General features: G+C 64.1%; 43 protein-coding genes and 1 tRNA gene (1 of these 44 running past the window's edge). 20 read left to right on the top strand and 24 right to left on the bottom strand.

Translation table 11 applies throughout. The annotated features are described in order from the left end of the window. A protein-coding gene (locus Pla111_RS04255; RefSeq protein WP_146571747.1) for an exosortase-associated EpsI family protein crosses the window boundary here: on the top strand, positions 1-256 show its final stretch. Its footprint begins 506 nt before the window's first position; only the last 256 of its 762 coding nucleotides appear in the window; its start codon lies beyond the left edge, outside the window; its stop codon occupies positions 254-256. A gap of 114 nt (positions 257-370) precedes the next feature. On the opposite strand, the gene Pla111_RS04250 is transcribed toward Pla111_RS04255, so the two are convergent. Beyond that, positions 371-1,585, bottom strand: a complete 1,215-nt coding sequence (locus Pla111_RS04250) for a DUF1559 domain-containing protein (protein ID WP_146572756.1) — start codon at positions 1,583-1,585, stop codon at positions 371-373. 508 nt (positions 1,586-2,093) lie between these two features. Between Pla111_RS04250 and Pla111_RS04245 the strand changes: the two genes are divergently transcribed. Both Pla111_RS04245 and Pla111_RS04240 read left to right on the top strand, forming a co-directional pair. After that, a tRNA-Leu gene (locus Pla111_RS04245) sits at positions 2,094-2,177 on the top strand. Positions 2,178-2,952: 775 nt separating this feature from the next. Further along, complete coding sequence (locus Pla111_RS04240; RefSeq protein WP_146571745.1) at positions 2,953-3,492, top strand: hypothetical protein; 540 nt, start codon at positions 2,953-2,955, stop codon at positions 3,490-3,492. A gap of 93 nt (positions 3,493-3,585) precedes the next feature. Here the strand turns inward: Pla111_RS04240 and Pla111_RS04235 are convergent, their stop codons facing one another. The 7 genes from Pla111_RS04235 to Pla111_RS04205 all read right to left on the bottom strand — a co-directional run bounded on the left by Pla111_RS04235 (position 3,586) and on the right by Pla111_RS04205 (position 11,585). After that, positions 3,586-4,041, bottom strand: coding sequence for a GNAT family N-acetyltransferase (locus Pla111_RS04235; protein ID WP_146571743.1), 456 nt, complete (start codon positions 4,039-4,041; stop codon positions 3,586-3,588). A gap of 1,076 nt (positions 4,042-5,117) precedes the next feature. Beyond that, a complete protein-coding gene (locus Pla111_RS04230) occupies positions 5,118-5,957 on the bottom strand; it encodes a hypothetical protein (RefSeq protein ID WP_146571741.1) in 840 nt (279 codons plus the stop codon). Between the two features lie 299 nt (positions 5,958-6,256). Continuing rightward, positions 6,257-6,469 (bottom strand): FmdB family zinc ribbon protein, encoded by a 213-nt coding sequence (locus Pla111_RS04225; RefSeq protein ID WP_146571739.1) that lies wholly within the window; start codon positions 6,467-6,469, stop codon positions 6,257-6,259. Between the two features lie 68 nt (positions 6,470-6,537). Beyond that, the gene (locus Pla111_RS04220; RefSeq protein ID WP_146571737.1) at positions 6,538-7,284 is read right to left on the bottom strand and encodes a hypothetical protein; all 747 of its coding nucleotides are present in this window, start codon (positions 7,282-7,284) and stop codon (positions 6,538-6,540) included. A gap of 45 nt (positions 7,285-7,329) precedes the next feature. Beyond that, positions 7,330-8,355 (bottom strand): flotillin-like protein FloA, encoded by a 1,026-nt coding sequence (floA, locus tag Pla111_RS04215; RefSeq protein WP_231930728.1) that lies wholly within the window; start codon positions 8,353-8,355, stop codon positions 7,330-7,332. A gap of 191 nt (positions 8,356-8,546) precedes the next feature. Beyond that, positions 8,547-9,185, bottom strand: a complete 639-nt coding sequence (locus tag Pla111_RS04210; protein WP_146571733.1) for an NfeD family protein — start codon at positions 9,183-9,185, stop codon at positions 8,547-8,549. A 69-nt stretch (positions 9,186-9,254) separates the two neighbouring features. Beyond that, the gene (locus tag Pla111_RS04205) at positions 9,255-11,585 is read right to left on the bottom strand and encodes an NfeD family protein (RefSeq protein ID WP_197524741.1); all 2,331 of its coding nucleotides are present in this window, start codon (positions 11,583-11,585) and stop codon (positions 9,255-9,257) included. 211 nt (positions 11,586-11,796) lie between these two features. On the opposite strand from Pla111_RS04205, the gene Pla111_RS04200 reads away from it, so the two are divergent. Further along, a complete protein-coding gene (locus tag Pla111_RS04200) occupies positions 11,797-13,323 on the top strand; it encodes a prenyltransferase/squalene oxidase repeat-containing protein (protein ID WP_146571730.1) in 1,527 nt (508 codons plus the stop codon). A 20-nt stretch (positions 13,324-13,343) separates the two neighbouring features. Here Pla111_RS04200 and Pla111_RS04195 read toward each other — a convergent pair whose 3' ends face one another. Beyond that, positions 13,344-17,405: a hypothetical protein gene (locus Pla111_RS04195; RefSeq protein ID WP_146571728.1), complete on the bottom strand. Its 4,062-nt coding sequence runs from the start codon at positions 17,403-17,405 to the stop codon at positions 13,344-13,346. A gap of 338 nt (positions 17,406-17,743) precedes the next feature. On the opposite strand from Pla111_RS04195, the gene Pla111_RS04190 reads away from it, so the two are divergent. The 3 genes from Pla111_RS04190 (at position 17,744) to Pla111_RS04180 (ending at position 21,664) form a co-directional block, all read left to right on the top strand. After that, a complete protein-coding gene (locus Pla111_RS04190) occupies positions 17,744-19,300 on the top strand; it encodes an outer membrane protein assembly factor BamB family protein (RefSeq protein ID WP_197524740.1) in 1,557 nt (518 codons plus the stop codon). A gap of 143 nt (positions 19,301-19,443) precedes the next feature. Then, positions 19,444-20,979 (top strand): MATE family efflux transporter, encoded by a 1,536-nt coding sequence (locus Pla111_RS04185; protein WP_146571724.1) that lies wholly within the window; start codon positions 19,444-19,446, stop codon positions 20,977-20,979. Further along, positions 20,963-21,664: a hypothetical protein gene (locus Pla111_RS04180; RefSeq protein ID WP_146571722.1), complete on the top strand. Its 702-nt coding sequence runs from the start codon at positions 20,963-20,965 to the stop codon at positions 21,662-21,664. The genes Pla111_RS04185 and Pla111_RS04180 overlap by 17 nt, the downstream gene beginning before the upstream one ends. Before the next feature lie 9 nt (positions 21,665-21,673). Here Pla111_RS04180 and Pla111_RS04175 read toward each other — a convergent pair whose 3' ends face one another. From Pla111_RS04175 to Pla111_RS04165, 3 genes are all read right to left on the bottom strand, one after another. After that, positions 21,674-22,471, bottom strand: a complete 798-nt coding sequence (locus Pla111_RS04175; protein ID WP_146571720.1) for a methyltransferase family protein — start codon at positions 22,469-22,471, stop codon at positions 21,674-21,676. A gap of 92 nt (positions 22,472-22,563) precedes the next feature. Continuing rightward, positions 22,564-23,298, bottom strand: coding sequence for a YceI family protein (locus Pla111_RS04170; protein WP_146571719.1), 735 nt, complete (start codon positions 23,296-23,298; stop codon positions 22,564-22,566). Between the two features lie 317 nt (positions 23,299-23,615). After that, positions 23,616-25,124, bottom strand: coding sequence for a family 16 glycoside hydrolase (locus Pla111_RS04165; RefSeq protein WP_146571717.1), 1,509 nt, complete (start codon positions 25,122-25,124; stop codon positions 23,616-23,618). Positions 25,125-25,362: 238 nt separating this feature from the next. Here Pla111_RS04165 and Pla111_RS04160 point away from each other — a divergent pair, with 238 nt between their 5' ends. Continuing rightward, complete coding sequence (locus tag Pla111_RS04160) at positions 25,363-26,400, top strand: GH25 family lysozyme (protein ID WP_146571716.1); 1,038 nt, start codon at positions 25,363-25,365, stop codon at positions 26,398-26,400. 90 nt (positions 26,401-26,490) lie between these two features. Here the strand turns inward: Pla111_RS04160 and Pla111_RS04155 are convergent, their stop codons facing one another. Further along, positions 26,491-27,189: an FHA domain-containing protein gene (locus Pla111_RS04155; protein ID WP_146571714.1), complete on the bottom strand. Its 699-nt coding sequence runs from the start codon at positions 27,187-27,189 to the stop codon at positions 26,491-26,493. A gap of 294 nt (positions 27,190-27,483) precedes the next feature. Further along, a complete protein-coding gene (purH, locus tag Pla111_RS04150) occupies positions 27,484-29,076 on the bottom strand; it encodes a bifunctional phosphoribosylaminoimidazolecarboxamide formyltransferase/IMP cyclohydrolase (protein ID WP_146571712.1) in 1,593 nt (530 codons plus the stop codon). Between the two features lie 676 nt (positions 29,077-29,752). Between purH and Pla111_RS04145 the strand changes: the two genes are divergently transcribed. The 6 genes from Pla111_RS04145 to Pla111_RS04120 all read left to right on the top strand — a co-directional run bounded on the left by Pla111_RS04145 (position 29,753) and on the right by Pla111_RS04120 (position 39,573). After that, positions 29,753-31,603 carry a S41 family peptidase gene (locus tag Pla111_RS04145; RefSeq protein ID WP_146571710.1) on the top strand — a complete coding sequence of 617 codons (1,851 nt, stop codon included), beginning with the start codon at positions 29,753-29,755 and terminating at the stop codon, positions 31,601-31,603. Positions 31,604-31,964: 361 nt separating this feature from the next. Further along, the gene (locus tag Pla111_RS04140; RefSeq protein WP_146571708.1) at positions 31,965-32,678 is read left to right on the top strand and encodes a hypothetical protein; all 714 of its coding nucleotides are present in this window, start codon (positions 31,965-31,967) and stop codon (positions 32,676-32,678) included. Positions 32,679-33,026: 348 nt separating this feature from the next. Continuing rightward, complete coding sequence (locus Pla111_RS04135; RefSeq protein ID WP_146571706.1) at positions 33,027-34,580, top strand: tetratricopeptide repeat protein; 1,554 nt, start codon at positions 33,027-33,029, stop codon at positions 34,578-34,580. A gap of 351 nt (positions 34,581-34,931) precedes the next feature. Continuing rightward, positions 34,932-35,858 (top strand): succinate dehydrogenase cytochrome b558 subunit, encoded by a 927-nt coding sequence (locus Pla111_RS04130; protein ID WP_146571704.1) that lies wholly within the window; start codon positions 34,932-34,934, stop codon positions 35,856-35,858. 50 nt (positions 35,859-35,908) lie between these two features. Beyond that, positions 35,909-37,915 carry a succinate dehydrogenase flavoprotein subunit gene (gene sdhA, locus Pla111_RS04125; protein WP_146571702.1) on the top strand — a complete coding sequence of 669 codons (2,007 nt, stop codon included), beginning with the start codon at positions 35,909-35,911 and terminating at the stop codon, positions 37,913-37,915. A 239-nt stretch (positions 37,916-38,154) separates the two neighbouring features. Further along, on the top strand, positions 38,155-39,573 hold the full coding sequence (locus tag Pla111_RS04120; protein WP_146571700.1) for an ammonium transporter: 1,419 nt from the start codon (positions 38,155-38,157) through the stop codon (positions 39,571-39,573). 159 nt (positions 39,574-39,732) lie between these two features. Here Pla111_RS04120 and Pla111_RS04115 read toward each other — a convergent pair whose 3' ends face one another. Then, positions 39,733-39,912, bottom strand: coding sequence for a hypothetical protein (locus Pla111_RS04115; protein ID WP_146571698.1), 180 nt, complete (start codon positions 39,910-39,912; stop codon positions 39,733-39,735). 53 nt (positions 39,913-39,965) lie between these two features. Further along, complete coding sequence (gene ftsH, locus Pla111_RS04110) at positions 39,966-42,020, bottom strand: ATP-dependent zinc metalloprotease FtsH (protein ID WP_146571696.1); 2,055 nt, start codon at positions 42,018-42,020, stop codon at positions 39,966-39,968. A 487-nt stretch (positions 42,021-42,507) separates the two neighbouring features. On the opposite strand from ftsH, the gene dxr reads away from it, so the two are divergent. From dxr to Pla111_RS17610, 5 genes are all read left to right on the top strand, one after another. After that, entirely contained in the window at positions 42,508-43,719 is a 1,212-nt protein-coding gene (dxr, locus tag Pla111_RS04105; protein WP_146571694.1) for a 1-deoxy-D-xylulose-5-phosphate reductoisomerase, read from the top strand. An 84-nt stretch (positions 43,720-43,803) separates the two neighbouring features. Next, entirely contained in the window at positions 43,804-45,924 is a 2,121-nt protein-coding gene (locus Pla111_RS04100; protein ID WP_146571692.1) for a site-2 protease family protein, read from the top strand. 92 nt (positions 45,925-46,016) lie between these two features. Further along, positions 46,017-46,964 (top strand): DUF481 domain-containing protein, encoded by a 948-nt coding sequence (locus Pla111_RS04095; protein WP_146571690.1) that lies wholly within the window; start codon positions 46,017-46,019, stop codon positions 46,962-46,964. 164 nt (positions 46,965-47,128) lie between these two features. After that, positions 47,129-47,851, top strand: coding sequence for a 3-keto-disaccharide hydrolase (locus Pla111_RS04090; protein ID WP_146571688.1), 723 nt, complete (start codon positions 47,129-47,131; stop codon positions 47,849-47,851). Beyond that, positions 47,848-48,393 carry a methylated-DNA--[protein]-cysteine S-methyltransferase gene (locus tag Pla111_RS17610; protein WP_146571686.1) on the top strand — a complete coding sequence of 182 codons (546 nt, stop codon included), beginning with the start codon at positions 47,848-47,850 and terminating at the stop codon, positions 48,391-48,393. Before Pla111_RS04090 ends, Pla111_RS17610 begins: the two co-directional genes overlap by 4 nt. Here Pla111_RS17610 and Pla111_RS04080 read toward each other — a convergent pair. The 3 genes from Pla111_RS04080 to Pla111_RS04070 all read right to left on the bottom strand — a co-directional run bounded on the left by Pla111_RS04080 (position 48,368) and on the right by Pla111_RS04070 (position 52,138). Then, on the bottom strand, positions 48,368-50,068 hold the full coding sequence (locus Pla111_RS04080) for a PQQ-dependent sugar dehydrogenase (protein WP_146571684.1): 1,701 nt from the start codon (positions 50,066-50,068) through the stop codon (positions 48,368-48,370). The genes Pla111_RS17610 and Pla111_RS04080 overlap by 26 nt on opposite strands. A 31-nt stretch (positions 50,069-50,099) precedes the next feature. Continuing rightward, on the bottom strand, positions 50,100-51,368 hold the full coding sequence (locus Pla111_RS04075; RefSeq protein WP_146571682.1) for a hypothetical protein: 1,269 nt from the start codon (positions 51,366-51,368) through the stop codon (positions 50,100-50,102). 65 nt (positions 51,369-51,433) lie between these two features. Further along, positions 51,434-52,138, bottom strand: a complete 705-nt coding sequence (locus tag Pla111_RS04070; RefSeq protein ID WP_146571680.1) for a 16S rRNA (uracil(1498)-N(3))-methyltransferase — start codon at positions 52,136-52,138, stop codon at positions 51,434-51,436. 166 nt (positions 52,139-52,304) lie between these two features. On the opposite strand from Pla111_RS04070, the gene Pla111_RS04065 reads away from it, so the two are divergent. Next, a complete protein-coding gene (locus Pla111_RS04065) occupies positions 52,305-53,126 on the top strand; it encodes an AAA family ATPase (RefSeq protein WP_146571678.1) in 822 nt (273 codons plus the stop codon). On the opposite strand, the gene Pla111_RS04060 is transcribed toward Pla111_RS04065, so the two are convergent. From Pla111_RS04060 to Pla111_RS17405, 5 genes are all read right to left on the bottom strand, one after another. After that, the gene (locus tag Pla111_RS04060; RefSeq protein WP_146571676.1) at positions 53,123-54,451 is read right to left on the bottom strand and encodes an MFS transporter; all 1,329 of its coding nucleotides are present in this window, start codon (positions 54,449-54,451) and stop codon (positions 53,123-53,125) included. The two genes, Pla111_RS04065 and Pla111_RS04060, sit on opposite strands and share 4 nt — an antisense overlap. 64 nt (positions 54,452-54,515) lie before the next feature. Then, a complete protein-coding gene (locus Pla111_RS04055) occupies positions 54,516-55,016 on the bottom strand; it encodes a hypothetical protein (protein WP_146571674.1) in 501 nt (166 codons plus the stop codon). A gap of 317 nt (positions 55,017-55,333) precedes the next feature. Further along, complete coding sequence (locus tag Pla111_RS04050) at positions 55,334-55,735, bottom strand: hypothetical protein (RefSeq protein ID WP_146571672.1); 402 nt, start codon at positions 55,733-55,735, stop codon at positions 55,334-55,336. A 21-nt stretch (positions 55,736-55,756) separates the two neighbouring features. Then, the gene (locus Pla111_RS04045) at positions 55,757-56,776 is read right to left on the bottom strand and encodes a DUF2380 domain-containing protein (RefSeq protein WP_146571670.1); all 1,020 of its coding nucleotides are present in this window, start codon (positions 56,774-56,776) and stop codon (positions 55,757-55,759) included. A 516-nt stretch (positions 56,777-57,292) separates the two neighbouring features. Further along, on the bottom strand, positions 57,293-57,671 hold a 379-nt coding region (locus Pla111_RS17405), incomplete at its 5' end, for a ParB/Srx family N-terminal domain-containing protein (protein ID WP_231930712.1).

Below are 57,671 nucleotides of genomic sequence, written 5' to 3'. Positions count from 1 at the left end.
CGGTCCCCGCTGGGCATTCGGTAACGCGCCGACGCTCTACAAAATGTATTTCACCGCCAACGCCGGCAAGGATGAGAAACCGCAAGACAACAGCGTCTGCGTCGAGTTTGCCAAAGAGTTCATGCCGGCCATCCGTCCGATCCTCGAACAGGCCACGCGTCCGACTCCCGACTCGTTCGATCCCACCGCGACCACTTCGGCGGCCACAACCGAGGCGGCGGACGACGCCGACCTCTCGGACGACGACGCCACCTGACGCAAGAGCCTGCGGATCCAAGCAAAGCCCGGTAACTTTTGCCGGCAACCGGCCAGCAGAAAGCCGCCGAACAGCATCCGTCTCGATTAACGCTCGGTTCGATTAGCGCTCTGCTTACAAGTCGGACTCTGAAGGTTGCGGCAGGTCGCGATCGACCTTGATGCCCCCCTCGTTCACGTAGAACTTGGACCGCTTGTACTTGGTGGTCATCATCTGCGCGTAGACGCGATCCTGGATGTTCTCGTTAACGAACAACACGCGTCCATCGGCAAAGGCCATGTTCACGCCGCCCGGGTGATTGCTCGACGGGTAGGCGAGCTCTTCCACTAGGAGCTGATCCCCGTTTGTGTCGACGAGCGTCTCCGGCGGTGAGACCAACCGGGCACCGTTGATCCGCTGGATCGACTCGGCGGTCACCCCGGCTGGCAGGATCGCGTTGGTCGTTGTGGGCCGCAAGTTGTGCCACACGAAGCCAAAGTGGTGCTTCGCATCGCGCAGGTTGGGGATTTCGTTGTCGAGCTGGTTCGCCGGGGTGGTGTCGGGATAGGTGTACCAAACGGCGTGGATGTTCTCCGTCACGAGAAAGGTCTTGCTCGTGCCATCTCCCCCCTGGATGTAGTCGATCGACATCTGTAGCGCACGGCCGTCTTCGCGGCCATCGGCGCTGTTCGCCCAACCCGACCCCGGGTTCGAGCGGCTCTTGCGATTCGCGTCGAAGAATACGCCGTTGGGGGCATACTCCTCGTTTACACCGATCGTTAGCCCCGTCACCGGCTGCGTGCCGCGTGACAGGCAGTTGTACGCTTGGCCGGCGTTGCCCACGTACGAGGTGGCCGGCGTGCCGGGGCCGTCCGGCGGATCGCTGGGACACTGCAAGTTAACGAGCTCGGGGAGAAAGTTGACTCCCGAGCCGCCGGTTGTCCACTCGACTTGCCCCGCCGCCGCCGACGCCGTGTTGCCGTTGAACGACTTGGTCCACAAGTCGTACAGCGGCGACTCTTCGATGTAGGGGAAGAGCATGACCGTCCAGCTCGCTCGGCGGCCAACGAGGTACTCACCGTTGTTGTTCTTGGTGCTGGCGGTGTTGGCGATCTCGTTGATCAGGCCTGGCAGCTTCCGCTGCGTGGTGTCGTAGTTTTGCAGCGCAAGGCCCAACTGCTTGAGGTTGTTGCTGCAAGTGTTTCGTCGCGCGGTTTCGCGGGCGGCTTGAACGGCCGGCAGCAGCAACGCGACAAGCGTGCCGATGATCGCGATGACCACCAACAGCTCGACCAAGGTAAAACCGAACGAAGAGAACGCAGCGCGGCGGCGCGTTGTAAAGCGGAGCATGGAGGCCTCAGTTGCTCGGTAGAAAGCCGTCGCAGCCCGGCAGGCTGAACGGCATGGTGGTTGTTCCGGAAAGCTTAGCGACTCGATCGATGCGGAAAACGCGGCGGGGCTTCGCAGAGCGGCAACGCTTTGATCACCAGCAAGGCACGAAGGTTCCCCGCCGACGACCCATCAGAATGCCGGGCGAAGCCTCAGAGAACTCTCTCCTGCCTCCCCTCCCACACCACCCGGAACGCGTTCTTTATTCCGCCGCTCTCGTCGGTTCGCTGGTGTCAGCGGGACCTATTGCGATCGGCGTAAACCCAAACGACATCTAAGCTTATTGTTGCCCTCAAGACCCTGGTTGTCCATCATTCGGTGAGGTTCCTGGCCAGGTTAGCCGGCCCCCCGGAGTTTCTGCTAGCGCCAACGTAAGGGCCTGCCCCGCTTGACGTTAGGGGACCCGCGTAAGTATCCTAAAGGGTTGACGAGTGGCGTCCTGCCGATTGGGCGGGCGGCGTTCGTCTGTGGGCTCGTGGCGGAATTGGCAGACGCGCATGCTTGAGGGGCATGTGCCCGCAAGGGCGTGCTGGTTCGACTCCAGTCGGGCCCACTCCGTCCAGGTGAATCTGGTGGGCTTCAATCCGGTGATCGCTAACGCCGCTCACGGTAGCGCTAACTAGAAGCCCTTCGGTCCAACTTGGTCGGAAACTCTCCCACCCCAACAAGAAACGCATGGCTCTTTCGAGGGTCGTGCGTTTCTTGGTTTAGGGACCGCAAGCTAACCGCCACAAACGGCGGCCAATCTTGCCTTTTAGCCCCGGGCGGACTGAGCCGTAAAGGTCTGAGCCGGTAGAGAGCTGGGCATCAAAAGGCCAGCGAATCATCGGGTCCGAGACGGGGCAGGCCAGAGGCGGGTCTCTCGGCAAAGGCTGAGCCGAATCTAGGGTACGGCCCCGATCGGTGCAATTTTTTCACGCTAAGGGCGGTCCTAAAAGTAGACGTCAGGCTCGATTTCGTGATCTTGATGGCGAGACGGGTTTTGGCACCTAACCGTCGAGCTAAGTCGTTTGTGTCGTGGCATTCCGGCCTGGTTACCCCAGAAACGTCCGCCTTTGGCACGGTACAACCTGCCCAGGACGACGCCAACTGTACAGGTTGGCTATGCGGCAAGATCGCCCGCAAGTGGCCCGCGAACGGGTCCGCCGAGCAGCTCAGAAGTCGCCGAGGTTGAGCCAACTGAGGGCAGTTAGCGGCATCGCCAAATGACCAAGGTCGACGCCTCCTGTGCAAGTTAGCCTGACGCTGAATCAGCGTCTGTTGGCCCACAGCGTCAGGCCGCATGCGTAGAATCTAGCTAAAGCAGTCTTTGCCCTCACGGAGTCGACATGGATGACTTAAACGACAGGAAAAGGCGAGGCTGTCTTGCTGTAGCGGCGGTGTTTCTAGGCATCTGGGCGGGCATTTTCTGCATAGGTCTTGTTTGGGTGCAGACCGGCCGCCACTTGTCACCGCCCTCGGGACGTTACGACCGTGCGATTGAAGGTATCTACGCAATCGAACGGGAGACGAACTATCAAGTCCCAGAAGTCTTTCGTGAAGCCTCCGTGACGATCAGTCGCTCTACGCATGGAGGCATGCAGATCAAGGGCTCTTCGGGGACAGCACTGCAGTTGGAAGAGGGGGCGGATGGATGGTACTTCTCAAAAAACTTTGACCCTACGGGCCCAATTATCCTTCCAGGACTTTCTCGCAACTGGAACGAAGGACGCATAACTGCGTCAGCCGACGGCCTCGTGGTTGAAGGATACATGCTTGAGAAGGGCCTGATGCTTTTTGTGTTTCCCTTCGCTGATGCAGCTAGCGAATGGAGTATCAAGCTTACTCAAACCGAGGAATCCGACACGCAGTCAGAGAGCAAGCAATAGAGCAAAGGATGCTCTGTCGCTGGATCTTGCCGCATTCCAACTCAGGTCTGCTAAGTACAAAGGTGTGACCCTCCGGGGAGACTCCGCGACGGATTAGCCACAGTCTTGGACGAGACTGATTTCGAGCAAGGTGTCGCCATCGTCATGGTTTCCAATCGCCTTGAAGCCAAGGCTCATGTACAGGGCGGAGGCTGCTTCGTTGCTTGGCTTGTGCATGGTTCTGACGCGTGTTCCATCCCGCAGTCGTATCTCTTCCATCGCAAGCAGCATCGCTTGTGCGGCGTGACCTTGGCGTTGATGGTCCCTGTCAATCAGCAGCCGGAATACCCAATACAGCCCCAGGTCCTCCGGGTCTTCCTCGTGGCAGTATGCCAGCATGCCCACCACTTGCTCACCGTTGCAGATCGCTCGAAGAACATGATGCGGCTCGAACTTGGACTCGGCGATCGTCCAGACATTGCTCGCCACGTAACCTTGCTGGTCATCGTTAGCTGAGAGCTTGCCGCAAGCAACCCAGTTCTCGCGTGTGACTTCTTCAAGTGTGACCATCGCCCTAGTTTCCATCGGGGACAAGCGAAACGATGCTCCGCTAAGCCCAAATGAGTGGCCCTCCTGGGTCACGACGACTGGACGCCAGTTGCCTGCCCTGGGGGCCTTAGGGTGTGAAATTGCACCGATCTGGGCGGTACCCTGGCTCGGGAACTGGCGGCGAAAATCCACGCCAAGGCTGGTCTTCAGCGATTGGCTCTAGCTCAATGTCCCCGAAGCCAATCTGCAAGACTTCGGAGTACCCCGAAGAGACCCAATCTCTTAGCGGCTATTTGCGCTATTTTGTTCGGCCCCTTCCGCCTCAGGGTCAAGAAACCTAGCCCGATATAGGTCAACTCAGGCGTCGACGACGTTGAACAGGTGTCGGGCGAGTCAATCACGGCAGCCGGGTCGGAGTACAGCAGGCTGCCGCAATACGGGCAAGGAGCGTCTCCGAAGGGTTGTGACGGCTCGACGAACGCTTTCCGGCCACAGACGGTGCAGCGAAACGGAGTTCCGCCGGGAGTGTTGGATGAGATGCCCATGGTCGGTTTGGATTCTACTCTTTCAGTCCACACGAAACGCTCTCAAAGACCCAGAAGTGGCATCGAAAATCGACGCAGGTTGCACGTATGTGCAAATGAGTGACCCTCCTGGGGGCTCGAAGGACGGTCGCCAAGCCGCTGAGGTTGCCTCATCCGACGCGAGAAGCCTCCGGGCCCAGCCCGCGTCGGTGCCCGTCACCTCAGTGGATTAGCCGCTGTGCGAAACCGTCTGCCGGCTATCGCTACTGCGCGGCTAATCCGGAAGCCGCCAAGTACAAAGGTGTGGCCCTCCTGGGCCGCTTAGCGTGAGAAATTGCACCGATCTGGGCGGTACCCTAATCTAAGCCGCCCCGGAAAATCGGGGGCCCCAAGGTAAACGCCGGGGCGTAGCTTCTAGCCCCGCCCGCGGCATGGCCTCATCACTGATAACTGGAAAATTCCAGGTACAGAAACACGCAACCGATCGTCAGCGCGACCGTGGCGATAATCATCAGCACCGTATAGACCGACATCGGCGGTTTTTTTACCAAGCCGCTGCGGGTCGAACCAAAGTTAGCTGAGCTTGAGTCGAGTTGCGACACGGTCGCCCTCCTGAATCGGTCCTTGTTGGAAACGGACATCGACGCGGCCAACGGCGCGGTCGCCCGAGGTCTTCAGGATCTCGATGCGTCCCTTGTACTTCGTGTCACGGAACACTTCGACTGTCTGACCTGGCCGCAGCCCGTCGTCAGAACCGATGCTGATCTCGACCAGCATGACTCCATCCTTACGCTGCGTGCGACTCACAAAGCCGTCTACCCGCGGCGTGATCTCCTCGACCGGGGTCTCGGGATCGAGGTTGTTCGAACGTAGCAGGCTGGTCATCCGGCTTGCGTCGGCCAGCAGGTCGCGATTGCGCTCGGCGGTGGTCTCGATCTCGTTGCGGACCGATTGCAACTTCTCGGTCGCTGCCAGCGCGGCTCCGAAGTAGCGGTCTTTGTCCGCCAGAGCCGTCCGGATCGACGAGCGCAGGGTGGTCAGCTCGCTGGCCAGGGCGTCGTTGTTCTGTTGAGTGGCGTTCATCGCCGCGGCTAGTTCGCCGTTCTGCGCCCGCAACTCGTCCAGCGCCAGCTGGGCCTGGGCGTTGCGATCGGCCAAGCGGACCTTCTCGGTCTCGAGCTGCTGAGCACGGGCACGGGCGGCCTCCGCCTCGGCGGTGAGCTCGCTTTCAAGGCGGTTGTACTGCCCCTGGAGCGTGGTCAGGTCCGACTGCTTTTGACGTAACGTCTCGGAGAGCTTTTGCTTCTCGGCTTGCAGGTCGCGGTGCGCGCCATAGGCGGCGATCGCCGCCCCCATGAACGCGCAGCTCATGACAAACAACGCCACAACGAAGCATTTGCCTAGGAAATTCATGCTGGTCGTGTTGCTACGCAGAAGGAATAACGCGGGCCGAAACGGCCGGAAACAGTGGCGGAAAGCAAGAACCGATGGGTTGGTTCTTGCCCCCGCGGACTGCGGTCGGCTAGTCCGACGCGCTGAACGCCGAGTTGGCAGTATAGGCAGCGACCAAAAACAGTGTCAATTTAAGGGGCCTACGTCGTCCGGGGAACTTATCCTCCCGCGGGCGGTCGTGCGGGCTAGTGCGGTCGCAAGGCCCTCCCGGCGCTCCACGGGCCGAGCCTAAGCCTCTAAGACTCGGCGGAAGCCCCTTCTCAGCCGGCGGGAAAGCAGCCGCAGGCCGAACCGCAGGGCCCGGCTGGCTCAGCTCGGGCTGAGCCCCCGGTTGCGGGCGAGGCACACACACTCAGCAGCTTTTGCAGTTTCTGCGCGCCGCAGGCCGGACACGCCGGGGCCTGATCCTCGCTCCGCACCAGCAATTCGTGGGCTGAATCACACTGAGGGCAGTGATACTCGTAAAGCGGCATGCAACTCTCACTGGCAAGGAGCAACGGCCAGCGAACCAAGGGCGTGCCGTCGATACTTCCATCTTACGCTACCAACGATCGGTCGGTCGCGTGAGGATCTCGTTCAGAACAATCGCGTCGCGGACGCCGGTCGGCGAAGCCAGGGCGGCGGCGATGCGGCTTGCCGCTGTCGAGGAAGCTGAATCGCCCCGCTGGGCACTGGCTGAGGCCGCTTCGGCAAGGTCGCGGGCGGCGACCGACTTGCCAAATTTTGCGTCAAGCCGGGCCTGGAGCCGATCGTCTGAGGCGGCGATGCCTTCCCCCAAATGAGCAGCCTGCTCAGCCAACTGGCTCTGGGGCAAGTGGCTCATTTCGGCGCGATCGCCCGCGGCAGCGTTGGCGGCAGCGGGCATGGGGCGTGCGGCCGTTTGTTTTTCCTGCTGCGAAACGGGCGGACGGCTCCCGACCCGCGGCGGCATGGGGCGGCGCTGCCCCTGAGTGGCGGGCTGCTCCTCAAAAGGATCGAGGACGCGTCGCGGGGGTGCCTCGCTGGGTTCCTCGTCGAAAACTTCGATCACGCGGCCGCGGGGCTCGTCAGGCGGTTGCTCGCCACGGACTCGGGCAAGGAACTCCTCGATCTCTGATCGCACCGGATCGTTCTCGAGGGTCTCCAAATTGGGCGCGTCGCCGGCCTCTTCTTGCTCGGCTTGCCGACGCTTCGCCTCGGCATTGGCGATCATCACCTGCCGAACCGCCCACACAATCAGCAACAGCGTCGGCCACAACCCTTCCAGCAGGGCCAGCGGAGGATCGGCAGGTATCAGGAGCGGCAGCACGGGGGGTCCTTAAGTCAATCACAGAGGTGCGTAGCAGCCTCGTGACTACTTCGGGTTAGCGGAGGCGATCGATTCACGCATCTCCGTGTCGGCTTGCACGTTGCGCAGCTTGTAATAGTCCAGCAACCCCAGCTTACCCGAGCCAAACGCCTCGGCCATTGCGCGGGGCACCTCGGCCTCAGCTTCAACCAGCTTGGCACGCATCTCTTGGATACCGGCGAGGTTTTCTTGTTCTTGCGAGACCGCCATCGCGCGGCGGCCCTCGGCCTGGGCGCGTGCGACCCGGGTGTCGGCCTCGGCCTGGTCGGCCTGCAGTCGGGCACCAATGTTATCGCCAACGTCGATATCGGCGATATCGATCGAGACAATCTCGAACGCCGTCTGCGAGTCAAGCCGCTTGGAAAGCACCGCCTTCGAGATCAGATCGGGATTTTCCAGGACTTGCGCGTGTGTGGTCGACGAGCCGATTGCGCTGACGATGCCCTCGCCCACACGGGCCACGATCGTCTCTTCCGTGGCTCCGCCGATGAGCTGATCGAGGTTCGCGCGGACAGTAACCCGCGCCTTGACCTTTAATTGAATGCCGTCCTTCGAGATCGCATCGAGACTGGGGCGCGAGCTGCCTTTGGCGGGACAGTCGATCACGCGCGGATACACGCTGGTCTGCACCGCCTCAAGAATGTTGCGGCCCGCGAGGTCGATGGCGGTCGCACGCTTAAAATCTAGCTCGATGATCTTTGCCTTGCGGGCGGCGATCATCGAGCGGATCACGAGCGGCACGTTGCCACCAGCCAGATAGTGCGCTTCGAGCGCCCGGGCCGTCACGCCCTCTTCCTCGGTCAGCCCGGCTTGGATCGCCATGATCTTGCTGCGGACGATCACCGTCGGATTGACCTTCCGGAAGGTCATCCGCAACAGGTCGAAGATGCCGATGCCCGCCCCGGTCGTGACCGACTGAATCCACAGCCGGAAGTACCGCGCGGCGATCGCGATCGCCGCCAGCGCCAACAGCAACGCGATGAGCGACACCACGACCCACACCCGCGAGTCGGAAAGCAAGTTTTGAGCCATCAGGAGGCTATTAAGAGGCATGGCGTCGCCGAACACTGTGGTTTAAACGTAGGATAAGCCGTGCCGCAGGAAAACGCGGGGCGTATTGCTGGCTGATGAACGGGCTGAGCAGCGCGGGTCGGCACCCAAGTCGTTCGGGGTATTTAGCGTTTTACGGGGCCAATGGCCGGATAACAAGCGAACCCGGGCTCTCAGGCGGACCCGGATGACCGACGTGAGCCCGGCGAATCGTCAGCGGGAAGGCTGATATCAGCCGGGTCAAAATCAAAATCTTCCAGTCCCAGATCTTGCGCCGGATGAGCGAGGCGCTCGTCGCCTACCGCGGCCGAGGGCCCGGTCTCGGGGTCGATACGACGGACCACCACGCGGTTGGCAGCGACTTCAACCACTTTGACGTATTCGCCCGGGTCGATCGCTTGGCCGCGGCTGACGCAATCGATCATCTGGCCGTCGATCTCGACTGCCCCTGACGGGAGGAGCTTCGAGCGGGCGACACCGATGCGGCCGATCAGGGCCCGCCGGGCATCGATCGGATCGACCTCGTCCGAGGTGGGAGCGGATCCGATCAGCACGCGTCCCATTGGCGTGTAGGGTAACGCCTGGAGCGCCACATAAAGGGCCACCGGCACCAGCAGCACCTCAACCGCCGCAAACGTTAGCCCGCGAGTCCAACCTCCCGAGGCATAGGCCTGGTAGACCGCGCTGAGCAGCGCGAGGGCCGAGAGCGCACCGAGCACGCCCCCCGAAGGAAAAAACACCTCGGCGATAAGCAGCAGAAGGCCGATCGCAGCGAGGAGCAGTCCGAGCGTCGTGTCATCCAACAGATTCACGGCCTCTGTCCCCTCTCTCTCTTTGAGCTGCTCTTTTGACGAGCGATGCGCCTTAGGCGGCTATTTATTCTAACCGCGAACACGCTGGACAAGGACACGATTGGCATGGGCAGAAACCACTTCAATCGGATCGCCGCGCTCGATCAGCTCACCGCGGGCGATCACATCGACGATTTCGCCATCGATCTCAGCGCGTCCTCCGGGCAACAGATCGCCAACCGCGACACCGCGACGCCCCACCAGATGGCTGTAGTCGATCAGCGTCTCGCGACGCTCTTGCTCGATTCGGTCGGCCTCCTCGGGAGGCATCAGCATCGCCCGCCGGAACAGCGGCGAGCGGGGCAGGTACTGTCGCAGCGCAAACCCCGTCGCCAGACAGAAGAGCGACGCCCCGGCAACCGTAGCTAACGAATCGCGGAGCTCATCGAGCTGGGCCGAGGTCTTGGGCAGTAAAAACGTCTGACCGGCCAACACGAGGGCGGCCAAGATCATCAGGCCCCCCCCCAAACCAAAAACGCCGAAGCCGGGGAGCACTAGCACCTCGATCAGCAAAAAGACGACACCCGCCACGAACAGCAGCGCTTCGAGCCAGTCGGCCGTACCATTGAGGAACTTGCTCCAAAAGAAAAGCAAGAAGGCGAGCGAGGCGACAAACCCGCCCAGCCCCAACCCGGGCGTGCTGAGTTCGATGTAGAGCCCCACTACGCCGATTACCAGCAGCAACGCCGCGAGCCCCGGCGAGGCGAGCCCCTCCACCAGCTCGAGCGCCCAGTTGGGTTCGGCCGTTGGAGGCAAGCTCTCGAAGCCATAGAGCTCTACAAGATCGTCGGCCTGGTCCACTTCGCGCCAGGCGATCCCCAACGCCACCGCAGTGTCGGTGCTGAGTGTGAGGGTTTCGCCCGCCGCAACGATCGTGGCACCGGGCTGCCAAGCTTCTGGCTCGGTCTGCTCGGCGAGTTCGGTGGGGTTCATCTCACGAGTCTCGCCGGTCTCGCGGTGTGTGTAGCGCTGCAGCGCTGGCCCGCTCGTCACGGTCGCTGCCAGCAGCGACCACGGGCGCTCAGCTTTATCAGCGAGCGCGCCGCGTACGCTGGCAATCAGCGAGTCTTGATCGCGTTTCAGGTCCGGCAGGCGCGGCGGAGCCCCCAGCGGGCGGGCGTCGTTCGGACGTGGCGGCTTGTCGGCTGCCGGGGCCGCTTCTGGCTGCCCCGCTTCTGGCTGACGGACGACCGGCTCGGCAAACCCGTTATCGGCGGCATCGTCCTCCGCGGCAGGGCCTCCGAGGAGGGCCCCCGACTGCATCACCAGCTGATCGCAAGCGAGCGCCACGAGCGCCGCCGGCCCCTCGGCACGGCGGGGCACGTAGGCAACGCAACGCACCTCGTTCGCATCAAGGTCCGCTAGCACCTGGGCCAGCCGCAGCCCCGCGACCGGATCGCCTCCCGAGCTATCGATCCGCAAACAGATCCAGTTCGCACGTTGATCGCCGATCTCGTTGGCCAGCAGTGTTTCGATGCGGCGCACCAAGCGCATGTCGAGCGGGCCTGCCAAATCGATCATCACGGGTCGCCATGCCGCGGCGAGCGACTGATCAACCAGCAAATCGCCAGCCCCCAAGCCCAGCGCCCGGGCAAGGGCTTGCCGATCCTGTGCCAAGTACTGCACAAGCCCCTCGGCGCGGGCCTCGCGGCCTGAGAACTTCGCCAGCTGGCCGGCAGGGCTCAGCACTTCTTGGCTCGCCACGACTGCCTCTTTCTCCACGGCTTCCAGTTCCGATCGCAGCGCAAGCCGCAGACCAGCGTCGGTTTCGAGTCTTAGCAACTCGGCATCGCGGTCCAGCAAGGCGGTCACCACCGCCGCCGAAACGGATCGCCGACTAGCGACGATCTGCTGATAGAGCGCAACCATGCCGGGCTCGACGCCCTGGTTGGGATCATCAGCCGCGGTGGCGGCACCAAAATCGGCGTCCGGTGCGATCGCGATCTCATCGCACGCCAGCGCTATAAGCACGGCATGTCCGGTGATGGACTGCGGCAGATAGGCGATCGTTCGGACGCCTGCCATACGGTCGCTCACCAGAAAGCGGGCGACCCCGAGGGCCCGCTCAAAGGGGGTTGGAGCCGATTGGTCGGACACCTGAAATTCGATCACCAACAGCGGGCGGGCGCCCTCGGTCGTCTCGGCCTGCAGGCGGATGGCAGCCCGCTCCAGGCGTTGCTGAAAGCTCGCGTCGTCGTCTCCCAAGAGCGGCAGGCTGAGCCGCACCAGCCGCGCCGTCGGTGCGGAGGGGTCGGCGGGGCCCGGCGCTTGTGCGCTGCCAACGCAAGCGGCAGGCAACGCCAAGATCGCCAGGATAGCGCTCGCACAAGGCGGCGCTAGGTTTCGGAGCGACAGGGCCATCGGCACAACAGACGTAAGAAAGGAGCGGTGGGCGGGGAGAGCGCGGCAAGGCCAACCCCACATCAACGGTTACCCGGATTGTAAGACCAGCGGCCACGCAGAAGGAATCATCGGAGCGATGATCGCGTAGCCTCGGAAGGCTTCGACCGGTAATTTCAGGGAGCGCGCTACCGTATTTCGCCACTTCCCCGAGTTTCTTGCCCCGTCCGCGATGACCGCCCCCCCTGCGACGAGCGACGCCCCGCGCGATGCGTCCCCAGGGTCAACCCGTGGCGAGCGTTTCGGCTGGCTGGCGAGCCTCGTGCTGCACGGAGCTGTGCTGGGGGTGCTAGCGGGGTGGACCCTGCCCGACCTACCACATGTGCTCGGCCCGTTGCTGATCGCCGAACCCGCAGAGGACGAGACTCCCGAGGCTCCGCTGCTGGCCGAGGAGCCCCTGACGCTCGATCCGAATGTTTCGCAACCAGTAGCCGCGCTGACCGAGGTAGCACCCGACGCCGCAGCCCCCGCGCCGCCGCGGGATGAGCCCGCCCCGCCGACGTCGTTTGCCCTCTCGCCCGCGACACTTGTTGCGCCCACGCCGAACGGGGCGGACGAACTGGGGCTCGTTGGCGTCGCGGGGCGCGGTGACGCTGCCCGCGGAGCCCTGCTAAAGGCCAAGGGGGGCACACAGGCGAGCGAGATGGCGGTCGGGCGGGCGCTGCGCTGGCTCACCGCCCACCAGAACAGCGACGGCTCTTGGAGCTTAGACCACACCGGTGGCGAGTGCCGCGGAAGGTGCGCAAACCCTTCCAGCATGGCCGATCCCGCCGAGGTCCGTCGCGAAACGCTTCGCTGCGGGACAGCGCTCGCGCTGTTGCCGTTTCTCGGTGCCGGCGAAACGCATGAGCGCGGGCGGCATCGGCTTTCGGTCCGCCGGGGAATCGACGCGCTCGTGAAGCTCGCGGAGCCCAACCGTGAAGGCCCCGGTGCCGATTGGAGCGATCGGGGGCAACTCTACAGCCACGGCCTAGCGGCGATCGCGCTGTGCGAAGCCTTCAACATGAGCCGCGACGAACGGTTGCGGGCCCCGGCGCAGGCAGCGATCGACTTTATCGGCTACGCCCAAGATCCCACGGGAGGGGGCTGGCGTTACCGCCCCCGTCAGCCGGGCGACACGTCGGTTACGGGCTGGCAAGTCATGGCGCTCAAGAGCGCTTCGCTCGCCGACTTACGAACGCCCCGCTCCTCAGCGACCCTCACCCGACGCTTTCTTGACGCAGCCGCCGAGAGCGGCGGGGCCCGCTATCGGTATCGCCCCGCCGATCCGCTGGAGGAAACGAGCCCCCCGCCGCTCAGCGCGACGCGCCCGCTGACGGCCGTCGCGCTGTTGTGCCGGATGTATCTAGGGTGGGAAGCCGACGATCCACGGCTGATCGCCGGTGCCGAGTGGGTCGCCGAACAGGGCCCCAGCCCAACCGACTACTACTTCAACTACTACGCTGCGCAAACGCTCTTTCACTACACGGGTGGCGAGGGGCCCGTATGGCGCAAATGGAACGAGGCGCTGCGTGATCAGCTCGTTGAGCAACAGTCCCGTCGCGGTCACGAGCGGGGGAGTTGGTGGATCGACGACAACCACAACCGCCGCGGCGGCAGGCTGTACACGACTTCGCTCGCCACGATGACACTTGAGGTTTATTACCGCTATCTGCCGCTCTATCAATCGGCGGCGGTGCAAGCCGAGTTTCCCGAGTAACGCGCGGTGCGGCAACCGCATCACGCGCGCGGACGACGATTCGCCGAACGCCGCTTGGCGACCGCGGCCAGCTGGGCCTGGACCTCTTCCCACGCGAGCCGCACCTGGGGGGTACGGCCCAGCGGATCGGCCGGCGCACCGGGGCCATGCCCTTCTTCGCGCTGCTGCTCGACCTCCTCTTCGAGCGCCTGCAACCAATCCGGCGTATCGAGCCCCGCTCCTGTTGGCTCGCGAAGCAGCGCAGCGATCTCCTCGCGCAGCGCCTGGAACGCATGCGGAGAGCGCTCATCGCCCGCCATGGCCGGCCCCGCAAGGGCCTTCAGCCGATCGATCGTCAGCGGTCGGATAAACCGTTCGGCTAGGCGATCGGCAATCGTCGGCAACCGCATGCCGTGGCTTTGCTCCAGCTCGCGGAGGTTGGATTGATGCTGATCGGCCGCCTCGGCCGTTCGCTCGGCAACCGCGCGGCGCCAAAGCTCGGCGGCGGCGGGCCGGCCGTCGCGTTCCAAGATGCGGTGGGCGAGGAACACGGGCATGAGGTTCCACGCGACGCGATCGTAGGCGTTGCGCAAACGGATAAAATCGACGAACACGTGCAGCAGCTCGCCGTGATCGGACTGTGTGGTGGTGCTGTTGTAGTCGCGGTACTCGCGGTAGTTTTCGACGACCACCTCAATGGCAAGCGATAACTCACGGGCGAGGCCCTTGCGATCCGCATCGGCCTCGAGGCGCTCCGCGACGAGCGGGGCCAAGTCGGGCTCGTCGTCACGGATATGATCGAGCCACGCATCGACACCCTGATGCAGCAGGCTTCGCAGGTTGCTGAGGATCAGGAACCGTTGCGTGAAGAGTTCGTCACCATGAGCCCGGACGAATGAGATAAAGCGTTCCCACTCTTGCTGCGATGCGATCCGCTCGACCGCGCTCAAACGCACCGTCTTGCTGTGCTGAAGCCAGCGATCGAGCTGTGATTCCGTGAGGTTCTGCACCGCCTCGACCAGCAGGGCGTCCGCAGGGCGGGCGTCGGTATCGAGCGTGGGCTCGGCGTCCCACTCATCGGCCGAGGCCACGAGACAGCGGACCAGCGCCTCGTAGCCGGCCTCGAAGAGGCGGTCGTACTCGGTGACAGCTCCCTGTCCGCTGGGGCGGTCGTCCTCCATCGCCTGCGCCACGTCGAGCAGCTCACAAGTTTCGCGTACCAACCCCAACCGCGGCAGCCAGCCCACCAGGGCTTGGATGAGACGATGCACGGTTCGCGCACGGACAATCGCGCGGGGGTCGCCCCCGCGGGCCATCGGAACGTACAGCAAGCGCTCACCGCGGAGCGACTGCACCATGTGGGGCCATTGCTCGCGAACCGTCTCGGCGTCGCCTCGCAGCAGCGAACGGAGCACGCCAATCGCGCCGCCGCTCAAGCGGAGCGGGGCGTGATGTTCTTGCTCGGGATCTTCGGTCGATTCAGCAACGTCCAGCGCGACCGCTCCCGCCGCAGCGCGGAGCAACCGAGCCGTATCGGCCATCTCCACACAAGTGGCGATGGTCTGCTCGAGGAGCGACTCGCGGATCGCCCGCAGACGATCAAACTCGACAAGCGATTCGTGCGTGCCACGCGGCCGCGGCAAGCGATGGCGGTGGATCGCTTCGAGGAGCTGACCAAGCCCCACGCAGCGATCGGCCGCTTCACGGCGCCATGCGAGCAGGGTCGCCGAGCGTTGCTCCGAGGCGACGCCTTGAACCCCCCAGGCGATGGCTGCCCGGCGCCACAGCTTGGCGACCGTATTGAGAAACTCGAGGCGTTGCTCGATGCGACCGGCCTCTTCTTCCAGCTCGAGGCGGGTTTCGTCATCGCTGGGCTCATAGATAGCCGAGTCCATGCCGTCGTCAGCGCTATCCTCGAACGTGACCCCCTCGTAGGCCGCGCTGAACAGGCCGAGGTCGTCGTCCTCGTCGTCGCCGTCATCAAAGAGCGATTCGCCTTCGTCCTCATCTTGATCGTCTTCGAGCAGGTCGTCGTCGTCATCGCCGCTGAGAAGCTCTTCGAGCGGATCGTCATCAAACGCATGCTCGCCGATCTCCCACTGCGGGGCCGACCAGACCTCTTCGGCGTTGGCTTCGAGGTGGTCGAAGAAGCGTGTCACGAGTGGCCACTGATCGTTGTCGGTTCCGTCGATACGATCCTCGACCATCCGTAGCCAGCGCATCGCCAGCAGATGGAACGAGGCGTCGCCGTCTTCGAGCGGGGTCAGGTCAACCTGACACAGCCAGCGCATGAGCAGCGCCATTGAGGCGACCGCGTCCCCCTGATCCAGCAGTGCCTCGATCACCAGCTGGAAAGCCTGGGGCGTATCGAACTGATCGACAAACATGCCCCAAAAGCGGATATCGCCGGCTTCGGAGCCTGCCTTACGCCAAGCCCCCAGCGCGCCCGCGACGAGATTCGTCGAGACCTCGACTTCCTTGCCCAGGACACGCCGCACGCCGCTCACGAGCGGCGTGGCGAACTGATCCCACCAGGTCGCGATCTCGCCCAGGGTTTTGCTGAAACCGGCCTCGCGGGTTTCGTCGTTGGCCGCCGCCGCCTCGGTGCAGGCGCGCGAGCACAACCCCAGCAGCTGATCCACGACCTGGATCAGATCGTCCACACGGTAATCATGAACGGTGTTCTCCAGCGCGGGAAACAAACTGAAGTTCCCGCCGAAGCCGACCACATTCCAGGGATCGACAAGCGCGCCGCAATGGATCCCCCGGTCGAGCAGGTCGCGGATCTCGGCGATTGCGCCCCGCACCCCGTCCAGATCGCCCTCATCAATCAAGCGGTGTCCGGCGGTCAACCGACAATCGATCTCACACAGCAAGCGGGCCGACGCCACGCGCACCTCGCTGGCGTGCTCCAGAGCGGCGTCCGGATAGCCCATGCGCGCGTAAAGCCGCGCAAGCTGCACGCGCTGCAACTGGTCGGCGCGGCGCCGGGCGATCTCTTGGTTTAGATGTTGCCGGGCACCGGCGTACGGCTGACGCCGGCGCTGAGCCTCCTCGCGGAGCCGCTCGGCGTGCGCCGCAGCGGTCTGGTCGAGCAGCTGCTCGTAAAAGCGATCGCGATACGCGGCGATCTCGGGCAGCAGTGTCGAGAGAGTCTCTTCGCTGGTGTGCGCACCCGGACCCTGCCCGCTCACCCCCGCCGCCATGAGCATCGTGCCGGCCAGCACGGCCGCGCCCTCTTCGAGCAACTCGGCTCGCGTGCGATGCCGATCGGGAGACGCGATGCGCTCGCGCACCGCTTCGATCACTAGCGGCTGCAAAATAAACCGCCGATAGAAGCCCGACTGATCGATCCGATGAGGATCCCACATGCCGAAGTGATGGTTGGGCCGCTTGTGAACCGGGTGATCGAAGTCGTACTCACGGGGATCGACCGCCAATTCATCGAGCAGGTCGGGATCGAAGGAAGCCGCCCGCAGCAGGTCGGCGGGCGTGCTGCGGAGGATCTCCAGCGTACGATCGATCAGCGGCTGAAGCGGACCGCTCGCTGAGCCTGCTCCGGCAATGTAGAGCGGCGTGGGACGGGTCCACTCATGGCGATAAGGTTCGATCTTCTGATCGGTTTCGAGCACGGCAACCGGTCGGTAGCCGAGAAAATCGTCGAACCGGTCGCGGGCTGCGGCGAGCGCGGCGTCGGTGTCGTACGGAAAGCCGCCGGCCAGGAGGGACTCCATCGCTCGGCCAAGGAGGAACCCGTTCCACAACCGATCGGGCTCGATCCCGCCCAGCAGGTCGCGATGAAACTCTTGGTAAGTCGCCCGAAAGCGCTGCGCCGCGGCGATGGCACCGCCGGCCTGGCTGATGTCGGCAAACGCCCCCCCCTCGCCTTGCAAGCGCTCGGCACCTTCGGCAAGCACGGCGAGCACCCGGTCGATGATCGGTGGCGGATCCGCTCCGAGAGAAGTATCGCGCTGATCGACAAACAGGGTGTCTAGCGCGCGCAGAAACTTCGGGTCGGGCTGGCCCGACGAGAAATTCAGGTACCCTATCGCTTCGCGGAGGGCCCGATCGGGAGTGGCAGCGGGTTGTCCGGCGTCGGGCATTCGCCGTTGCAAGCAAGCGAGGAGCGGGGCTGATCAGCCGCGCACAGGGGACCGCGGGGCTTCCTGCCCCTACATTCGGCGCGATCGGCATCGTAAGGGAGGGGTCTCGCGGGGGTCTAGCGTCACCCCCCGGTCACGACGTGCATACCCAGCCCGGGGTGACTACTATCGAAGGCGGAGTCTCGCTGCTCGCCGAGCCGCGATCTTCACGTCGTCCGCCCACGATCTAAGTGGCGTTTGATGGCGGTTTTCCCCTTTGTTTTTTCGCCCTCCGCTCCGCGAACGACCTTTAACTACTTATGGCTTGCTCACCGCGTGGATATCGAACGAGGGCCCTGATGGTAGCGGCACTCGTTCTGCTCGGCCTGGAAGCCCCGGCGCTCGGCGCTTTGGTTCCCGAGTCGGGGCTCACTGCTAGCGGTCTGGAACGGGTCTGGATCGCTCAGGCGCAGGTCGATCCGACGCAGGGGGGAAACGTCAACGCGGTGCTCCACGGCGATGCGATCTATGTCCTGAGCTCTAAAGGGGTGGTGCAGGCCTTCGACGCCCAAACCGGTGCGACCCGCTGGACGCATCGCTACGGCGACCCCGAGCAGCCCAGTTACGGGCCAACCGTTCATTCACGCTACAAGCCCAAAGCACTCGAAGCGGGCGCAGCCGCTCCCTCCAAAAAGGACGCCCCGCTCGACCAAACCGAATCCGTGCTCGACGAACAGCTGGTGGCGATCGCCAACGGCACAACGGTCTACTTGCTGGACGCCGCGACCGGCAGGGTGCGGATTCGCGATAATCGCCCCTCGACCGCCGCGCTGATCGATTCCCGAGAAGCGCGGCTTGAGAAGCAGCCCACGCCGGTCATCTTTCGACTCCCCGGCGCGCCGGGCGGCGCGCCGATCGTTGCCGATTATCGGGTGTTTGCGCCGCTGGTCGATGGCCGCATCGTCGGCTTGCCGCACGACGAGGTCCGCGGCATTCCCTGGACCTACACGTCAAGCGGACAGTCCTACGCCTCGCCAACGCTGCTGCCGGCACCGGTCAACCGCGTTGTGTGGACCACTACCGCCGGGCTGCTGTACTGCGGCTACGACGACGGGCGGGGCGTGGCGTTCCGTTTCCGCGGGGCAGCACCGCTCGTTGGTCCGGCAGCGGTCAAGGACGCCAGCGTGGTGATCCCCACCACCACGGGGCTCGTTTACGCCGTTAACGCTACTAGCGGACAGCAGATCTGGCGGAAGTCGGTCGGCAGCGACGTGAGACAGCCTGCGGTGATCGCTGGCAACGTGGCTTACGTTGGTTCCACCGAGCCTGCCTTGCACGCCCTCGATGCGACAACCGGTGCCAACTTGTGGTCAGTTGAAGGGGTCGATCAGTTCGTCGCGGCGAGCGCCGACCGTGTCTATGCCACAAGCCCCGACGGACGTCTGGCGATCATCCGACCGGGCAAAGCGGGAGCCACGGCCCGCTGGGCCGACGCCACGAACGTGACCGCGATCCCCAATCGGGAAAACGATCGGTTGTATCTGGTCTCGCCCGAGGGACTGATCCAGTGCCTGCGTGAACAGGGCCCGGAAGATTCCCCGCCCGCTGCTGCGCCGGACACGCCCCCCGCTGCCGAGGCGGCACCGACCGACGAGACACCGGCTAAGGAAACCCCCGGGAGTTCTCCTATTGACGACCCGACAACGGACGAAGCGACTCCCGACCAGCCCGCCGCTGACGACGACCCGTTTGCTGTGGCCGACGACGGCGGACAGGATGACCCGTTCGCGGAGAGCGCCCCCGCTGATGAGCCGGCTGAGGAAGAGCCCGCTGCGGAAGAGCCCGCTGCGGAAGAGCCGGCCGAGGACCTCGCCCCCCCGGCAGATGACGACCCGTTTGCGGATCCGTTCCAGTAAACCGCCCTTAGCGAGGTGAGGGCTGGGCGTTCGCGCCCGCTGAACCTCCAATACGCAGAGCGTGTCCGAGTGCCCCGTGGCGAGCCCGCAGGGCCCAGACTCGGCGGCACTATTGGACAGGCGGACAAGGCAGACAGGGCGGCATGGAAGGCGTACTCATTCCCGCGACCGATCCCTCGGGCAGCAACCTGCCCGAGATCGGCGATAACCTCGCACCCGATCCCTCGGGTTCACCGGGCGAACGCCCCAGCTGGTGGCGGGGCCCCGGCGGCGGAGCCGAGGTGCTAGCAGTGGCCGCTCCGTTGGTGGTGTCGAGCCTGTCATGGACGGTCATGACCTTCGTCGATCGGATGATGCTCAGCAACTGGTCGGGGGCCGCGATGTCAGCCGCTTTCGTGGCGACTGTCGCGTGGTGGGCCGTGGTCTGCCTGCCCGTGGGGCTCTGCAGCTACACGGGCACGTTCGTTGCCCAGTACCACGGATCCAACCAGCCGCAACGCATCGGTCCGGCGGTTTGGCAGGGGGTGTGGGTGGCGTTGGCCGTGTCGCCACTGGTGTTGGCGCTGGTGCCGCTGGCGGGGCCCCTCTTTGCGCTAGCCGGGCACACCGGCGAAGCCGCTGCGCTGGAAGCACGCTACTTCCAGCTCATGTGCTACGGAGCGCCGGCGATGCTGCTGGCGCAATCGCTCTCTTCGTTTTACAGCGGACGCAGCAAGACCGTGCTGGTGATGCTCGTCGATACCACGTACGCGCTGGTGAATCTGGTGCTGGACTACTGGTGGATCTTCGGGCTATCGATCAGTTGGCAAGGCGAGGCCGTACGCATCTTCCCCGCGATGGGCATCGACGGGGCCGGCTGGGCCACGGTGCTCTCGCTGTGGCTCAAGGCCGCAACGTATCTGGTGCTGATGCTGCGGGCTGATAATCGGCTGCGGTTCCGTGCGGACGATTGGCGGATCGATTGGGCGCTCGCCGGTCGGCTGTTTCGCTTCGGAGCCCCCAGCGGCGTGCAGATGCTGCTCGACGTGCTCGGGTTTACCGTCTTTATCGTCCTGGTAGGCCGATTGGGGGCCGTCGAGTCGGAGGCAACGAGCATGACCTTCAGCATCGGCTCATTGGCGTTCATGCCTATCTGCGGACTTGGTCTGGCCGCGAGCATCCTGGTGGGTCAGCACTTGGGCGAGAACCGCGATGTTGCCGCCGCCCGCGCAACCTGGACCACGCTGCACGTGGCGTGGGCGTATATGGCCGTGGTGTCGTTGCTGCTGTTGGGGGTGCCGCAGATTTTCTTGTGGGGCTTCTTTGCCAGCCCGACGCCCGTCGCCGGCGAGACCGCGCCGCGCGAAGCCGTGGCCGCCACAGCGCTGGTTCTGATGCGTTTTGTCGCGTGCTACAATTTCATGGACGCCATGCTGATCGTCTTTGTCAGCGCGTTGAAGGGAGCGGGTGACACCCGCTTTGTGCTGCTAGTGAGCCTCGTGATGGGCTTCCTGCTGGCGACCCTCAGCCTGCTGGCGGTGGAAGTTTTCCAGGCAGGGATCTACGGCTGTTGGGCCTTGGTATCCTGTTGGATCGCGACGCTCGGCATCTTGTTCTTCCTGCGATTCTTGCAAGGCAAGTGGCGTTCGATGCGTGTTATTGAAATGGACCAAGGTCATCCTGATGCATTGTCTCACTAAATTGGCAGCGTACGCCGGGCCGCTCGCGGTGGTCCTGTGCTTTGTGACACCGGCCACCAAGTGCTTGGCACAGACCACGCTCGTGGAGCGCTTCGATACGGCCGAGGCGCTGAGCGCGTGGACGCTGCTCGACGCTGACTCATGGCAACTGGCAGCGGATCAGCCGCGGGGGATGCTCCGCCTCGTTCAGAAAGCCTCGGCCTACACTCCTCCGCACCGCAGCCCGGGCCATATCGCGCTGTGGGAGACGGTCTCTTGGGGCGACTTCGATCTCAAAGTGCGGGTCCGCAGCACGCACCCCGACTACGGCCATCGCGACGTGTGCCTGTTCTTCGGCTGGGTCGATCCGGCCCATTTCTTTTACGTCCATCTGGGCAAAGAGCCCGACCCGCACTGTCATCAGATCTTTGTCGTGGACGGGGCGGACCGCCTGGCGATTACCGACGGCGGCGAAAAGGATGCGGGGGCCCCCTGGGATGATGCTTGGCACACCGTTCGGCTTACACGTAGCCGAGCCACGGGCCGCATCGCCGTTTACTGGGATGGCCAGAACGAGCCGATGCTGACCGCCACTGACACGCGATTCCCCATCGGCAAGCTGGGCGTCGGCTCGTTCGACGACACGGCGGATTTCAGCGACCTGCGTGTCAACGGCGTGGCGGTTTCCGTGGATGCCGCCCCCTAAGGTCGCGTCTCACGCCGCTTGGCGTTGCGGCGCGGGGGTTGCCACGCGGCGTTTTCCGAGCGGTCCGATCCCCACCAACGGATAGCCGGTCACCTGTGTTTGGTACTCGTGATAGGTGTCGCCCAAGTAGTGCTCCAAGCGGCGGTCCTTCAGCCAGCTGCCAACAAAGAGGTAGAGCGTCCACACGCCGGTCAGCACCGCGTGGTCGAGCGTCATGGTCGGCGTAAACCAGAGCAGACCCATGAAGCTCAGATAAACGGGGTGGCGCATCCATCGGTAGGCCCCGCGGGGCGCGAAAGCACGGCGCGGCTGGCTCGTGCCGCGCACCCACGCCAGCCACGGCGTGAGGCCGGTCTGAAACCCGAGCCCCGTCAGATGAAGGCTGTAGGCCAGCGCGATCCAAGACGCATAAAAACCGGCTTCGATCGCGTACCGCACGAACCCCGAAGCCTGCCACAGCATCGGCCCGACTGGTCGCCATAGGAAAATCACCAGCAGCAGCGAGACACAAGTCACACCGGCATAAAACAGCCCGTAGAAGGCGGGACCGATCACGCGGCCCAACCGACGACGCACGGGAGGGTAAAGTAACAGGCTGTGGGGCACCGCGAAAAACAGCGCGAGAAACGTGTCTTGCAACAGCGAACCGCCCCCCATCGCGAGCGCACCGTCTTTCAAAAACCAGAACAGGTACCAGACCGTGACAACAAACAACAGTTGCACGGCAACGCCGATCATGGCACCCGTAACGCGGTGTGCAGCGCGCGAAAAGGCTTCGCCGCGGAGAGGGCTCAGAAGGACTTCCATGTCAATTTCGCAGGTTCAACTCATAAGTAAACCAACGCCGGAGCCGAGCAATCCCTCGCCCGCCAAAGCCCGTGGCGTGTCTCTGACAGCCCCTAGCGAACGGCCGCCGATGTCTGCCCGGCAACTCCCGTCGCCGGGGCGACCCACAGCTCGCCCCATACCGTCATCTCGTCGGCAACGCCGACCGCTCCGAACGCCTTCGAGTACGGCTTGATGCCGTATTCCGATTGCTTCAGCGGAAAGCTGCCGCGCACCAGATTCCAGCCGTTCTTGGACGTTACTTCGGCCAAGAAACTCAGCGGACGCGCGGTGCGTTGGAGAGTGAACTGGCCACTAAGCCGATAGCGCTGCGGCTGACCCTCGACGGTCGGTCGCTCGGGCGTCGCGGAGTCGATCTTGAACACTGCCGTGGGGTACTGCCCAACGTTCAGGACGTCGCGCCCGAGCATGGTCGTCGTGACTTGTTTGCGTGTTGAGTCGGAAGACGACCCCGATAAGCCCACGAGTCGCCGGGCCTGATCCGTGTCGGCCGTAAAGCTGCTCATGTCGAACACCAGTTCACCGGCGTCGCACGTGGCACCGAGGTTCAAGCGTCCGCTCTTAAGTCGGCCGAGCACGCCGTGCTCGTGGCCCAAGCCGGTCTTACCCACCAGGGCAAACACCCGCGTGGAAGGCAGATGGAGGTCACCCGCCGAGTAGCTGATCGGCGTCTGGGCGGTCGCCCGCTCACAGGCCGGGAAAGCCATCGCCAAGGCCATCAGCAGGGCCCGCAAGCGACGCCCTCCGCACGCAGAGTCATGGAAGGTTCGGTTCGATCGAAGACGCATTACATCAAAGCCCTGCTGCTACGGGGAGCATGGGGGAGAGAAGGGCGCTACGCGCGGTATCACAACGATCAAACGATCGTCGGATCACGAGCCGACGGCCTGAACTCTCACCCTGAAAGATTTCACTATCGATAGCGCGAGACTATGAAATCTGGCAGCTTTGGTCGATGCCAGAGCGGCGTCGCAACATTACAATTCCGTAAGGTTGGCCGCTCGTTGCCAGCACCGAGAAGGCGCTTCGGCGGTTCGATGTACGACGGCGCAATGCCTCCCCTACAAGAGGCTCACAGGGGAGATACTGGTGCCCGCAGAGCCCGTCAATCGGCAACCGCGGTGACTTCCGCGGCTTGTTCGGCGAGCCGCTGCTCGGCAGCCGATAGCTCGGGGTTGGGCGTCGCGTCGCCCGGCTGCTTGTTGAGCAGCCATTCGACACCTCCGATCAGCGACGCCTGAAACTGCGGCCGCTCCCACATGTCCTCGCGGTGCCCCAGACTCAGGTACATCACGCGGCCAGCACCGTACTCTTTGACCCACAAGATCGGTACGTGGCGGGACTGCTTGAGCGCGGTCCGCTCCATATCGAGCGACATCAGCACCCGCACCTTTTCGGGCTGCCAGTGCTTGTGCAGATAGATCTCGTCCTTGAACGCAATGCGAGTGCCGCTGGCACCCCAGGGCCGGCTGGCCGGATGATCGCCATCGTGGACTTTGATGACGACGTCCGTATCGGCCGTCCACGGGTGGCCGTCGAACGTTCCGCCGATCATGTCCCAGTAGGGCTCGTAATCTTTGTAGGTGTCGGTCGCCGGATGGATGCCCAGCACCGCGTGCCCCTGCTCGGCGAGCCAGTCTTGCAGAAACCAGGTGAGCGTTTCCGCAGGGATCGGCAGCTTGCCGGTCGAGTAGAAGGCCACCACGTCGTAGTTCGCGAGCAATTCGGGCGTAAAGTCGGTCTCCACGTCCTGCGTGCAATCGACACGGAACGCGCCGCTCTCGATCCCCAGCCGCTGCATGATCTGCTCGGCCGACGACAGCTCGCTCGGCTTGCGGGTGACGGTCGAGTGCCGGAAGCCGGCACTCTGCGTTACAAACAGCATGCGCGCCGGGCGATCGCCGGGCTGCGCCGCAGCGTGATGACTCCGCTCGCGGATACGCACGTTTCGATACCAAACAGCGCCGCCGTGATCTTGCAAGGCAATCCGCCCGCGCTCATTGGCGGCAAACCGATCCCACGCCGCGAACTTGCTCGCCGCGATCCGCTCTTTCCATGTCGTGCTGCCGCGCTCGGCCTCGACGACAAGTTCCCCATTGAGCCAGTGCTCGATCCGCGTCCCCTCGACCACGATGCGGGCGGTGTTCCACTGGTCCGCTGGCTTCGTGGCATCAATCTTTCGCGGATAAAGTCCGTACAAAGCGCCGGCCTGATGGCGGGGCTCGGCGTCGCCAAAACCAGCATCGTCGAGCACTTGATACTCCATGCCGGTCTCGTAAACGTGCGGCTTGTCTTCGCTGGCACCGTAGAGTACGCCGCTGTTGCTGCCCGGAGCAACACGCCACTCAAACTCCAGCTCAAAGTCGCCGAATTCTTGCTTGGTAACCAGATCGCCGCCCGACTCACCCGGGGTAAAGGCAAGCTCGCCGGCCTCGTTGATCTTCCAGGCGGCAGGGAGGTCGGTCCGCTGGTAGCCGCGCCACGCATCGAGCGACGAACCGTCCATCAGCACGACCCAATCCCCCGTAGCAGGCTGGGCCCGGACAACCGCCGGCACGGCGAGCGCTATCACGAGCAGGATCCAGCGAGAAGCGTAGACAGACGGATGCGTCACCGGGGACTCCCTTAAAATGGCGGCGGTCAGAGCCGCGAAACCCTGACAATTCAAGATAGAGCGGCAGTATGACCAGCAACCCCACCGGCGGGCAATCTGCGGATGGGGTCCCTCGCGGCGTTATTTGTTGTGCCCAAACCAAGCGGCTCGGTAAGCTAAAGGGCTGTCGCGGGCCGTTTCGGGCGCGCAAATCAGCCTAAGCTCCCACTTTTAACGTGATTCTTATCCGAGCCCTGTGTTGAGAAACCCGTTGCTATTCCGCCATCGAAGCGTTTCTTTCGCCGCGACGCTGCTGATGGCAGCGGTAACGGGCCCCGCCTGCGCCGACCTGCTGGGGGTCGATGTCTCGACGCACCAGGGGACCGTCAACTGGAACTCCATGAAGAACGCTGGAGTCGGCTTCGCTTTCACCAAGGCGACCGAGGGCGTTGATTTCATCGATACGCGCTTCACGCAAAACATGGCGGGAGCCCGCGCGGCGGGGATCCCGATCGGTCCCTATCACTTTGCCCGTCCCGACTCGTCGGTCGGCACACTGTCCGACCCCATCAAACAAGATGCCGTTAACGAAGCCAACGACTTCGTCGATGCGATCCAACCCTTCTACAACACCAATCCCGAAGCGTATCTGCGTCCGGTGCTCGACGTCGAAAAGCTTCCGTTAACCGCCGAGATCAACACCGTCTCGGAACAACGGCAGTATCTGTCCGACTGGATCAACGACTTTGCCGACGTGCTGATGAATCGCTTGGGCGTCCATCCGATCATCTATCTCAATTCCAATTACGCGATCAACTACGTTAATTCGAGCGTCGCGCAGTACGACTTGTGGATTGCCCGTTGGACTTACAACACCAGCAATCTGCCCGCGGGCGCGAACCAACTCGGCGTGTGGAGCGACTGGGACTTTTGGCAATGGTCTGACAGCGAGTCGATCGGTGGCGAAGCGCCGGTCGATGCCAACCTGTTTCGCGGCACCACGCAGGACCTGGCGGCTTATCTCTACGCGGCCGAACCGCCGCTGACCGGCGACTACAACGGAGACGGCGTCGTTGACCTGGCCGACTACACCAAATGGCGTGACACCTTGCGCCGGGGCAACCTCGATCTGAGCGCTGACGGCAACAAGAGCGGGGCCATCGATACGGGCGACTACGACGTGTGGGCCGCGAATTACGGAGCGACCGCCCCGCCCGCGACCGCGATCCCCGAACCGACTGCCGCGTTGCTCGCCGCGCTAGCGCTCGCCACGGTGTGCCTGCGCGTGCGACCTTAAGGACCCGCTCGGCACGAGCAATGAACGGGGCAGCGCGGTCAGCAGCGGGGAACGCACGAGCCGCCGGTAGCAGTCCGGAAAGTGGGCGGATCAGCCCCCCTCGCCAATCCTTCGCAGGTACTGCGCGAGTAGCGCTTGCAGATCGACGAGTTCCTGCCAGCGTTCACGATCAAAGGGGGTTGGTTCACCCGACTCATCGAGCGTGACTCCCGAGAGCAGCGATCGGCAGCGCAGATGGAAGTACTCGAACAGCTCCGAAACCTGTGCCGCCTGCGCGGGGCTCAGCCCCTCGGGAAGATCGGGTGGCCCGGGCAGGTGTAACGCACTCGGGAAGCGGGCCGAGTCGCCCCAATCAAGCTCGATCGAGATCGATTCGTCGCTATTCAAGTTGCTGCCCGAGGGATCCCGGGCCGGGCCGGTGATCGGCTCGTGCTTGGCGTCTTCCGACACACGCAGGCCGCCGTCCTTGATCGCGTCCACCCGTTCGGCAATCTGCGCGCGTGTGCCGTACAGCAGAGTGCTCTTGCCAACCGCGATCAGGTCGCCGTGCTGGAGGATCCGGAGCTGGGTCGTTTGGCCGTTGACCCGTGTTCCGTTGGTGCTCTCCAGATCGGTGAGCACAATCCGATCACGGTCTTCTTGAATCTTGATGTGGTAGCGACTGATCCGCTCGTCGTTCAGTTGTACGGCGTTCCCCTCTTCGCGACCAATCGTGACCGGGGTCTCGAGGTCTTCGTAAATGACCCCCCGGTCCGCTCCGTCCAACACTTGCAGCGTGATCCGAGCCATCAGCTAGCGATCACACTTTGAAAAGGGAACGGGGAAGCACCTGAGATCCAGCCCCAGGGCGGGACACCTGGGGGCTCGCTAGCAGCTGCGTCGCAAGCCAGTACGGGGCCGGTCACTGTCGAAGGGAGCGCTACCCAGCGAAACGCGCCGCGAGTAAGGGCTCTTTATTTCTTATAACAAGCCCCTCCGCACGCAACAAGCGAACCGCCGCCTTCTTCTCCGAGAAGTGCCGGAACCGGGCCCCGGGGGCGGCGAAACTCGGGGGCGGCGAAACCCACGCCTCGTGCGCGCGCCTCAGTGCCGGAAGTGCCGGCGGCCTGTAAACAGCATCGGCATTCCGCAGCGGTTACAGGCGTCGATCACCTCGGCGTCGCGCATCGACCCTCCGGGTTGAATCACCGCCGCCACGCCCGCCTCGTGCGCCGCCAGTACCGAATCATCGAACGGAAAGAACGCGTCCGACGCGAGCACGGCACCACGGACCCGATCGCCCGCCTTGCGGATCGCGATCTCAACCGAATCCACGCGGCTCATCTGTCCGGCACCAACCCCGACCAGGGCACCACCGCGCGCCAGCACGATGGCGTTCGATTTCACCGCGCGGCAAGCGCTCCACGCAAAACGCAGCTCGGCACGCAGCTGGGGAGTCGGCTTGGTCTGCGTCACACACTCCCAGGCCTCCGGTTCATCGGGCTCGTCATCCGGCGTTTGTGCCAGATAGCCGCCGTCGATCGCCCGTAGCACAAGGCCCTCGCCAGCAGCTGTCGGCACGCCGGCTCCGATCTGGACCAACCGCACGTTGTTGCGCCATTTGGGCTTGGTCGTGAGGATCTCGATCGCTTCAGGCGTAAACGAGGGAGCGGCGATCGCTTCGACAAATTTGCCCGGCTCGGCAAGGCACTCGGCCGCCGCCGCATCGACGGGCGTGTTGAATCCGAGGATCGATCCGAACGCGCTGACCGGATCGCCTTCCCACGCCAGGCGGGTCGCCTCGCCGACGGTCGCAGCGGTAGCGGCACCGCACGGGTTGTTGTGCTTCAGCACCGCCACGCCGGGCGTTGGGAGCAGCTTCGCCGCGGACCAAGCGGCGTCGAGATCCAGCCAGTTGTTGTAAGACAACTCTTTGCCGTGGAGCTGTTGGCCACGCACCACGGCGCTCGCAGGGGCGTCGGCGCGCGCGTAGAGCGCCGCCTGCTGGTGGGGGTTCTCGCCGTAGCGGAGCGTCGCAACCTGATCGAGCGTAACGCTGAGTGAGGGCGGCAGGCGGATGTCGTTTGGTGTCGATTCCACGCCGCTCGTAAGCGTTGCGAAGTAAGCGGCAATCATCGCGTCGTAGGCGGCGGTGTGCTTGAACGCCGCCGCGGCAAGGTCGCGGCGTAGCTCGTCGGACAAGCCGCCTTGCTCGACTTGGCGAGCCACCTCGTCGTACTGGGCCGCTTCCGTAACAACGCCAACGTAGGCGTGATTCTTGGCGGCCGAGCGGATCATCGAGGGGCCGCCGATGTCGATCTGCTCGATCGCTTCCGCGGCCGTCACGCCGGGCCGGGCGACCGTCGCGGCAAACGGATAGAGATTGACAACCACCAGATCGATCAGCTCGACGCCGTGCTCCTGGGCAGCGGCGAGGTCCGCGGGGTCATCGCGGCGGCACAGCACTCCGCCATGCACCCGCGGGTGGAGCGTCTTCACGCGGCCCCCCATCATCTCGGGATAACCCGTGTAATCGGCCACGTCGCGGACCGCGAGGCCGGCCTCTTCCAGCGTGCGGCGACTGCCGCCGGTGCTCAGCAGCTCAACTCCGGCCGCCTGCAAGCGGGTCGCCAAAGCGACCAAGCCGGTTTTATCGCTGACGCTCAGTAAGGCTCGACGGACGGGAGCTTGCGGCATGAAAAGCGGGCAGGGCGGGCGGAAAGAGAGGGTTAAGGCGGGCGGGCGGCTGGGGAGGAACCGCTAGCGGGAGAGCGCAGGACGATAGCATTCCTCGGGCGAGATCGCCAAGAACCACCCCTCGGCTGGCCGCGTAACAGAGCTCGTCACCCCGGGTGACTTTTATCGTGCTGGTTGGGATCAGGCAGGCCCAACGACTGGCGGCAGGACGCCACAACGCCCACTCTCCGGGCGGACCTTACTACCGAGTGGTCGTTTCCGTCCCACACGATTGTGCGGGCGTCACGGAGCCAACCAGAGCGCGTCGCGCGGCCTGTGCGGGTCTTCCGACCCCACGGGTCCGAAAGTCGCAAGAAACTGGGCCCCAGTTTTTTGACCTGGTTTTTTCTGTGATCTATATTCCAGTGGCCCGGTGAGCTAGCGCTCGCCAAATCCACGGAATCGGAAACGCGAAAAAAACTCCCACCGCTCGTTGAGCGATGGTTGGTCTTTTCGCTGAGCTGGGACGCGCCCCGACTCCTCGGCCGTAATCCTCTTCGCGTTCGCCCTCCCCCCGGGAGCCACATCGGTGGCAAGCGGGAACCCCCCGACCGCGAAGCGCCTGACCACCGGAACGACTCGACACCGCGTCGAGCGTGGCCGCTGGTCTCGCACGCCTGCGAGACGGAACGAGCCAATGTCCCTGCGTGTCCTTAACGGCGCTCTGCGCCTCGCCCGCCGCCCCGATCAACCGATCGGCCTCGCGTTGGGCATGTTGTTCCTACTCGCCACTTCGGCGACCTTCGCGCAGCCCAGCCAGTGGCCCGCTCAAGGCACCTCCGCGGGCACCGACGAATCGGTGGCGATCGCCACCGAAGCGCTGCCGCAGCTTGCTGACGATGCCTTGTTGCAGGGCCTGGAGCTTGAGCGCCAGGGCATGTGGGGCGACGCCGCCGCACACTACGAACAAGCGGTTCGGGAAACGCCAGCCGATGGCCGCCTGGAGCGGCGTCTGGATATCGCTCGCCTGCACAGCAGCCTCATGCGACGCTACGCCGACACGAGCTATCGACAGATGGTCGATACGCTTGATAGCCGCGCGGCCCTGGGGCTCTACAGCGAGATCCTCTCGAAAATCGAATCACACTATGTCAGCACGCCCCCGTGGGGTCGGCTAGTCCGCCGCGGTGCGCACGCCGTGGTAATCGCCGCCCGCGACCCTGAATTCGCGCAGCGGTTTGGTGTCAGCGTCTCGGACGAGCAGCTGCAGGGCTTTGCCGCTGAGGTTAACCGGCTGGCACCCAACTCTGAGAGCGTGCGGACCGTAGCGCAGTCACAAAGGCTTGTTGGCCAGCTCGCGGCCGACGCCCAGCGGCGGTTCGGCGGTCCCGGCTCGGCTTGGGTGCTGGAGTTCGTCGCCGCAGCGGTCGGCGGACTGGACAACTACTCTTCGTTCTTGACCCCAGATCAGCTGCGCGACGTGTTCGCTCAGATCGAGGGCAACTTTGTTGGTCTGGGCGTCGAGCTGAAAAGCGATCGGCGGGCCCTGCTCATTGTCCGCGTAATCCCCGGCAGCCCGGCGGCTCGGGCGGGCTTGCAGGCAGGAGACCGGATCGTGGCGGTCGATGGCCGCCCCACCGCCGATATGACCACCGATCAGGCCGCCGCGATGCTCACGGGTGAAGCCGGCAGCATCGCCCAAGTGACCATCGAATCTTCGCGAGCCGGAACGTTTGCCGGTGATAGTGTCGATATCGCGACGCACATCGGTGCCGACCTTGCCGGCCAGCAGCAAGCATCTGCCCGCCAGACGCTCTCCGTCCGCCGCGAGCAAGTGGAAGTCCCCAGCCTGGAACGGGTGCGGATTGTCGATGCCTACAACGGCGTGGCTTACGTCCGCGTGCCGGTCTTTCAGAAGACCACCAGCCGCGACCTCGAATCGACCCTCTGGGACCTGCACAGCCGCGGCATGAAGAGCCTCGTGCTGGACCTCCGCGGCAACCCGGGTGGGCTGCTGACCGCGAGTGTCGAGCTGGTTGACAAGTTTGTCTCGCAGGGGGGGATCGTTTCCACCCGCGGCCGCAGCGCCGGCGAGGACTTCGACTATCGAGCCCATCAGCAGGGCACCTGGCGGGTGCCGCTGGTGGTGCTGATCGATGGCGACAGCGCCTCGGCAAGCGAGATCTTCGCCGCGGCAATCCGCGACAACCGTCGGGGGACGCTCATCGGCGATCGGTCCTTCGGCAAAGGATCGGTTCAGGGAATCTTTCCGATGTCACACGCCGGAGCCGGTGTGCGGCTGACGACTGCCAAGTTTTATTCGCCCGCCGGTCACCCGATCAGCGAGGTCGGAGTGAACCCCGATATCGTCGTGCGACACGCTACGAGCGTGGCCGACGGGCGTGATAATGCGGACAGCCCCCCGTCGCAGACGGTCGGCTACCGGGGCCCCACGGGGGCTCAGGAAGCGATCCTCGGCGGCGAAGCGGCCGACCTTGCCCTGGAACGAGCGATCGAAACCGCCCGGCGGATGACCACGGCCCGGTGAATCGCTCATTAAATCGGTAAGCAGGCGGTCGGAAGCATCGGCCCTCCACGGCAATCGGGGGCGCGGGGCCACGACGGCGGCTGTTGACGGCCGACAGGCAGGCAACGATATTAACGGGGCTTAGAGTTTAACCCCCGGGAAAGAATGGCCACGATGGCCACTCTGCGGCGGTTGCTGTGTTCTTTCTGGCGTCGAGCCGTTGCGACCCTGGTGTCGAGGGCTCGGTCCCCAGGCGGTTCCGCAAGGAGCCGCCAAGAGGCGTTCGCCCGTGGCGTCCGCCGGCCTTCCGATCATTTTCTGCGTAGGGCAGGGCTCGACAACCGAGCCGATCGCTCCACACCCGACAAGAATAAGTCGATCTATGCCGAAGCCCCGCGACGAAGAAGACGACCTCTTTCACTCCGAAGCGGACGTGGAGTTCGTTGACGACGACGCCAAAGCCAAGCCCAAGCGCAAGGTGGCCAAAAAGAAGGCTGTCAAAAAGAAGGTTGCCAAGAAAGCTGCGCCGAAGCGAACCAAGAAAGTAGCGCGCGAACCCGCTCCGGAGTCCGCGGCCCCTGCGGACGACCAAGCCGACGCGGACGACACGCCGGAGACTGAATCGGCTCGCCCCCGCCGGCCGCGTCGCAAAGCGGTTGCCGGTGCCGATGTCGAGATCGCACCGCGGAAGAAAAAGCCGGCGGTCCCCAAGAAGACCAAGAGTTCTGCCGGTGGGTTTGGCGCAGGGCTCGGCCTGGAGGATGATCCGGCGACCGCGGCAGCGGCACCAACCGCCAAGCCGACCGAGGACCTTACCGCTGCGCAGAAAGGCCAAACCGCCAGCGAAGAGGCGTCTGATCAGGAAGCTCAGGCCGAAAAGAAGCCAGTCGCCGACGAGTACGGCCGGCCCGAGCCGCTGGCGAACTACGTAGTTCATGTCTACGAGTTGGGCCGTCACAAGCGGACCATCGAGCGCGACTTTACTCCCGAGCATGCCGAGGCTTATGCGCGTGAGTACTCACGCACCGCGAAGCACTACGGGCGCTCGGCGGTTGCTGGCAAAAAAGATACCCAGCCGGCCAAGACCCTGGACTGAACCGGTCGAAAGATCAGCCGAACTCGGCGGTTCGGCCGGTCTCGTGGCCGGGCGACCGCTTTGACCGGTAACACGAGCGTGTTCTGTAACCGGCCACTGCCCTCAGGGTATCGCTCTGCTGTGTCGCGAACGGGCGCGGCGCGATCCGCGTAAGCCCTACGGGCGTCGCAATCGCCTCGCGTGGGAACCCCACCCCGGCGGATCGCGTCTCTAGCGACGGCATGGCGTGTTTTTGCATGCTACGTTCGGGTGTTGAGTGCGCCGGAAGCATAGCGGTGTTCCGCACCCCTGCGCCATCCTTGAGCGCCCGACGGCATTAGTTACCCCGTGACCAACAGGCGACGCGGCATGAACGGTTTTCTTCGTTTCACTCGGACCACGCTTCTGATCATCGCAACGTTTGGCCTGTGCCAAGCCGCGAATGCCCAGGAGGATGAAGTTCCTACGGAAGATGGCCAGGTCTCGGCCCAGGCGATCGTGGATGCGGGGCGCGAGCAATTCAACGCCGGCGAGTACGAGGCCGCGGTGAATTCGTTCACAACGGTTGTCAACGCGCTGAAGTCGCGCGGCCCCTCGCAAGAGTTGCTACAGCTGCTGGTGTTCCGGGCCAAGGCCTACGCCCAGCTGGAAGAATACGAAGCGGCGCTGGGCGACCTGAAGGAAGGCCTCACCTACGCCCAAGGCAACCCCGCTATCGAAGCCGAGATCCGCAACACGCGCGGTGAGGTCTATATGGAGGCGGGTGCCTATCAGCTGGCTTTGCCGGACCTGCAGTCGGCGGCCGCCGCCGATCGGGCGAATGGCCAGTACCAGTTCAACCTGGGCAAGGCGGAAGTCAAGCTCGGCTTGTCGGAGCCCGGCGAGAAAGCGCTCACCAAGTGGCTTGAATCAGGTGAAGACCTGCCCGAGCAAAAGGCTGAGGCCCTCATGCTGCGTGGCCAGGCTTACGCCTCGCTAGCCAAGTACGACAAGGCGCGGGCCGATCTCGCGGCCTCGCTGGCGATCGATTCCAACGAGCACGAGGTTTACTTCACGCTGGGCTCAATCGCGTTGCAAGAAAAGAACTACGCCGAGGCGGCCGAGCAGCTTTCTCTGGCAATTAAGAACTACACGCCCGAGGACGAAGACGACACGCTGCCGTTCGTCCAGGGGCATCTGACCCGCGCCTTCTGTCTAGAAGAACTGGGCAAGGAGCAAGAGGACCAAGCCGTTGCCGTCGGGCACTATCAAGCCGCGGCCGCGGAGTGCCAGCAGCTGATCAACGAGCTGGACGAGGACAATCCGGAGCTGGGCGGTTCGCGATCCGCGGCTTTGTTCCGTCTGGGTGTGGTCCAGCGTCTGCAGGGAGACTACGCCGACGCGATCCGCTCGCTATCCAAGGCCATCCAAATCAATCCGGCGTTGGGCGAGGCCTACTTCCGTCGAGGTATTTGCTTCTTCTATCAAGGAGAAGAGCTGCTCGCGATTCGTGACTTCGAGCAGGCGGCTGGCATCAATTTCGACAGCCCGCGCTCGAACCTCTGGAAGGGAATGGCCTGGGCCAAGCTGAACGACTACGACGCCGCGATCCGCGCCTATGGCGAGGCGGTGGCGGTCAGTGACCGCTACGTTCCGGCGTTCGTGAATCGCGGTCTGGCGCACCTGCAGCAACGCGACTTTGAAAAAGCGATCGGCGATTTCAACGAAGCGATTCGGCTGCAACCGACCGAGGCGACTCACTACTATCGCCGTGGCCGCGCTTACTCGCTGTCGGGCGACCGCGAGGACGCTATCCAGTCTTACATGAATGCGGTGGCGTACGACGGCAACCTGCGTCCGGCCCTGCTAGCCCTGGCCGACGAGCTCGAAGCCAACGGCCAGCGGGCCCTGGGTGCCGAGTACCGCAGCCGCGCCGGAGAGTAAGCCCGCACCGCGCGGACATTCGATCATCTGACCGAACGGGGGGCGGCTGACGCCCCCCGTTTTTGTTATTGGTGGCGGATCGGGCCGCGACCACGCTAAGCGGCGTGAGCGCCGGGCAGAATCAGCGGCCCCCTGAGCGGCCCTGATCAGCGGCCATAAGCGGGCAGCATTCTGCCGCGGTGGGCTTTGGCAAGCGGGGGTGGTCCGTTGCGACCAAGCCGCCGTAGCTCCTATACTCGGCAGCATTAGGCTTTGTGCCCTGCCGCCGGGGGTTAAGCGTCGCGTGAGCGTTCGGTTGCCTCTCGTCCGCCGGGCCCTGGCGGTACCGACGTTTACCCCGAGAGGCTCTCCATGGCGGCTGCTTCGCCGTCGTTCCTGGAGCGGAACGAATTTCTGATCCGGCGGCTCCACTCGCTCACCGGCCTGGTTCCGGTCGGGGCGTTTATGTGCGTTCACTTGTCGGTGAATGCTAGCGTGCTGGACAGCCCCCAAACGTTTCAGAACAACGTCTACTCGATCCACGCGCTGGGGAGCCTGCTTCCGCTGGTCGAGTGGGCAACCATCTTCCTGCCGCTGATTTTTCATGCCGTGATTGGCGTGTGGATCATTAAGTCGGGGCTGCCCAACACGAGTGCCTACGCCTATGGCGGCAACATCCGCTACACGCTGCAGCGTGCCAGCGGCATGGTCGCGATGGTGTTCATCCTCTACCACGTGTTCCACATGCACGGGTGGTTCCACGCCGATTGGTGGCTGGCGCTGGCCGAGCCGCTGGGCGGCCACCAGTTTCGGCCGTACAACGCCCCCTCGACGGCGGGGGCGGCGTTGCAGAATCCGCTGATCGTCGCGTTCTACGCCGTCGGCATCCTGGCCAGCGTTTTCCACTTGGCCAACGGCTTGTGGACGATGGGCATCACCTGGGGCGTCTGGACCAGCCCCAAGGCCCAAAAACGGGCACTTGCTGCTTGTGGTGTGTTCGGAGTCGCGTTGCTTGCGGTTGGGTTTAGTGGGCTGGGGGGCATGATGGCCGTGGGGTCTGGCGAAGCCTTCGACGAATCCCGCGCTGCGGAAACGAAAATGTTCGAGGCCCGCGTCGAACAGGGGCTGGTCTCACCCGATTCGCCCAAGTGGATCGAGAACCACCCGGTTGGCGGTGATCACGCTGAGGCGCATCCCTCGGATTACGATCTTGCCGACGAGGATCTCGCCGAAGACTCCAGCACACCTGATGCGGCGCAGGCCGAGGGCACGCCCGCTGAAACGCCCGCCGCCCCGTAACGCCTTTACGACTCGCACCGAACACCGTTCAACTCTCAAGGTTTTCTGTTATGGCCGAGCAAAGTGTCCTGGTTGTTGGAGGCGGTCTGGCGGGACTGGCCTGCACAATGAAGCTGGCCGAGATCGGCGTGAAGGTCGATCTGATGAGCCTCGTGCCGGTCAAGCGCTCGCATAGCGCGTGCGCGCAGGGAGGCATCAATAGCGTCAACGAACTCACCCGCCAGCAGGGCGACAACGAGTGGCTGCACCTAGACGACACGGTCTACGGGGGCGACTTCTTGCAGCACCAGCCGCCGGTCAAAGAGATGGCGTACTGGGCCCCGAAGATCATCGACCTCATGGACCGCCTCGGCGTTCCGTTCAATCGCACGGGCGAAGGCTTCCGCGATCAGCGCCGGTTTGGCGGCACGCTGTTCAAGCGGACCTCGTTTGCCGGTGCCACGACCGGCCAACAACTGCTCTACGCCCTGGACGAGCAGGTCCGTCGGCGTAAGGCTGAAGGACTGGTGAAGATGTGGGAGGGCTGGGACTTCCTGGGCCCGATCCTCGACGAGGACGGGCGGTGCCGCGGCGCGCTCGCGCAGAACCTCGTAACGATGCAGATCCGCTCGTTCAAGGCAGACGCCGTGGTGGTCGGCTCGGGCGGCTGTGGACTGCTCTATGGCCGGAGCACGATGTCGATGGCGTGCAACGGTTCGGCGGCCAGCCGCTGCGTACAGGCCGGCGTGAAGTACGCCAACGGCGAATTCATCCAGGTACATCCGACCGCTATTCCCGGTGCCGATAAGTGCCGCCTGATGAGCGAATCGGCCCGCGGCGAGGGCGGCCGCGTGTGGGTGCCGCGCAAGCCCCACGATTCTCGTCGGCCCGCCGACATCCCCGCGAGCGAGCGTTACTACTTTCTCGAAGAGCGCTATCCGGAGTACGGCAACCTCGTGCCGCGCGATATCGCAACGCGTGAGATCTTTGACGTGTGCGTCAACGACGGCCTGTCGGTCGAAGCCGACAAGCAGTGTGTGTACCTCGACCTGACCCACATCCCGCGCGAAGAGCTGGACCGCAAGCTGGGCGGCATCCTGAACATCTACGAGAAGTTCCAGGGCGTCGATCCGCGCGACGAGCCGATGAAGATCTTCCCGGCGGTTCACTACAGCATGGGGGGCCTGTGGGCGGACTACGCCCGCGGCAAAGACGGCGGGCTCGACCCCGCCAACCCCCGCAACCACCAGACGAACGTGCCGGGCCTCTACGCCATCGGCGAGTGCGACTACCACTATCACGGTGCCAACCGACTCGGTGCCAACTCGCTGTTGTCGTGCATCTTCACCGGCCTGTTTGTGGCTCCGGGCATCCAGAAGATGCTGGGGTCGCTGGGTGCCGCGTCTACCGATGCGGCGTTCGACTCGCTCCATCAGAAGTCGCTCGCCGACCAACAAGCCAAGCACGACGCGATGGTAAACGCGGCCGGGGCGGGCGACGAAAACCCCTATCAGATCCACCACGAGCTGGGCGAAGAAATGACCCGGGCCGCGCTGGTGGTCCGTCGCAACGACCAGATCGAAGCCGGTCTGACGAAGGTCAACGAGCTGTGCGAGCGAGCGCAGCGCTGCAGCCTGTCGGACACCGGGGCGTGGACTAATCAGAACGTGGTCTTCACCAATGCGCTGCGCGACATGTTCCCGCTGGCCAAGGCGCTGCTGAAGGGTGCCCTGGCCCGCGACGAATGTCGCGGGGCCCACTTTAAGCCCGACTTTTCGATGCCCGGCATCGAGGCGACCGACCCGGGCGAACGCCGCCGCGAGGCCGAGGCGTGGTGCGACGCTTTCGAGGCCAAGAACGCCAAGTGGCTCAAGTCGACGATCGCCTCGTTCGACAAGCAGGGCGAACCAACCCTGAGCTACGAGGAAGTTGATACTTCATTGATCCCCCCCCGGCCCCGTCTGTACGGCTTGGTAGGAGCCGAGATCATCGACGAGGTCTGGAAGGAACGCCAAGCGGCAAAGGATGCGGCTGCTGCCGCGGGTCAGGGTCGCCCTGAGCTTGCCGGAGCTTCTTGAGCTAGCCTCGCGGCTTTTGCAGGTTACGCGACGAGCCGACGGCGGTGCCCCGCTGAAACACCAGCTCTGCGCTAGGCGGGGAGGTTACTCCGCGCGTGCGCATCGGTTGCCAGCAGCCCGTTGCCGATCCGTCGCATGGGAGCCAAGATAAGCTCGCCCCCGTCCGTGCCGCCTGTTGCGGCCGTGCGGACAGGCCGGTGGCATATCTTTTTGGTTCTTTCCCTCCTCAGGCGGCGACGATGACTCAGGCATCGCGTTTTACGGCGCTTACCGCGACGGCACTCTTGGCGTTTTTGGCAATCGGTGGGGCGGCTTCCGCTGAGCCTCCGACGCTCGAAGAGGTTGCCGCCGGGGTCGAGGCCGCCAGCCTCGCAGGCCACAACGCCTGGATGCTCACCAGCTGCGCGCTGGTGCTTTTCATGACCGTGCCCGGCCTGGCGATGTTCTACGGCGGCCTCGTGCGGCGCAAGAACGTGCTGAGCGTGCTCATGCAGTGCCTGTTCCTGATGGGCATGATGACCGTCGTGTGGGCCATGTATGGCTACAGCCTAGCGTTCGGCGGCAACGATAACGGCGAGAACCCGTACATCGGCAACGACCAGTACATGCGGATGGCGGGCGTCTCGCGCACCTGGGACGAAGCCGCCGGTGTGGCAATCGAACCGATGTTCGCCGACTCGATCCCGCTGCTAACGCACATGGTGTTTCAGGGGATGTTCTTCATCATCACCCCCGCGCTCATCTGCGGTGCCTTTGCTGAGCGGATGAAGTTTTCGGCGATGGCGCTGTTCTGTCTGCTGTGGGGCACGTTCGTCTACTGCCCGTTGTGCCACTGGGTATGGGACGGCGGAATCTTGGCCTTCGGCGGTGAGAAGTCGTGGGGGGGCGGAGCCCTCGACTTTGCCGGCGGCACCGTGGTTCACATCAGCTCGGGCATTTCTGCGCTGATCTGCGCGCTGATGATCGGGCGTCGCAAGGGCTTCGGCCACGAAGACATGCGGCCCCACAACCTGACCTACACGGCGATCGGGGCGGGCATGCTGTGGGTCGGCTGGTTCGGCTTCAACGCCGGGAGCGAGCTGCTGAGCGATCACCTGACCGCCAGCGCGTTTGTCGTCACGCACTTTGGTGCTGCTGCCGGCGTGCTGGCGTGGGTCGCCTACGAGTGCCTCACGCGCGGCAAGCCGAGCGTGCTGGGTGCCGCCTCGGGCGCGGTAGCCGGCCTGGTGTGCGTCACTCCAGCGGCGGGGTTTGTTTCGCCGATGTCGGGGCTCGTGATGGGTGCCGCGGGAGGGTTTGTCTGCGCCTGGGCCGTGGGTGTAAAGAACAAGTTGGGTTACGACGACGCGCTGGACGCCTTCGGCGTACACGGCGTCGGCGGCACACTGGGCGCGATCCTCACCGGCGTGTTCGCCACCCGGGCCCACTGGGACATCGCGGAGGGCAAGCCGCTCGGCCTGCTCGAAGCGAGCTCGTACGGCGAGTCAGTCATGGGGGGCCAGCTCTGCGCGACGGCGGTAACGTGGGTCTTCAGCGTGGTCGCGACCTACGTCCTGCTGAAGATCGTCGATATCACGGTCGGCTTGCGCATCGACGAAGAAGGCGAACGCCGCGGCCTGGACATCGTCGACCACGAGGAAGAGGGGTACCTGCTGTAAGGCGGCTTACTTCAGTCGCCGAAAAGGCTTTAACGGGCAGCACCGACGTTCGGTCGCGTTAGGCGATGCCTGCCGACCGAATCGCGTCGGCCGGCTGTCGGTGTCGCTGACAACAACAGGCGCTCCGCATGGCTACTGCTCCCTGCTTGAGCGGTTCTCCTATGTCTCACTTTGCCGTTGTAGCAAGTGCCAAACGACGGCGATCACCACGGCTGTAGCAACGACCGCGACACCAACGTGTGGTCGCTCAGCGTAGAACGCGACACCGTCGTGCTCAAAGAAAAACAACCAGATTTCGTGCAGGAAGTCGAATAGGCACCAAGCCAATAACAGTCGCAACGCACAAGTTCGCGTGAGGTGCCCGCGATCCTCTAGCGGATCATCTGAAGCCTTCACCCCTCGGCGGCTTCGCCGTCTGCCGGCTTTGCCGCAGCGGGGGTGGCGGGGGCCTTTCGCTCGGCATCGGTGCCCGGCACGATCTTGGGTTCGGGGCTTGCCTGCTGGATCAGCTCTTCCAGCTGCTCCGAGTCGATGACTTCCTTTTCCAGCAGCGCGGCGGTGACCGCGTCGAGCGCCGGGCGGCGGCTGGCGAGGATGTGCCGCGCGGCTTCGAGATTCACGCTGAGGATCCGTTTGACTTCTTCGTCAATCTCGCGGGCGGTCTGCTCGCTATGGTTCGAGGCACCGCCGCCCTCGCTGCCTAAGAAGCCGTTGGAACGCTCGCGGTAGTTGATACGGCCCAGACGGCTCATGCCGTAGTCCATGACCATGCTGCGGGCCGCTTCGGTGGCGCGCTCCAGGTCGTTGCTTGCGCCAGTGCCGATGTCGTCGAGCACCAATTCCTCGGCGAGCGTGCCGCCGAGCATCACTTGGATGCGGCTCTCCATCTGGCTGCGGGTCATCATGTAACGATCGTGCTCGGGCCGCTGCTGCATGTAGCCCAGCGCGCTCAGACCGCGGGGGATGATCGAGACCTTGTGGACCGGATCGGTGTTGGGCAGCGAGTAGGCAACCAGGGCGTGACCCGCTTCGTGGACGGCGAGGCGCTGCTTTTCTTCGTCCAACATGATGCGGCTTTTCTTCTCCAAGCCGATGCTGGCACGCTCGACGGCCTCGTAGAACTCCACCTTGCCAACGAGGTCCTTGCCGTTGCGGGCGGCGAGCAGCGCCGCCTCGTTGACCATGTTCGCCAGGTCGGCACCGACGAATCCGCTGGTAATGGCGGCGAGGGCTTTTACATCGACATCGCTATCGACTTTGATCTTCTGCAGGTGGACTTCGAGGATCTCCTCGCGGCCCGACACGTCGGGGCGATCAACCAGCACATTGCGATCGAACCGTCCGGGACGGAGCAAGGCGGGGTCGAGCGTCTCGGGCCGATTCGTCGCGGCCATGACGATGATGCCGCTGTTGCTGCCGAAGCCGTCCATCTCGACGAGCAGGGCGTTGAGCGTCTGCTCACGTTCGTCGTGGCTGCCCATGGCACCGTTGCCGCGTGTTTTGCCCAGAGCGTCGAGTTCATCGATGAAGACGATACACGGCGCACGCTGCTCAGCCTGCTGGAACATGTCGCGCACGCGCGCGGCACCAACACCGACAAACATCTCGACAAAGTCCGAACCGCTGAGCGAGAAGAACGGCACGCCCGCCTCGCCGGCCACCGCCTTGCTGAGCAGGGTTTTGCCGGTGCCGGGAGGACCGACCAGCAGCACCCCCTTGGGGATCCGCCCCCCCAAACGCTGATAGCGTTCGGGGTTCTTGAGAAAGTCGACAACCTCGCGCAGCTCCTCGACCGCCTCTTCGATCCCGGCAACGTCGTCGAACGTCACATCCAGGTCTTCTTGGGCGACGAGCTTGCCGCGGCTGCGTCCGAACGCCATCGGCGAACCAGCACCGCCCAGTCGGCGGAGCATGAAGATCATCAGGCCCACGAAGAGGGCCGTCATCAAGAGCGTCGGAGCCCAGTTCAGCAGCGGGCTGGGCATCGAGGCGTTGTCGTAGGGGATCTCGGCATCGCGGAGCATCGGGCCGACACGGTCGTTGTTCGGGTTCCAGTTGACGCGGAAGCGAACCGTCTCGGGCTTGGCAACCACCGGTTTGCCGTCGGCGGACGGCTCGGCGGCGGTACCGTCGGCCCCGCCAAGGATCAGCCGATCGACTTTGCCGGTAACCTGTCGATCGTCAACGACAACCGCTTGCAGATTCGAGAGCTTCACCTCGCGCGGCGGATCGACCGTTCGGTCGATCATGGTCGTCACGCCCGACTTCTCCGCGACCAGCTTTTCGAAGGTCGACCAGGGGATCTCGACGGCTCCGGGACCGCCCAGCAGCGTCACCAAGAGCATCAAACTGACCCCGACCGCCAGCAGATACCAAATAAAGTTGCCGCCTTGGGGAGCGGACTTCTTGGCGTCGTTCTGGGGCGACTCGGGCGTGGGCTGGCTCATAGGTTCGATGGATCGAGGTTCGGTGGTCGTGACGTAACCCGGAGCGTGTCAACCGGAGCGTCGCTGTGGCGGGGGGTTCCGAAAGCTTACCGCAGCCATCACCAAGGCCCTCACCCCCCGGGTCTCTGCTGGCTCAACGCAAGCGCGGCCGGTTCGGTTCGGTAGGGGCGAACGCGGTTCGCCTTGCCGGAGACTGCGAGCAGCCTTAGAATCGCCTGCTTACACGCTGCAAAGTTAAGCCTAGCAAGAGATTAGCGCACGAGTAGCGGTCGCTGGGGGGTGCCTGGCAGCTGCTGGCATGCTCTGACTCTCCGCATCCGCGTAAGCCTCCCAATCGGTTCGCTTCGAGGCTCTTGGTGAGGGGTCGCGAACGACCGTCTGCTGGCAGTCGCCCAGGAATCGGCCCCGCTGCGTCGCTCAGCTTTTTCCGCTCGGTCGGCCCGTCCGCTCGTTCTTTCTCCGCATCCCTTCCTCGTTGGCACCGGCCATGGCTGCTTCTCTCAGCGACTCACCGCGCGGCGTCGCCGTGTTTGGCTCGACCGGCAGCATCGGCCGCAACGCCCTGGAGGTGATCCGTGCGAGCCGCGGCCGATTGCGTGCGGTAGCGATTTCAGCCCACCATCGGCTGGATCGTTTGGAAGAGCAGGCGCAGGAGCTGGCACCACGGTTTGTGATCGCCACCGACCCGCAGGCCGCTGCCGAGCATGCCTGGAGCGGCCTGCCGAAGAACACCGAGCTGCTCGTCGGCCCCGAGGCGCTCGAGCGGGTCGCGGCCGATGCGGAAGTCGACACGGTGCTAGCAGCCATTGTCGGCAGCGCGGGCCTGCACAGCACGCTCGCCGCGTTGCGGGCCAAGAAGCGTGTTGCGCTGGCGAACAAAGAAACACTGGTGATGGCTGGCCCGCTGGTGCGGCGTATGCTTGACCAACCAACGAGCTGCAAAAACGCGGCCCTGGCCAATGGCAAAGTCGCCGAGCTGATCCCTGTCGATAGCGAGCACAGCGCGATTTTTCAGTCGCTGGGTTGCGGCAAGGGTTCCGAGGTGGAACGCATCGTGCTCACCGCCAGCGGCGGGCCGTTCCGCACCTGGTCGCGCGAGCAACTGGCCCAGGTGACGATCGACGAAGCGCTAGCGCACCCCACCTGGGACATGGGTCCCAAGATCACGATCGACTCCGCCACCATGATGAATAAGGCGCTCGAGGTGATCGAGGCGCGGTGGCTGTTCGATCTGCCCGTGGAGAAGATCGGCGTGGTGATTCATCCTCAATCGACGATCCACTCGATGGTGGAATACGTCGATGGCTCGATCGTTGCGCAGCTCGGCCCCCCCGACATGCGGTTGCCCATTCAGTACGCCCTGGACTATCCGCAACGGCTGCCCGGACCGGCCGAGAAACTCGACTGGACCCGACGCCATCACCTGGACTTCGAGCCCGCCGACTTCGATCGTTTTCCGGCTCTCGAACTGGGTTTCCAGTGCGCTGGTGCGGGGGGCACTAGCGGCGCGGTGCTGAACGCGGCGAACGAAGCCGCGGTGCAATCCTTCCTGGAAGGGGAGTTGCACTTCACTGAGATCGTGCCCGCCTGCCGGAGCATCCTCGAAGCGCACGATCACGATGCGAATCCGACCCTCGATCAACTAGTGGAGCTTGACCGATGGGCACGTGAAGAGATCCACACCTGGGTGTGCGCCTAGCGGACGTCCGGCTCATCGGCGGGCTCCGTGCCCGACTGCCAACCCCTTGCTCTCACACGCTGCCCCTCGCAACGACCGGTTTTTATGGATCTCGTTCTCTCGCTGTTACCGCTCGCCGCGCTGGCCGACCTGCTCAATACGGCGATGGTCATCGGTATCACAGCGCTCGCGCTGGGCTTTGTGATCTTCGTCCACGAGCTAGGCCACTTTGCCGTGGCAAAGCTCTGCGGTGTGCGCTGTGACAAGTTCTTCATTGGCTTCGACGTCGGCGGCTACAAGATCAGCCGCAAGATCGGCGAAACCGAGTACGGCATCGGTGCCCTGCCGCTGGGCGGCTACGTGAAGATGTTCGGGCAGGACGACAACGTGGCGAACCTGGCCGATCAGATCGAACAGTCCAAGCAGCTCGAGGGCTCGCCCCACGCCAAGCAGATCACCGGCCCGGGAGGCGAAAAGCTGTGGGTTGATCGGCGCAGCTATCTCGCTAAGAGCGTCCCGCAGCGGATGGCGATCATCTCGGCGGGAGTGATCATGAACGTGATCTTCGCGTTCCTGTTCGCTTGGATCGCGTACGGCGTGGGCGTTCCCGAGACGCCGGCGGTGGTGGGATCTGCCACCCCGGGCGGAGCCGCCTGGGAGGCGGGCTTGCGCACCGGCGATCGGATCATCGATCTCGCTGGTCAGCCCAACCCCACCTACCGCCAGCTGCAGCAAGCCGTGATCCTTGCCGACCTCGAGGCCGGCCTGCCGATGCGCGTGAAACGCGCCGACGGGGCGGTCGAAGACTTCGTCGTGAAGCCGAACATCGTTGGTTTGGCACCGATGATCCAGGTGGCCTCGTCGGTGACGGCCGAAGTGGCCCAGCGTGGCGATTCAACGACACGACCGTTCACGCCAGCCGAAGGAACCGACTTTCAAGCCGGCGACCTGATCACCGCCATCAACGCAGAGCCGGTTGCTTCTTACGCGGATATCGCCCGTTTGTCGCGTCTCAACAAATCGGAGCCACTCACCTACACGCTCCAACGCGTCAAGGGCGACACGACAGAGTCTGTCTCCGTTTCGCTCCCACCGAACCCCATGGAAGGGCTGGGAGTTGTGCTGACGCTCGGTCCCGTGAGCGCCGTGCAAGCGGACTCGCCCGCGGCGGCGGCCGGCTTCAAGGTGGGCGATCAGATCGTCGCGATCGATGGCGTTAGGCTCGCCGGCTTCGAAGAGGAAGAGGGTGCCTTGTCCGATTCGGATACCGAGGCGGCCCTGGACCCGCTCACACTCGACGATCGGCTCGCCCCCGCGGCGGCGGCGCAACAGAGCGTGGCCGTCACCCTCCAGCGCGACGGAGAGACCGCTCCCGTGACGCTGAGCGTGATTCCGCGACCCGTAACCTGGGAAGGGGCACCGGGCGGCGAGACGCCCGCCAGCATCGAAGCGCTCGGCGTGGCCTGCTCACTAAGCCCCACGATCGCGGCCGTAGTGCCGGGCAGCCCGGCCGCACGCGAAGGCATTGCCCCCGGTGCCGAGCTGCTCAAAGCGACACTCGTGGGGTTCGGCAAATCGGAAGCGAAAAAAACGCAGGCTCCCCAGCGGATTTCGATCGAGCTGAGCGGCGGCAAGCAGGCGTGGCCCGAGGTGCTCTGGGCCCTGCAAGACCAGGGTCCCGACTTCCGCGTCGAGCTGCAGATGGCCACCGGCGAGGGAGACGCCACCCGCACGGTGTCGCTCAAACCCGAGTCCGTGGAAGACGCTTACTGGTCTCCCCGCGGCATCGAGCTGGAACAACTGAGCGAGACCCGCCGGACCGACTCGTGGGCTGAACGCTCGAAGCTGGCCTACAACGAAACGCTCTCGCAGCTGTCGGGCATCTTCCGCTTGCTGCAGAAGCTCGGCAGCCAGGTCTCCGTTAAAGCGTTGGGCGGACCCGTGATGATCGCGAAAGTGACCGGTCAGAGCGCGTTCGAGGGCTGGGGCCCGCTGCTAATGACGCTCACCATGTTCAGCGCGAACCTCGCCGTGATCAACTTTCTGCCAATCCCGGTTCTCGACGGCGGTCACATGCTGTTCCTGGCTTACGAAGGCCTCACCGGCAAGCCCGCCAACGAGCGCATTATGGTCGCGCTGCACGTGGCGGGGCTGGTGTTCTTGCTGGGGCTGATGGCCATGGTCTTTACGCTCGATATCTCACGGCTGCTGGGAATCGCCCTGTAAAGCTGCGATGAGCGCCGATCCCTTGGCAAACAGCGCTTAAGTTGCGCATCTCCGGCTTGCGTCGTGCGCGAGGTTTGCGTTATTTGGCCCGCATGAATCGCACGACTGCTGCGCGCCGCTGGTTCGGCGTGATATCGCTGCTGGCACTGCTGGCTCCGCAAGCCGGAGCGCAACCCCTGCCATACCCCGATGCCAACGGCATGCTCACCTATGAGCAGCTACTGGCACCGCTGCCCGATGGACCGAGCCTATCGGCAGGCAGCTCAGACGCCACCGTTTCGGTCGTCGAGGGGACAACCTCGGCCTCAAGCGATGCGCTCACGGGCGTTGATCCGGCCGAGCCGGAAGTGGTGCTCAACTGGTACCAACCGAGCTACTGGTTTGGGCCAACACCGTGGGACTCAGGCTTTGAGCTGGGCCTCAACGGGGCGAGCGGCACGAGCGAATCGGTCAGCTTCCGCACGGGCGGCTTTATCAAACGCGCGGGGGACGACTACAAGTTCAACTCGACCCTGTACTACAACAAGACCAACAGCGAGGGCATTGAGATCCAGAGCAACGCGCTGCTGGACGTCCGCTACGACTGGCTGTTCGGCGACTCGCCGTGGACGATCTTCCTGATGTCGCAGACCTTCTACGACGAGTTTCAGGCGTTCGACATCAACTTCAACGTGAACAGCGGTGTGGGTTATCGGTGGTTGAAGACCGAACGCAACCAGCTCACCACCAGCTTAGGTACGGGTGCCTCGCGTGAGTTCGGCGGCTCGCGCGACGAGTGGGTGGCAGAAGCCAACTTTGGTATCAACTACGAGTTGAAGCTGACCGAAGGCAAGAAATTTTACGCCAAAATGGATTACTTCCCGGAGTGGGAAGACTTCAACGCGTACCGCGTGCTGTCCGACGTGGGGCTGGAGATCGAGCTCAACCAGCCGTCGAACATGAGCCTCAAGTTCTCGGCAACCGACCGCTACGACAGCGATCCGGAGGGCGTTTCGCCCCACAACCTGAACTACTCGGCGCTGCTGATCCTGAAGCTCTGAAAAAGCTATTCAGCAGCAGGGGATAACGGCACCGGAGGCGACCCGGTGCGATCGCGGGGTGCCCGGTGCGCATTGGCCCGCCGTTTGGCGTAGAATGAGCTGCGTTGTGGAGCGGGGTGCCCCGCCGCCGCGCATCTTGTCCGCCAACCGGAAACACCCCCCCGATGCTACGCCCCTTTGCTGCAATTTTAATTCTGGCGGTTTTCGCGGCTCCTGTGCGAGGAGCTGACGACGGCTTCGCCGACTTGTTCGACGGCGTCTCGCTCGCCGGCTGGACCCAACGCGGAGGCAAGGCGATCTACACGATCGACGCCAAGGCCGAGGGCGGACCGCAGATCGTCGGCACTAGCGTCAAAGGCACCCCCAACTCGTTTCTGTGCACCGAGCGCGACTACACGGATTTTGTGCTTGAGTTTGAGGTGCAGGTCGATCCGGTTCTCAACTCTGGCGTGCAGTTCCGTAGCAACTGCTACGACAAGGCCTGCACGATGACGCTGGTCGACGGCAGTGGCGGTACCTACACCAAGCACTGCGCGGCGGGCGTGGTCCATGGTTACCAAGCCGAGATCGACCCCACGCCCCGCGCGTTCTCGGGCGGGATCTACGACGAGTCGCGGCGCGGATGGCTCTTGAAGCCCGAGGGGTCCGCATACGCCGCAGCGCGGGCCGCCTTCGACCCGGCCGGCTGGAACCGCTACCGCATCGAAGCCCGCGGCGACTCGATCAAGACATTCATCAACGGCGTTGCGGTGGCCGACCTGCAGGATGATCTGACCGCCACCGGCTTCATCGCCCTCCAGGTGCATGCGGTCGGAACGCCCGAACAGGTTGGCAAGCAGGTCCGCTGGCGCAACCTGCGACTGAAAGAACTGGCAACTGCCGAATGACGGACGTCTTGACGGCCCCTCGACTCGTCACCGCTACGATCGCCACGCCGCTCGGCGTGGTCCATGTGGCCTCGGACGGCGAGGCGCTGCGGATGCTCGAGTTCGACGATGAGCAGCGCCGCACCCGACAGTTGTCACGGCTCGCGAAACGGCTCCACGCCCCGATCAGCAGCGGCACCGACCCCGTCATTCAGAACCTGGAAGCTGAGCTCACGGCTTACTTCTCCGGGGTAGCCGCGCCCTTCGCCACCCGTTGCGAACTGACCGGCACGCCGTTTCAGCTGCGTGTTTGGCGGCAGCTGCGCCGGATCCCGATCGGCCAAACGCGGAGCTATGCAGCGATCGCCGCGGCGATCGGCCAGCCCCAAGCGGTGCGCGCCGTGGGTGCCGCCAACGGAGCCAACCCGATCTCGATCCTCGTGCCGTGCCACCGGGTGATCAACACGGGCGGCGCGCTGGGTGGCTACGGCGGCGGGCTAGAACGCAAACGCTGGCTGCTGGAGCACGAGCGCGGGCTCAGCCAGCAGACGCTGTTCGCCTGAAGCCCGCCGCGACCGCGCAGCCCAGCAGGCCGATCACTCCCGCCGAGGGCTCGGGGACGGTGGCGGACAGGCCGGGCAGCGATTGGCCGTAGGCCGCGGCCCAGACGTCGTAGTCGCGCTGCTCGTAACGCACACCCAACAGGTCGCGCCATACCGTGTAGTCAGCGGCATCGACCTGTCCGTCTTGGTTGAAATCGCCAGCAAGCAATCCCGTGGTCGAAGCGAACCGACGGATCACCCCGTCGCGTTTGTTCAGCACGTAGAGCTCGCCATCGGGGCCCTCCTCCAGCCGGATATCCGTGCGATTGAGACCCGGGTTGCCGCTGCCGGAGCGGATCAGATCGAGCAGTGTTGTGGGGGTGCCGTTGCGCGTAAGCCGCACCTGCTCAAACGGTGCCAGATGACCGCCCTCGAGGCTGGCGAGGTTGGTAAAGTCGTCGCGCTGGACCAGCTCGTCGATGTTCACCGACCAGAGGACGCTCTCCTCAGAGAAGTCGCCGAAGAAATAGCGGCCGCGAAGCTCGGGGATCGCGTCGCCCCGATAGACCGGCCCGCCGACCACCGCGAACAGGTGGTCGTTGAAACCGTTGTTGTCGAGGTCGTGATCGTACTGCGCGACCGGGTAGGTGTAGGGGTCGGTCGGATGCGAGCCTGGCAGCGCGCCGACGGCACCGTTGCTGATGAACGTGAAAGTTCCCTCGCGCAGGTCCCAGCCGTAATTGGCTCCGGCCGCGCCCAGGTTGATCTCTTCAACCTTACCCTGACCGATGTCCGAGATGAGCATCTTGTGCTCGGCGGCCGTGTCCCACACGAACTTGTGCGGGTTCCGCAGGCCGTAAGCCCACACCTCTTGAATCGTGCTCGGCTGACCGACAAAGGGGTTATCGGCCGGAATCTGAAACGGATCGGACCCCGCGGCGATCGGATTGATACGCAGGATCGATCCGTGCGGGAAACCTTTGCCGCTGCTGCCGCTGGCCGAGGTGGAAAGGTTCTGCGCCAGGCCGTTCGGATCGCCCACGCCACCGCCATCGCCTAGCGCGACATACAGATTGCCGTAGTCTGCGTCGCCCGGCTGCGCGTTCGGGTTGAAGCCGATCTGGCCGATGTTGTGATCGTCAAAGGGTTGCCCCACGCGGATCAGCTCGCGGTAGGAACCAGGGATCACGGCCCCCGCGGCATCGACACGCCATTCGCCGAGGGCAGAGTCGTGGTTCAAGTTGGGGGGCGAGTTGAAGAACTTGGGCGCAATCTGACCGGCTGGTGCCGCGGAGAACGCGTTGCGGCTGTGCGACGTATAAAAAGTCCGATAGCCAGCTGCACCCGGCGTGTTGAAATCGGGATGGAACGCCATGCCGCGCAAGCCGGTCTGCGGGCCGAGGTTGGCGTTGTTCACTACCGAGTAGAGATTGAAGAACAGCGCGGGGGTCGGGTTGGGCGACGCCGGATCGAACGTGTAAATCGGCCCGCTTTGATCGAGCACGTACGCCAAGCCGGGCGCGCCGCCGAACACCAAATCCTCCAGCCGAGGCTTCTGCCCCAAGCTGTCAGGGATAGTGACCACGTCTTCGATCTCGACCGACCAGCTCGAGGTGGGGATCGTTCCGGTGATCGGGTTCGCGCAGGCCGTTAAAACGTTCAGCAACGCGACGAGTGAGAGTGTCAGATAACGCATGGCGTTTTGGCAATCAGAAGAAAATTTGTCGTTAACGTCGGGCAGTGCTTACGCGCAAGCGACGCGACACGGAGCGTAAGCGCTGGGCATAAGCGCCCACAGCAAGCAGGAGCAGGGCCGAGGTCGTCGGCTCGGGGACCGCGATCGCCGCCGCCCCGTCGTTTGCAACAGCGAAGCCGCTGACCCAATCATCGTAGTGGTTGGCCGTGTAAAAAGCGCCGAGCCCGTCACGCCACAGCGTGTAGTCGGCGGTGTCCACAAGACCGTCGTAGTTGAAGTCGCCCGCCAGCGAGGCGTGGGGGATCGTCACGAACTGCTCACCAGCGATCGCCGCCAGATTGATCGACGAGACGGGAGCCCCCAGGTTTCCTTGCAGCACGCCGACGCCCGAGAACTGATTCGATAGGTGGCTGTACTGGCTGTTGCCGATGAAGGCGACCAACCGCAGATCGGTCGTCGGGCTGCCCAAAACCGCCAACGGAATCGAGAACTCGATGCCCGTCATAACCGCCTGGGGATTGCCGGTCGCCGCGCCCGAGCCGCCGTTGACGCCCTGCGTGTTGCTGTTGTCGATCGCCATGCGGAAACCGATGTCGTTGAGCAGGTCGCGCTGCTCGGCAAACAGGTGGGCGTTAGGAGTACACCCAACATCGGCGTCGCCGCTGCACGCGTTGTTGGCCATATCGATTGGTTCGCCCGGGGCGAGGCCCGGCTCAACGCCGCCGGCGTTGCGCTGAAAACCAACAGCCGACTTGCGACCCGTTGGCCCCGCGGTCAGATCGCCGTAGTAGGCCGAGAAGGAATAAGTTGAGGTGTTGGTCGCGAGGATGGTTTCCGGACCGTTCGAGAAACCCACAAAGTGATCGGCGGCGAAGCCCGTGTCGAAACGTAAACCGTTGAGCCCCTGCAACGCGCCGGCACCGGCTGGCGCACTCGGGCAACAGAACGGATCAACGCCCGCCGGTGCGGCGGCTCCCTCGACCTGATTCATCCCGCCCGCTTCACTGTCGATAAAAACGCTCAGCTTGTTGTAGTTGCTCTCCAGATTGCCCGCGACAAGCACGTGCAACCGATCGCCGACAACGGCCGCGTAGACGGCGTCGATCTCCGACCCGCCAGTGGCTTGCCGCGGATCGCCGTTCGTGGCGTTGCCGTACTGCGTGTTGGTGTTCTGAATCGAGCGCGCCGGCCCGTAGAACGACGTATCACCCGTCAGTCGGCCATCCACCACGGGCTGAGCCCCGGCTGTTAACGCCGGTGCGAACGCCACAACAAGAATCCGCACCAGCACGCGACGCATCGCTACCTCAAGGAAAAAACGGCTCGCTAGGCCTCAACCAAGGTCTCCGCAACCAGCCCCTCAGTCTAATCTGAATGAGCGGGTGCCGCGCACAACGCGGCGGCCATGATCGCCGCGGTTTCGATCCGCAGGATCCGCGGCCCGAACGTCGCCACGCTCCACCCGGCACCCCGCGCGGCGGCGACCTCTTCGTCTGAGAACCCCCCCTCGGGACCGATCGCGATCACCGCCGGATCGGTGCCGATCCGCTGCGGAAAGACCGACCCGCTGGGATGCGCTAGCAGGCGTGGTCCTGTGGCCGGGGCGGTCAAAAAATCGGCCAAACGCTGCGGCTCGTCGATCCCCATCAGACGATTCCGGCCACACTGCTTGCTCGCCTCGACGACCATGCGGCGGAGTTTATCGACCGCCCCCCCCTTGAGATCCACAACCGACCGCTCGGTCTGCAACGGCGTGAGGCGGGTAACGCCCAGCTCGGTGAGCTTCTCGACCAGCACCCGCTGGCGATCCCCCTTGGGCAACGCAACGCCCAGCGTGAGCGCGAACGGCAGCTCACGATCGATCGCTTCCCGCGCCAGCACCGCTAGCGTGGCGGCGCTGCGGGTGAGACCGGTCACTTGAGCCTCGTACTCCGCCCCCGAGCCGTCGAACAGCGTCAGGCGATCGCCCACCTTGCCGCGCATCACATGCAGCAGGTGGTGGGCCTCGGGGCCGTCGAGCGTCGCGGTAGCGCCATCGATGAGCGTTTCGCAGTAAAACCGAGAAGACATAGGGGCGGTGTCGTCGAAGCGAAGAGGTGGGGCGGGATTGCTAGCACACAAGCAAGTTTGCGAACGGCCTGGCCGACGCCGATCAAGACGCCTCACCATAACGACCGATTATGCCGAAGCGGGAACGCCTCCGCACCGCCCTCTGCCTCACCGCCGAAGCTTAGCTATGTACTTACAGCACTGGGGACTGGATCGCTCGCCGTTTGCGGCATCGCCCGAGACCCCTTACCCCACGGAACCACTGGCCGAGGCGACCGCGCGGGCGGACTACCTGATCACCGAGCGGAGACGGATGGGCGTGCTGCTGGGCGGACGGGGAGTGGGCAAATCGACATGCCTGACCGCGATCGCCCAAGAGCAGCGGACCGGCGAACGGCGGGCGGCCGTCGCCTCGATCGACGCGGTCGCACTCACCGCACGCGAGCTGCTGTGGCGTACGGCGGAGGGGCTCGGTGCGTCGCCTGATGGTGCCGATCAACAGATGACGCTCTGGCGGCGGATCGAAGATCAGCTGGCCGAGAACCGCTGGCAAGACCGCGCAACCGTCCTGCTGATCGACGACGCGCAGGAGCTCGGCCCCGACTCACAGCAACAGCTCGTCAGGCTCGCGCGGCTCGACAGCTCGCCGGGTGCCCAGTGGACCATCATCTTGGCGACCTCGCCCGCTTCGCTCGAACGACTGAGCGACTCGCTGCTGCATCTGATCGATCTGCGGATCGACCTCGCACCGTGGGGCCTGGACGACACGATCGGTTATGTGCAGACCTGTCTGGTGGAAGCCGGCCGACTCGATCCGGTGTTCGACGACGAGGCGCTGGTGCGGCTGCACGAACTAACACGCGGCGTTCCACGCCATGTGCTGCGGTTGGCCGACTTTGCGCTGCTGGCGGCGGCCGGTGAGCGGGCCGTGCGGGTCGGCAAGTCGTTGGTCGATCAGGCCTTTGCTGAAACGAAGTGGGCCCCGGCGGGCGTGGCCCTGGCCGGCTAGCGGCGATCCCGTGGTTCGGGCTCATCGAGTCGCCAGGCGAAACCCGCGACCGCGGTCCGCGCAGCCCAGCCGATCAGGAACAGCCAGCCGTAGCCCGCGAGGGAGCTGTCGGCCGCGCTGATAAACTGGTCGCAGAGCCACCCTCCGAGCAGGGTCGCGGCGGCGTTCGCCAGATCGCCCACTGTGTAATAGACCGCCACATACGGCGCGTTGTTCGAGGGGTCGGCGTAGCTGATCTTGAGCGTGTCCAGGCCGATGTTCAGCGGCGCGTACGCGATCCACGCGACATACGCCATGATGATCCACGCCGGAGCCCACCACGGCGGGCCGGGCGTCGCGAGCCAAAAAAACAGCGGCCCCAGCGCAACCGTGAGCTGGGCGGCGGTCATCACTCGCCGCACGCCCAGCCGTTGTAACCAGCGTCCGCTGGAGCGCGTGAGGGCGGCTTGGCCCGCCCCCAGCCCGGCACGCAAGCCCACCATCGTGTGGTAGTCGATCCCGAGCACGCGCCACGGGTAGAGCCCCTGCGCCGCAGCGGTCAGCCCGTTGGCGAGCGCAAACGAAACGCTGTACATCAGCAGCTTGCGATAGCGTCGATCGGCAAGGGCCACCAGCAGCGTGCGAACCGGGGCGACGGGCCGCGCGCTGGGCGCGTGCGACCACGAGGGCATCACCGCCAACGGCACCGCGGCAACGATCAGCAGCAACGCTCCCACGCTCGCCGAAGCGGCCAGGGGAGTCCACCGCGGCGAATCCGGCAGCCCGACCTCCCAGGCAACCGTTAACGCAACACTCGCCGCAAAGCCGAACACCCGTCCGTAAAGCTTCCACCGCTCGCGGCCGGCGACCAAGCGGCTCCGCAGGGCGCGCGGGTAAACGTCTCCCAACCAGCTCCACAGCGCCACCGTCGCCGCGTACTCAAGCAAGTGGTACGCCCCCCAACTGAGCACCAGGACCGCGACACCCCAGCCCGTACCGTAGCGGCTTGCCTGGATCGCCGCGTAGGGAATCAGCACCAGGATCAGACCACTGGCGACATACCCCCCAAGGCACAGAGGCTTACGGCCGCAGAAGTAGCGTCCGGCTATCCGCCGCTGCGCTCCCCACGCGAAGACCGCCGGAGCGGCCAGCCGCAGCACCCCCGCCACGCGCGGCGCGGCGATAATCAGACTGATCGCGACGCCCTTAGCGCCTAGCTGCAGGGCCAGGTACGTGACCAGCGTGCTTGACACCAAGCCGTTGCCGATGGCCCACAGCAGACCGTTGGCATAGCTCAGGCAGATCGCGCGGCGACGAGCGGCGGACGAAGGGCGGAGGCGATTCACAACCCCACGGTAATTATCGGCTCAGGTGCCGGCTATTGGCCAAGTGACGGTTGCTAACGACCAACTACACGAGGTAGGCGATCTCGAACGCAACCCCCTTGAGCTTCATTTCCTTCGCAAGGCGATAGACTTTCGGCGACACCAGCACGACCTGTCTCGGCCGCAGCAGACCCGAGCGGAGGCCGACGTAGGCCCGCGTTGCTTGGACATCTAGATCTAGCACCGACGCGCGGGTAACCGACAGCTCCGATAACAGGTTAAGCCCCAGCAGGCCGCACCGAGCGCACCGGTACTCCCCCTCCGTGTCCAGGTCAGACGGTTTGTTCCCGCTCACGGTCGGAGGCGCCACCTCCGCGGCCGCCTCGGTCGCTTCAAACTGGTAGCGCCCCTCGACAAACCCCTTGGAACGGCTCGTCGAGACGACGGTCGCGAAGTTGGCTCCGGAGACGCCGCACTCTTCGAAGGCGTCCTTCACGCGCTGTGACACCACCACCTCGTCGGCAATGGTGCGGCTGAAGTCTTTCGTCTTCGGGATACGGCCCGCGGGAAGTCGTAGCGGCGTCACCTGCGGCGCACCGGTTCCGCAGGCAGGGCACGCCCTCGACTCGTCGTACTCGGTCCCACGCTCTTCGCCCCCTTACCAAGAGCCACGTCCGCCTGACGCAGCTTCTCGATGATCTGCTCCGTCGTATGCCTCGTTCGCTTCATCGAAAAAACCTCCATGCCAGGGGGCCGCCCAGCGCGGGATTCTCTCATTCAGACCGGCTCAGTTTGAGGGGGGAACGTCGCAGCCTCATAACGACCTCGCCGACTTCAAAATAAACGTCTGATTCGGGAAAGAGAGTATCGCAAGTCATTGCAGGCGGACAAGTGTGCATGCAGCTATTCGATGTCGTAGCCGGTGGCGTCTGCGAATCGCTGCACCATCGGTAGAGCCTTGCGTTCGTGCTCAGGCGATGAGAAGCCAAAGAAAATTGGCTTATCGGGTTCAACTACTGTGGTCAAATAGGCATCGCCATAGTCTTCACTATCAGCCAGTGTCAGCATGTAACTACGTGACCGATGGCTCCTCAATTCCTCAATGATTGCGTCGTAATGTTCATCTGCGTCAACCGAATGACGCTTTCTTTTTTCGTAGTATTCAATCGTTCCATCGATTGACGCGGCTCCCTTTTCGGCATCTGCAACTACATAGGAAAATACTTTCCGAAGCCGGGTAATAACTTCCTCGACTGGCAGAAAACTGTCATCTTCGGGTGCGAGACTCTTTGGCCCTTCGTCCATTGTCTGCTCAGCCTTGCAAGGCTACCTCCCAAAGGGTACGAATGGTCCGATTTGGTCTAGCTCGAACTCACCAATTAGTTCAGTTGCAAAATCTCTGGCTTCGTTGGCAGTTGGGGTTCGTCCCTCATCAGCGGCATCATCAAAGAACTCTTGCCACCTGTCGTTCCACTTTGGGTGTATCTTTCTGTGTTGATCTACAGGCACAGGCAACGTGTAGTCGTCGATAGGAATGTTGAGTCCATCTTCAAATTCGTGCCGGAACTCTTGCGGGAACACATGATGCTGTTGCGGTTTCGCACACGCATTGTGCACAAGCAATCCAAGTTCGCCAACACGGTAGACGTGTTCGAGCTGGACTTCGAGGTTGTAGACGCTCTCGGGGGGGCCGCGGGGGGAGAGGCTCGCGACGCGGGCCAGGCCGCCGGTGGTGCGGACGTGGTCGCCCGGGCGGAGCGTATCGACCCGGACGAAGTCGCGCGTCTCCTCGCACCAGACGGGGTGGTTGCCCGTTACGCCAATCGGCTCGGAAGCGCCCTCGATCGATAGGTCGAACGTCCGGGCCGACTGATGATGGAACGTCGCCGTGACGACTCGCCCGGGGCCTACGGCGATCTGCAGGCAGGGCTCAATCGCCAGGACACTAGCGAGCCCCTCAATGCCGCACTCGGGAACCTCGATATCGACTCGGCCGCCGACCTGCACGTCACGCTCGGTGAGCCATGCTGAGGGGCGGAGCATCTGCACGCTGGCGATCGTGCCGTCCCGCTTCGGGCAGCGGAGCGTCATCTTCCGCCACTGCGACGGATCGGCGATATCGACGCCTAGCCGGTGGTCCCGCTCCGCCGAGGGGTTTTCACCGATCCACACCCGCTGGCCAACGCGAATCGTCTCGATCCGCTGCTCTCTGACCTCAGGCACGGAGAACGACACTTGCGTCGCGCGGGCCTGCACAGGCTCATGAGCCGGCGCCGTGACGCTTAAACCACGCCAGAGGCACGCAACGCCGGCGAAGAGTAGGAAGATCGAGATGGCTGGTCGCATGATCGGGGTCCTACGGATTACCAGAGCTTTTGTTCAAACTCCGCCCACTTCGGATTGGCGGTAAATGACTCTGTGATGCTAGACGAATCAACGATCTGGGCGTCTTGCATACTAAACAACACCAGCGAGTGACTGCTGCAAAGATCCACTAGAAGGCGGACCCAATCATCCAAACGTGGTCGGCTCTTTCCTAGCAAGAATGTTGCATCTACTGACCTAACCGCAACACCATCGCAGTAAATAGATACATCGACTCCGTCACAGCTGTAACAGACGTAGCCTCCTTTGACAACTGTGGCGTTTAAGCCGTGCATTCGGAGCGTCTGCACTAGCGAAACACGACTCACAACCGACGCTTTCGCGTTGGAGCTTCTCACGACATCAAAAACACGAGGGTGCTTTGTGGGAACGGACGTATCGACGCTGCCTCCGCATTCAGGTGCTAGTGCGTAACCCGAGGGCACCAAACAGTATCTAATGGTGTTCCAACCCAACAGCAGCTCCTAACCAAAGCCGTTACTCAACCAAGGGATTACGGGTGCCGTCGCCCCTGTTTAGATCTAATCCGCTGAAGTCTTTCCACTCTTGTTCGGTGTACAGTTCGACGTCAATAAAGCCTAATTCTTGTTCGCGCGCCGCCATCACACGATGATTCCCGTCAAGGATGTGGTAGTTTCCGAATCTATCTTTAACCACTCGTATCGGACTCTTGTCGCTCAACGACTGGTCGAAGGGGCCCATAGAATCGATTGTGTCCCTTGATAGTGATCGTTCGTGGAATAAGAGCTCGGCGCATCCCGGGTTTAAGTTCCCATTATGCACCAGCAGTCCGCTTTCACCAACGCGGTAGACGTGTTCGAGCTGGACCTCGAGGTTGTAGACGCTCTCGGGGGGG

This window comes from Botrimarina hoheduenensis (assembly GCF_007859815.1).
Lineage (GTDB): Bacteria > Planctomycetota > Planctomycetia > Pirellulales > Lacipirellulaceae > Botrimarina > Botrimarina hoheduenensis.
Note: the sequence above shows the minus strand (reverse complement) of the source record. Positions and strands in the feature narration are given on the sequence as shown.

Excerpts from the sequence above, each read along its gene's own strand:
- Pla111_RS04250 (WP_146572756.1), bottom strand. The coding sequence starts at position 1,585 with ATGCTCCGCTTTACAACGCGCCGCCGCGCTGCGTTCTCTTCGTTCGGT.
- Pla111_RS04240 (WP_146571745.1), top strand. The coding sequence starts at position 2,953 with ATGGATGACTTAAACGACAGGAAAAGGCGAGGCTGTCTTGCTGTAGCG.
- Pla111_RS04235 (WP_146571743.1), bottom strand. The coding sequence starts at position 4,041 with ATGGTCACACTTGAAGAAGTCACACGCGAGAACTGGGTTGCTTGCGGC.
- Pla111_RS04230 (WP_146571741.1), bottom strand. The coding sequence starts at position 5,957 with ATGAATTTCCTAGGCAAATGCTTCGTTGTGGCGTTGTTTGTCATGAGC.
- Pla111_RS04225 (WP_146571739.1), bottom strand. The coding sequence starts at position 6,469 with ATGCCGCTTTACGAGTATCACTGCCCTCAGTGTGATTCAGCCCACGAA.
- floA (WP_231930728.1), bottom strand. The coding sequence starts at position 8,355 with ATGGCTCAAAACTTGCTTTCCGACTCGCGGGTGTGGGTCGTGGTGTCG.
- Pla111_RS04205 (WP_197524741.1), bottom strand. The coding sequence starts at position 11,585 with ATGGCCCTGTCGCTCCGAAACCTAGCGCCGCCTTGTGCGAGCGCTATC.
- Pla111_RS04200 (WP_146571730.1), top strand. The coding sequence starts at position 11,797 with ATGACCGCCCCCCCTGCGACGAGCGACGCCCCGCGCGATGCGTCCCCA.
- Pla111_RS04195 (WP_146571728.1), bottom strand. The coding sequence starts at position 17,405 with ATGCCCGACGCCGGACAACCCGCTGCCACTCCCGATCGGGCCCTCCGC.
- Pla111_RS04190 (WP_197524740.1), top strand. The coding sequence starts at position 17,744 with ATGGTAGCGGCACTCGTTCTGCTCGGCCTGGAAGCCCCGGCGCTCGGC.
- Pla111_RS04185 (WP_146571724.1), top strand. The coding sequence starts at position 19,444 with ATGGAAGGCGTACTCATTCCCGCGACCGATCCCTCGGGCAGCAACCTG.
- Pla111_RS04180 (WP_146571722.1), top strand. The coding sequence starts at position 20,963 with ATGCATTGTCTCACTAAATTGGCAGCGTACGCCGGGCCGCTCGCGGTG.
- Pla111_RS04175 (WP_146571720.1), bottom strand. The coding sequence starts at position 22,471 with ATGGAAGTCCTTCTGAGCCCTCTCCGCGGCGAAGCCTTTTCGCGCGCT.
- Pla111_RS04170 (WP_146571719.1), bottom strand. The coding sequence starts at position 23,298 with ATGCGTCTTCGATCGAACCGAACCTTCCATGACTCTGCGTGCGGAGGG.
- Pla111_RS04155 (WP_146571714.1), bottom strand. The coding sequence starts at position 27,189 with ATGGCTCGGATCACGCTGCAAGTGTTGGACGGAGCGGACCGGGGGGTC.
- purH (WP_146571712.1), bottom strand. The coding sequence starts at position 29,076 with ATGCCGCAAGCTCCCGTCCGTCGAGCCTTACTGAGCGTCAGCGATAAA.
- Pla111_RS04145 (WP_146571710.1), top strand. The coding sequence starts at position 29,753 with ATGTCCCTGCGTGTCCTTAACGGCGCTCTGCGCCTCGCCCGCCGCCCC.
- Pla111_RS04140 (WP_146571708.1), top strand. The coding sequence starts at position 31,965 with ATGCCGAAGCCCCGCGACGAAGAAGACGACCTCTTTCACTCCGAAGCG.
- Pla111_RS04135 (WP_146571706.1), top strand. The coding sequence starts at position 33,027 with ATGAACGGTTTTCTTCGTTTCACTCGGACCACGCTTCTGATCATCGCA.
- Pla111_RS04130 (WP_146571704.1), top strand. The coding sequence starts at position 34,932 with ATGGCGGCTGCTTCGCCGTCGTTCCTGGAGCGGAACGAATTTCTGATC.
- sdhA (WP_146571702.1), top strand. The coding sequence starts at position 35,909 with ATGGCCGAGCAAAGTGTCCTGGTTGTTGGAGGCGGTCTGGCGGGACTG.
- Pla111_RS04120 (WP_146571700.1), top strand. The coding sequence starts at position 38,155 with ATGACTCAGGCATCGCGTTTTACGGCGCTTACCGCGACGGCACTCTTG.
- ftsH (WP_146571696.1), bottom strand. The coding sequence starts at position 42,020 with ATGAGCCAGCCCACGCCCGAGTCGCCCCAGAACGACGCCAAGAAGTCC.
- dxr (WP_146571694.1), top strand. The coding sequence starts at position 42,508 with ATGGCTGCTTCTCTCAGCGACTCACCGCGCGGCGTCGCCGTGTTTGGC.
- Pla111_RS04100 (WP_146571692.1), top strand. The coding sequence starts at position 43,804 with ATGGATCTCGTTCTCTCGCTGTTACCGCTCGCCGCGCTGGCCGACCTG.
- Pla111_RS04095 (WP_146571690.1), top strand. The coding sequence starts at position 46,017 with ATGAATCGCACGACTGCTGCGCGCCGCTGGTTCGGCGTGATATCGCTG.
- Pla111_RS04090 (WP_146571688.1), top strand. The coding sequence starts at position 47,129 with ATGCTACGCCCCTTTGCTGCAATTTTAATTCTGGCGGTTTTCGCGGCT.
- Pla111_RS17610 (WP_146571686.1), top strand. The coding sequence starts at position 47,848 with ATGACGGACGTCTTGACGGCCCCTCGACTCGTCACCGCTACGATCGCC.
- Pla111_RS04080 (WP_146571684.1), bottom strand. The coding sequence starts at position 50,068 with ATGCGTTATCTGACACTCTCACTCGTCGCGTTGCTGAACGTTTTAACG.
- Pla111_RS04075 (WP_146571682.1), bottom strand. The coding sequence starts at position 51,368 with ATGCGTCGCGTGCTGGTGCGGATTCTTGTTGTGGCGTTCGCACCGGCG.
- Pla111_RS04070 (WP_146571680.1), bottom strand. The coding sequence starts at position 52,138 with ATGTCTTCTCGGTTTTACTGCGAAACGCTCATCGATGGCGCTACCGCG.
- Pla111_RS04065 (WP_146571678.1), top strand. The coding sequence starts at position 52,305 with ATGTACTTACAGCACTGGGGACTGGATCGCTCGCCGTTTGCGGCATCG.
- Pla111_RS04050 (WP_146571672.1), bottom strand. The coding sequence starts at position 55,735 with ATGGACGAAGGGCCAAAGAGTCTCGCACCCGAAGATGACAGTTTTCTG.
- Pla111_RS04045 (WP_146571670.1), bottom strand. The coding sequence starts at position 56,776 with ATGCGACCAGCCATCTCGATCTTCCTACTCTTCGCCGGCGTTGCGTGC.